Origin of the sequence: Zoogloea sp. (assembly GCF_041914405.1) — a bacterium.
Taxonomy (GTDB): Bacteria; Pseudomonadota; Gammaproteobacteria; order Burkholderiales; family Rhodocyclaceae; genus Zoogloea.
Genome location: NZ_JAYSDK010000007.1, coordinates 1 through 55359 on the forward strand (window position 1 = coordinate 1; position 55359 = coordinate 55359).

The 55359-nt window shown below is 64.8% G+C and carries 52 protein-coding genes, 2 tRNA genes, 1 other RNA gene and 1 pseudogene (1 of these 56 only partly in view); 33 read left to right on the plus strand and 23 right to left on the minus strand.

The genetic code is table 11. The features are described 5' to 3' along the window. Positions 1-33 precede the first annotated feature (33 nt). Complete coding sequence (locus ACE3RX_RS05820; RefSeq protein WP_374481569.1) at positions 34-477, plus strand: endonuclease I family protein; 444 nt, start codon at positions 34-36, stop codon at positions 475-477. A 148-nt stretch (positions 478-625) separates the two neighbouring features. On the opposite strand, the gene ACE3RX_RS05825 is transcribed toward ACE3RX_RS05820, so the two are convergent. Beyond that, positions 626-1564 carry an FRG domain-containing protein gene (locus ACE3RX_RS05825; protein ID WP_374481280.1) on the minus strand — a complete coding sequence of 313 codons (939 nt, stop codon included), beginning with the start codon at positions 1562-1564 and terminating at the stop codon, positions 626-628. Positions 1565-1616: 52 nt separating this feature from the next. On the opposite strand from ACE3RX_RS05825, the pseudogene ACE3RX_RS05830 reads away from it, so the two are divergent. Further along, positions 1617-1754, plus strand: a pseudogene (locus ACE3RX_RS05830) (integrase); the annotation flags it as partial. Positions 1755-2299: 545 nt separating this feature from the next. On the opposite strand, the gene ACE3RX_RS05835 reads toward ACE3RX_RS05830, so the two are convergent. Together ACE3RX_RS05835 and ACE3RX_RS05840 are read right to left on the minus strand one after the other, a co-directional pair. Beyond that, positions 2300-2740, minus strand: coding sequence for a hypothetical protein (locus ACE3RX_RS05835; RefSeq protein WP_374481282.1), 441 nt, complete (start codon positions 2738-2740; stop codon positions 2300-2302). A 315-nt stretch (positions 2741-3055) separates the two neighbouring features. Then, positions 3056-3132: transfer RNA gene (locus ACE3RX_RS05840), tRNA-Arg, on the minus strand. Positions 3133-3279: 147 nt separating this feature from the next. Here ACE3RX_RS05840 and ACE3RX_RS05845 point away from each other — a divergent pair. Then, entirely contained in the window at positions 3280-3735 is a 456-nt protein-coding gene (locus tag ACE3RX_RS05845) for a cytochrome c5 family protein (protein WP_374481284.1), read from the plus strand. A gap of 88 nt (positions 3736-3823) precedes the next feature. On the opposite strand, the gene ssrS is transcribed toward ACE3RX_RS05845, so the two are convergent. The 4 genes from ssrS to ACE3RX_RS05865 form a co-directional block, all read right to left on the minus strand. Further along, positions 3824-4005: non-coding RNA, 6S RNA (ssrS, locus tag ACE3RX_RS05850), on the minus strand. A 36-nt stretch (positions 4006-4041) separates the two neighbouring features. Continuing rightward, complete coding sequence (locus ACE3RX_RS05855; protein WP_374481286.1) at positions 4042-4338, minus strand: cell division protein ZapA; 297 nt, start codon at positions 4336-4338, stop codon at positions 4042-4044. A 1-nt stretch (position 4339) separates the two neighbouring features. Further along, on the minus strand, positions 4340-4534 hold the full coding sequence (locus ACE3RX_RS05860; RefSeq protein ID WP_374481288.1) for a hypothetical protein: 195 nt from the start codon (positions 4532-4534) through the stop codon (positions 4340-4342). A gap of 32 nt (positions 4535-4566) precedes the next feature. After that, the gene (locus ACE3RX_RS05865) at positions 4567-6078 is read right to left on the minus strand and encodes a cobyric acid synthase (RefSeq protein WP_374481290.1); all 1512 of its coding nucleotides are present in this window, start codon (positions 6076-6078) and stop codon (positions 4567-4569) included. A 39-nt stretch (positions 6079-6117) separates the two neighbouring features. Between ACE3RX_RS05865 and cbiB the strand changes: the two genes are divergently transcribed. The 5 genes from cbiB to ACE3RX_RS05890 are packed head-to-tail and all read left to right on the plus strand — an operon-like array spanning position 6118 to position 10746. After that, a complete protein-coding gene (cbiB, locus tag ACE3RX_RS05870) occupies positions 6118-7059 on the plus strand; it encodes an adenosylcobinamide-phosphate synthase CbiB (protein WP_374481292.1) in 942 nt (313 codons plus the stop codon). After that, positions 7052-8023 carry a threonine-phosphate decarboxylase CobD gene (gene cobD / locus ACE3RX_RS05875; protein WP_374481294.1) on the plus strand — a complete coding sequence of 324 codons (972 nt, stop codon included), beginning with the start codon at positions 7052-7054 and terminating at the stop codon, positions 8021-8023. Before cbiB ends, cobD begins: the two co-directional genes overlap by 8 nt. Positions 8024-8047: 24 nt before the next feature. After that, entirely contained in the window at positions 8048-8917 is an 870-nt protein-coding gene (locus ACE3RX_RS05880; RefSeq protein ID WP_374481296.1) for a cobalamin-binding protein, read from the plus strand. Beyond that, complete coding sequence (locus ACE3RX_RS05885; RefSeq protein WP_374481298.1) at positions 8914-9930, plus strand: hypothetical protein; 1017 nt, start codon at positions 8914-8916, stop codon at positions 9928-9930. The genes ACE3RX_RS05880 and ACE3RX_RS05885 overlap by 4 nt, the downstream gene beginning before the upstream one ends. A 9-nt stretch (positions 9931-9939) precedes the next feature. Further along, positions 9940-10746, plus strand: coding sequence for a cobalamin-binding protein (locus ACE3RX_RS05890; RefSeq protein WP_374481300.1), 807 nt, complete (start codon positions 9940-9942; stop codon positions 10744-10746). A gap of 75 nt (positions 10747-10821) precedes the next feature. Here ACE3RX_RS05890 and rquA read toward each other — a convergent pair whose 3' ends face one another. Then, on the minus strand, positions 10822-11505 hold the full coding sequence (gene rquA, locus ACE3RX_RS05895; protein ID WP_374481302.1) for a rhodoquinone biosynthesis methyltransferase RquA: 684 nt from the start codon (positions 11503-11505) through the stop codon (positions 10822-10824). 181 nt (positions 11506-11686) lie between these two features. Between rquA and sfsA the strand changes: the two genes are divergently transcribed. After that, complete coding sequence (gene sfsA, locus ACE3RX_RS05900; RefSeq protein ID WP_374481304.1) at positions 11687-12394, plus strand: DNA/RNA nuclease SfsA; 708 nt, start codon at positions 11687-11689, stop codon at positions 12392-12394. Positions 12395-12532: 138 nt separating this feature from the next. Beyond that, complete coding sequence (locus tag ACE3RX_RS05905) at positions 12533-13834, plus strand: dicarboxylate/amino acid:cation symporter (protein ID WP_374481306.1); 1302 nt, start codon at positions 12533-12535, stop codon at positions 13832-13834. A gap of 75 nt (positions 13835-13909) precedes the next feature. Here the strand turns inward: ACE3RX_RS05905 and ACE3RX_RS05910 are convergent, their stop codons facing one another. Then, positions 13910-14773 carry a hypothetical protein gene (locus tag ACE3RX_RS05910; RefSeq protein WP_374481308.1) on the minus strand — a complete coding sequence of 288 codons (864 nt, stop codon included), beginning with the start codon at positions 14771-14773 and terminating at the stop codon, positions 13910-13912. A gap of 410 nt (positions 14774-15183) precedes the next feature. Between ACE3RX_RS05910 and ACE3RX_RS05915 the strand changes: the two genes are divergently transcribed. The 3 genes from ACE3RX_RS05915 (at position 15184) to ACE3RX_RS05925 (ending at position 17891) form a co-directional block, all read left to right on the plus strand. Next, complete coding sequence (locus tag ACE3RX_RS05915; RefSeq protein ID WP_374481310.1) at positions 15184-16221, plus strand: ABC transporter substrate-binding protein; 1038 nt, start codon at positions 15184-15186, stop codon at positions 16219-16221. A 112-nt stretch (positions 16222-16333) separates the two neighbouring features. Then, the gene (locus ACE3RX_RS05920) at positions 16334-17113 is read left to right on the plus strand and encodes an ABC transporter ATP-binding protein (protein ID WP_374481312.1); all 780 of its coding nucleotides are present in this window, start codon (positions 16334-16336) and stop codon (positions 17111-17113) included. Between the two features lie 10 nt (positions 17114-17123). Beyond that, a complete protein-coding gene (locus ACE3RX_RS05925; RefSeq protein ID WP_216820017.1) occupies positions 17124-17891 on the plus strand; it encodes an ABC transporter permease in 768 nt (255 codons plus the stop codon). A 12-nt stretch (positions 17892-17903) separates the two neighbouring features. On the opposite strand, the gene ACE3RX_RS05930 is transcribed toward ACE3RX_RS05925, so the two are convergent. Together ACE3RX_RS05930 and ACE3RX_RS05935 are read right to left on the minus strand one after the other, a co-directional pair. Then, positions 17904-18863 carry a methyl-accepting chemotaxis protein gene (locus tag ACE3RX_RS05930; protein WP_374481315.1) on the minus strand — a complete coding sequence of 320 codons (960 nt, stop codon included), beginning with the start codon at positions 18861-18863 and terminating at the stop codon, positions 17904-17906. A 510-nt stretch (positions 18864-19373) separates the two neighbouring features. Then, on the minus strand, positions 19374-19928 hold the full coding sequence (locus ACE3RX_RS05935; RefSeq protein ID WP_374481317.1) for a flavodoxin: 555 nt from the start codon (positions 19926-19928) through the stop codon (positions 19374-19376). A 180-nt stretch (positions 19929-20108) separates the two neighbouring features. On the opposite strand from ACE3RX_RS05935, the gene ACE3RX_RS05940 reads away from it, so the two are divergent. The 18 genes from ACE3RX_RS05940 (at position 20109) to ACE3RX_RS06025 (ending at position 38192) form a co-directional block, all read left to right on the plus strand. Beyond that, positions 20109-20193, plus strand: a tRNA-Leu gene (locus tag ACE3RX_RS05940). Between the two features lie 163 nt (positions 20194-20356). Continuing rightward, positions 20357-21577 carry a tyrosine-type recombinase/integrase gene (locus ACE3RX_RS05945; protein ID WP_374481319.1) on the plus strand — a complete coding sequence of 407 codons (1221 nt, stop codon included), beginning with the start codon at positions 20357-20359 and terminating at the stop codon, positions 21575-21577. A gap of 166 nt (positions 21578-21743) precedes the next feature. Beyond that, positions 21744-22529, plus strand: a complete 786-nt coding sequence (locus ACE3RX_RS05950; protein WP_374481321.1) for a hypothetical protein — start codon at positions 21744-21746, stop codon at positions 22527-22529. A 146-nt stretch (positions 22530-22675) separates the two neighbouring features. Beyond that, positions 22676-22936, plus strand: a complete 261-nt coding sequence (locus ACE3RX_RS05955; protein WP_374481323.1) for a helix-turn-helix transcriptional regulator — start codon at positions 22676-22678, stop codon at positions 22934-22936. A 23-nt stretch (positions 22937-22959) separates the two neighbouring features. Continuing rightward, entirely contained in the window at positions 22960-23658 is a 699-nt protein-coding gene (locus ACE3RX_RS05960; RefSeq protein WP_374481325.1) for a hypothetical protein, read from the plus strand. Continuing rightward, positions 23648-26836, plus strand: a complete 3189-nt coding sequence (locus ACE3RX_RS05965) for a tape measure protein (RefSeq protein WP_374481327.1) — start codon at positions 23648-23650, stop codon at positions 26834-26836. Before ACE3RX_RS05960 ends, ACE3RX_RS05965 begins: the two co-directional genes overlap by 11 nt. A 2-nt stretch (positions 26837-26838) precedes the next feature. Then, entirely contained in the window at positions 26839-29904 is a 3066-nt protein-coding gene (locus ACE3RX_RS05970) for a DUF927 domain-containing protein (RefSeq protein WP_374481329.1), read from the plus strand. Positions 29905-30488: 584 nt separating this feature from the next. Next, entirely contained in the window at positions 30489-31016 is a 528-nt protein-coding gene (locus ACE3RX_RS05975) for a terminase small subunit (protein WP_374481331.1), read from the plus strand. Positions 31017-31929: 913 nt separating this feature from the next. Beyond that, positions 31930-32073 carry a hypothetical protein gene (locus ACE3RX_RS05980; RefSeq protein WP_374481333.1) on the plus strand — a complete coding sequence of 48 codons (144 nt, stop codon included), beginning with the start codon at positions 31930-31932 and terminating at the stop codon, positions 32071-32073. Further along, positions 32070-32261, plus strand: coding sequence for a hypothetical protein (locus tag ACE3RX_RS05985; protein WP_374481335.1), 192 nt, complete (start codon positions 32070-32072; stop codon positions 32259-32261). The genes ACE3RX_RS05980 and ACE3RX_RS05985 overlap by 4 nt, the downstream gene beginning before the upstream one ends. A 499-nt stretch (positions 32262-32760) precedes the next feature. Further along, positions 32761-32955: a hypothetical protein gene (locus ACE3RX_RS05990; RefSeq protein WP_374481337.1), complete on the plus strand. Its 195-nt coding sequence runs from the start codon at positions 32761-32763 to the stop codon at positions 32953-32955. Beyond that, positions 32942-33343, plus strand: a complete 402-nt coding sequence (locus ACE3RX_RS05995) for a hypothetical protein (protein WP_374481339.1) — start codon at positions 32942-32944, stop codon at positions 33341-33343. Before ACE3RX_RS05990 ends, ACE3RX_RS05995 begins: the two co-directional genes overlap by 14 nt. Then, the gene (locus tag ACE3RX_RS06000) at positions 33340-33603 is read left to right on the plus strand and encodes a hypothetical protein (RefSeq protein ID WP_374481341.1); all 264 of its coding nucleotides are present in this window, start codon (positions 33340-33342) and stop codon (positions 33601-33603) included. Before ACE3RX_RS05995 ends, ACE3RX_RS06000 begins: the two co-directional genes overlap by 4 nt. After that, positions 33603-35192, plus strand: coding sequence for a YfjI family protein (locus ACE3RX_RS06005; protein ID WP_374481343.1), 1590 nt, complete (start codon positions 33603-33605; stop codon positions 35190-35192). The genes ACE3RX_RS06000 and ACE3RX_RS06005 overlap by 1 nt, the downstream gene beginning before the upstream one ends. Positions 35193-35356: 164 nt before the next feature. After that, complete coding sequence (locus ACE3RX_RS06010) at positions 35357-35539, plus strand: type II toxin-antitoxin system HicA family toxin (RefSeq protein ID WP_374481345.1); 183 nt, start codon at positions 35357-35359, stop codon at positions 35537-35539. Positions 35540-35553: 14 nt separating this feature from the next. Beyond that, the gene (locus ACE3RX_RS06015) at positions 35554-35949 is read left to right on the plus strand and encodes a type II toxin-antitoxin system HicB family antitoxin (protein WP_374481347.1); all 396 of its coding nucleotides are present in this window, start codon (positions 35554-35556) and stop codon (positions 35947-35949) included. Between the two features lie 442 nt (positions 35950-36391). Further along, positions 36392-37348, plus strand: coding sequence for a hypothetical protein (locus ACE3RX_RS06020; protein ID WP_374481349.1), 957 nt, complete (start codon positions 36392-36394; stop codon positions 37346-37348). 283 nt (positions 37349-37631) lie between these two features. After that, complete coding sequence (locus ACE3RX_RS06025) at positions 37632-38192, plus strand: recombinase family protein (RefSeq protein WP_374481351.1); 561 nt, start codon at positions 37632-37634, stop codon at positions 38190-38192. Between the two features lie 201 nt (positions 38193-38393). On the opposite strand, the gene ACE3RX_RS06030 is transcribed toward ACE3RX_RS06025, so the two are convergent. Then, entirely contained in the window at positions 38394-38702 is a 309-nt protein-coding gene (locus ACE3RX_RS06030) for a hypothetical protein (protein ID WP_374481353.1), read from the minus strand. 194 nt (positions 38703-38896) lie between these two features. Here ACE3RX_RS06030 and ACE3RX_RS06035 point away from each other — a divergent pair, with 194 nt between their 5' ends. After that, complete coding sequence (locus tag ACE3RX_RS06035; RefSeq protein WP_374481571.1) at positions 38897-39544, plus strand: PEP-CTERM sorting domain-containing protein; 648 nt, start codon at positions 38897-38899, stop codon at positions 39542-39544. 23 nt (positions 39545-39567) lie between these two features. Here ACE3RX_RS06035 and ACE3RX_RS06040 read toward each other — a convergent pair whose 3' ends face one another. The 10 genes from ACE3RX_RS06040 to xdhA all read right to left on the minus strand — a co-directional run bounded on the left by ACE3RX_RS06040 (position 39568) and on the right by xdhA (position 54336). Then, complete coding sequence (locus ACE3RX_RS06040) at positions 39568-41472, minus strand: radical SAM protein (protein ID WP_374481355.1); 1905 nt, start codon at positions 41470-41472, stop codon at positions 39568-39570. 54 nt (positions 41473-41526) lie between these two features. Continuing rightward, positions 41527-42738 (minus strand): MFS transporter, encoded by a 1212-nt coding sequence (locus tag ACE3RX_RS06045; RefSeq protein ID WP_374481357.1) that lies wholly within the window; start codon positions 42736-42738, stop codon positions 41527-41529. Positions 42739-42820: 82 nt separating this feature from the next. Next, positions 42821-44164, minus strand: coding sequence for a guanine deaminase (gene guaD, locus ACE3RX_RS06050; protein WP_374481359.1), 1344 nt, complete (start codon positions 44162-44164; stop codon positions 42821-42823). Continuing rightward, positions 44161-45522 (minus strand): 8-oxoguanine deaminase, encoded by a 1362-nt coding sequence (locus ACE3RX_RS06055; protein WP_374481361.1) that lies wholly within the window; start codon positions 45520-45522, stop codon positions 44161-44163. Before ACE3RX_RS06055 ends, guaD begins: the two co-directional genes overlap by 4 nt. 188 nt (positions 45523-45710) lie before the next feature. Beyond that, entirely contained in the window at positions 45711-46631 is a 921-nt protein-coding gene (locus tag ACE3RX_RS06060) for an ABC transporter permease (protein WP_374481363.1), read from the minus strand. Positions 46632-46767: 136 nt separating this feature from the next. Then, positions 46768-47838, minus strand: coding sequence for an ABC transporter permease (locus tag ACE3RX_RS06065; protein WP_374481365.1), 1071 nt, complete (start codon positions 47836-47838; stop codon positions 46768-46770). Next, the gene (locus tag ACE3RX_RS06070) at positions 47825-49393 is read right to left on the minus strand and encodes an ABC transporter ATP-binding protein (protein ID WP_374481368.1); all 1569 of its coding nucleotides are present in this window, start codon (positions 49391-49393) and stop codon (positions 47825-47827) included. The genes ACE3RX_RS06065 and ACE3RX_RS06070 overlap by 14 nt, the downstream gene beginning before the upstream one ends. Next, positions 49390-50406: a xanthine dehydrogenase accessory protein XdhC gene (gene xdhC / locus ACE3RX_RS06075; RefSeq protein WP_374481370.1), complete on the minus strand. Its 1017-nt coding sequence runs from the start codon at positions 50404-50406 to the stop codon at positions 49390-49392. The genes ACE3RX_RS06070 and xdhC overlap by 4 nt, the downstream gene beginning before the upstream one ends. 133 nt (positions 50407-50539) lie before the next feature. Further along, on the minus strand, positions 50540-52867 hold the full coding sequence (gene xdhB / locus ACE3RX_RS06080; protein WP_374481372.1) for a xanthine dehydrogenase molybdopterin binding subunit: 2328 nt from the start codon (positions 52865-52867) through the stop codon (positions 50540-50542). Next, positions 52864-54336 carry a xanthine dehydrogenase small subunit gene (gene xdhA, locus ACE3RX_RS06085; protein ID WP_374481374.1) on the minus strand — a complete coding sequence of 491 codons (1473 nt, stop codon included), beginning with the start codon at positions 54334-54336 and terminating at the stop codon, positions 52864-52866. The genes xdhB and xdhA overlap by 4 nt, the downstream gene beginning before the upstream one ends. Positions 54337-54514: 178 nt before the next feature. On the opposite strand from xdhA, the gene ACE3RX_RS06090 reads away from it, so the two are divergent. Beyond that, positions 54515-55333 (plus strand): class I SAM-dependent methyltransferase, encoded by an 819-nt coding sequence (locus tag ACE3RX_RS06090; RefSeq protein WP_374481377.1) that lies wholly within the window; start codon positions 54515-54517, stop codon positions 55331-55333. Between the two features lie 10 nt (positions 55334-55343). Here the strand turns inward: ACE3RX_RS06090 and ACE3RX_RS06095 are convergent, their stop codons facing one another. Next, positions 55344-55359, minus strand: partial view of a CZB domain-containing protein gene (locus ACE3RX_RS06095; protein ID WP_374481573.1) — the final stretch only. It continues 401 nt past the right edge of the window; only the last 16 of its 417 coding nucleotides appear in the window; its start codon lies beyond the right edge, outside the window — the gene reads right to left on this strand; its stop codon occupies positions 55344-55346.

The following is a 55359-nucleotide window of genomic DNA, read 5'->3' on the forward strand; positions in this document are numbered from 1 at the left end:
CCTGGCTCAAACTAAAGTCGGCAGCCTGGCTCAATATTCAATCGGCGCGGACAGGACGGCGGCCGCAAGAACTGCAGCGACAACGATCCCGTCTTCCAGAAAGCAGAGGGCGACCTGAACAACCTTGTGCCAGCCGTCGGCGAGGTCAACGGCGATCGGAACAACTTCGCCTACAGCGCCTGGACGCGCGAGCGCTCAAGCATGTACGGCGAGTGCCAGACCATCGTGGATTTCAAGGGGAAGCGCGTGCAGCCGCGCGAGGAAGTCCGGGGGCGGGCCGCCCGGATCACGCTCTACATGTATGAGACCTACGGCCTACGGATGAGCTCGCTGGACAAGAAGCTGATGTGCGCCTGGGCCAAGGCCTACCCGGTGGATGCCTGGGAGCGGGAGCGAGACGCCCGGATCGTCCGATGGCAAGGGGAAGGGAATCCGCTTGTGACGGACGCGGCGACGCTTAGGAACGCCTGCAGGTAGATCGGAGTACAGCCGCCGATGCCCTTCAATGACAGCTCTCAGCCTCAGGCTAGGACCGAGTACGACCTATTGCTGTCGCTGAGCTTTGAGGAATGCCGTCGTTCAACCCCTAGTTGAATGAAAACGATATTGCGCTTCACAAGTGAAACTATGCTTCAGTACGGCTGACTACGGAGTACTTGGACGACCAGTACCGATAGCTCTTCTCACGCTCTGATTCTTCGTTGTATGGAATGTCTGTGACGGCGAGGGGCACAAGTTCGACCTCGGCTGGCTTGCCTGACGCATGCCACTTTGTCGCCTTGGTCACGAACGGGGCTGCGGCTATACGTTTTGAGAACCAGGCTGCAAGCTCGTCGGGCAGCTTCCCATGCTTTTGAATCATAGTATCAACGACCAACTGCAGCGCCCCTGCCACTGCATCGGTGTGGCAGTCGAGAAGTGACAGCTGTGGGTAGTAATAACGATCTTTGTCGGACTTGCGGAGAGAGAAAGAGAACCATGTGGAGCCCAGTTCAGCTATGCACGGACTCGACTTGAGATCGGTGTGTCTTCTATTGAAGATCGCAAACGCATGCTGCCGTCGCGGTCTTTCAGCCGACGAGTGCTCTCGCAGATCGATGAGGATGGAGGACGACGCCATAGATGCGACGGGAAAAGCAGCCAAGTACCCCTTAGTACCAGGCTCGCCGTCAGCGGCGAAGAATGCAGCAACGCTAGGCGACGACGTGAGGTCAATGAGTTCCGTAGGAAGCCCATAGTGCTGAGCGAAACCTGCCGACTCCATCTCTGACATGTTCAGGAAGTCACGTAGTTGCTCCTCTATGTAGCTGGCAAGCCCTGGTACCAGTTTACGAGCGCGTTGCGACAATGCTTGTTCAGCAGAAATACGCTGCATCGTCGCGGTCGTCGTGAGGTACTGCGAGGACTCCCCTCGAAAGAGGAAAGATGGCGAGCGAACGCGTCCTCGCTGGGTATGTTCTTTGTGGTCTATCGCTTCCAGCAAAACCTCGCCAGAGTACGTCTCGCTGAGGTAATTAATGCCGTCGTGGAGGCTTGCAAAGTGGCGGGAAGGTGATATTGACATGGCGACCCTCCATGAGAAACTTCACGCATGACTTTGTTTTAGAGCGACTAGCCTGCTGCGTTCGATTAAGGATCGGGCAAAACTGCGTGAGCGCACACGCTACTTGCACTAAAGTTTAGAAACCGAACAGGCCTGCGTCCACTGGGTTCGGGCCTTCATCCGCTTCAACGGCATGCGACACTCGGCAACCTAGGCTGCAGCGGGAACACAAGGAGCGCGTCCTGCGAGGATGGGCGGTAGTTGGCGCACATACGCCAAGCGTACCGCTGGAACTGGTCATGTGGCGCCTGTCCGCTCGAAAAACTCCGCCGACGACAGCACCTGGCAGACCCACTCCTGCAGAACGCCGCCCCCGTTGTCTTCCTCATAGCCCCTGATGTAAATCTCGCGGGCCTGGATCGACAAAACCTTTGCGTCGTAGAGCGTAGCTATAGGTGGCCACGGCTTAGTGTCCCCACTCCAAACCTCAAAGGTGGAGCCGTTCGTGTATAGACACCCGAGAATCTGATTCTCAGGCCGATACGCTTCATGGTCTGGGATCTTCCGGCCGCGACGGCGCGTGATTCGGATGTGGACGAACATTCTGGTGTTTTGGCTGTAAATATTTACAGTTTATAGCCAGATGTGGAGCTTTCTACCTCATCATGGGTGTGGGTTCATTGAGCTTGTGACTAGGAGCGGCAGGGGATGCGTTGAGCGTGGCAAGAGCAATGAACCACACAGTGTTGCCCTGGGTCAGCGAGAAGTGCCGGGACAAACAGCATCCGGTACCGGAGCCCGCATGTAACAGTCGAATGAAGCCGGTAAGTCTAGGGACACTGCGCCGAGTTGCACTGAATACAGTAGTTTCAAAGCTCGCTGTGCCGCTGCAAACTCTGCGGCATTCTTCTCCGTAACATTCCCTTCGTACTCAAGGGGAAACGCTTTAAAGAAAAATTCGACCGGCGGTCTGCGCTGCGCCTCCAAAGCCTTTTGCATAGTTGCAAAATAAAGGGCTTTCCAAGCCCCTTTCCCTCTGGCTGCGGGTGTGATTTCAATCCGCTGTGCGACTAGCAGGCACGTTTCGTTGAAGTAAGACTCTAGGCCGAAGCAGTCCGCCTCCGCTAGCGCGTCGAAAATGTCGAAAGTCTGCGCGTCTATTGAATCCATCCAGTATCCAATGGTGCCGACATCCATCCATGCTCGGTTTCGCTTTCTTCTGAAGGAAGCGAACGTGCATTGGCCTAAAACACCCCGACCATCTGTGCTCTCAAGCTCGCCCGTGGTCTCAGATGCAATGAAATCGTCATCTGACCATGTGCTGTACGCAGAGTGAAGACGTACGGCACCATACGGCGTGTGCGTCACAGAGCGCGAATTTCTTGACCAAAATCCCATGTGCGCCTCACTTCGTGAGAGTGCCAAGAGCGACTGTACGGAATGCTCTTTTCCGTACGGATTCCGTACCAAAGAAAAAGGCCACCGGAAAAGTGGCCTAAGTCTTTGATTTTATGGCGCGCCCGAGACGATTCGAACGTCCGACCCCTGCCTTCGGAGGGCAGTACTCTATCCAGCTGAGCTACGGGCGCCTTGCGGAAACAATGCTACGCATTCTCATGCGCGGCGCGCAGCATAGCGTGAAACGACAGCAAAGTCCATGCTTTGCCTGACAGAAGGTGAATAGCCTCGCTATAATCAATTCTTTATTAAATTTGCCAGTACTCGAGGAATTCAGCATGTCGGATCTTGGTCGTTCTGCCCCTGTTCGTTCCTATGCGCGGATTGCGCTTTCCATCGGTGTCGCGGCGCTCGCTACCCAGCTCGTGGGTTGTGGCAAGAAGGCTGCCGTCGATGAAGAACTGGCTGCCAAGCTGGTCCAACCGGTTGCCAAAGTCGAGCTGGCTGCCGCGCCGGCTGCTGCACCGGGTAGCCGCAAGGGTGAGGACATCTTCAAGGCCGTCTGCGCTGCGTGTCACGAGAGCGGCGCTGCCGGTGCGCCGAAGGCTGGTGACAAGGCGGCATGGGGCCCGCGTATCGCCCAGGGCTTCGAAGGTCTGGTGAAGTCCGCGGCTGCGGGCAAGAACGCAATGCCCCCGCGTGGTGGTGCGGCGGATCTGACCGACGACGAGCTGAAGCGTGCGGTGGCGTTCCTGGCCAACAAGGCCGGCGCCGGCTTCAAGGCTCCGGAATAAGTCTTTCTGGCCGGCTTTTGCTCCACGGGGCAAAAGCCGGGGCGGAAATGTAAAAGGCACAGACCGGTGGTCTGCGCCTTTTCTTTATGGGTCCCCCGCGCGTGCCGTCAGGCCTTCATCCTGAACCGGAGTTCAGGGGGGCCGCATTCCTTCCGTATCAGGCACGTTCGACGAGGAGCGCGCACACCAACGGTTTCTATGGGCAGCGACCCATGTCACGAAGACATTGGTTCAAGGAGTTTTAAGCCTTGACCAACACCGCAGGGGATTTATCAAACCTTTCCTGGTGGCCCGGATTTACCTTACTTAGAACAGGTTTTCTTGTTCGGCGAGGGCGGTATCTAGGCGACCTTTTATGTGCTCGATTCTACGCTTGAGCGTCGGGATGTCAAACCCGCCGGCACGCTGCAGCTGCAGAAATTCATGGCTGATATTCAGGGCCGTCATGACAGCGAGGCGTTCGCCGGATGAGTTGGTCTTGGTGGCCAGATCCCGCATCTTGCCGTCCAGATAGGCCACGGCGGCCAGCAGGCCTTCCTTTTCTTCCGGTTTGCAGGCTACGCGGTACTCGCGTCCCAGCAGCTTGATGTCGAGCTGTTCCATGTCAGGCCTCAGGGATGCGGGCGAGAAGATCCTCGAGACGGCGACCGACCTGGCCCAGCTTGGCGTTGAGCTCCTGGTTGGTATTTTCGAGGCTGGCGACCCGTTCCCGCAGGCGTTGGTTTTCTGTCCGAGCAGCCGTGCAATGGCTGATCAGTTGTTCGAGTTTCTGTTCGAGAGAAGCGAGTTCGGCGTCCATGCGGCGAATGTTAGAGAGGGGCGGGGACGGGGTCAAGCAAGCGCCGCCGGTGATGACGTACGCAAGGCATTGGCAGCGGCGCCATCGCCGAAGCAGGCGGCGAGACGGTCCAGATGCAGGTGTTTCTCCATGCTGTCGGCGAGGCGGTCGAGGTCGGCTTCGCGGCGGGCAGCGAGGTCGATGCGCGCTGCGTCGCTGACGCCGGCCCAGGCCAGCAGCGCGGCGAGGGCGTCCGGGTGGTCGAACAGGCCGTGCAGATAGGTGCCGAGGATCTGTCCGTCTTCCGATAGCACACCGTCGGGGCGGCCGTCGGTCAAGTGAGCAGCGGGGCGCTCGAGGGCCGGGCCGCGGGTAACGCCCATGTGGATCTCGTAGCCCTGGACCTTCGGCGCGCCGGGCAGAGCCAGCGTGCCGCTGGCATTGACTAGCTGCTTCTCGGCCTCCAGCGTGGTTTCCACGTCGAGCAGGCCGAGGCCGGGCAGGCTGGCCGGCGCGCCTTCGAGGCCGTGCGGATCATGGAGCTGGCGGCCGAGCATCTGGTAGCCGCCGCAGATCGCCACCAGCTTGCCGCCGTACCGCAGGTGACGGCGGATTGCGGCTTCCCAACCCTGGGCGCGCAGCCAGGCCAGGTCGGCCTGCACCGCCTTGGAGCCGGGCAGTACGATCAGGTCGGCGGGCGGAATGGGCTGGCCGGGGCCGACCCAGCTGAAATCCACCTGCGGATGCAGGCGCAGGGCGTCCAGGTCGGTGTGGTTAGAAATGCGCGGATAGACCGGCGCGACAACGCGCAGGCGGGCTTCGCCCTTCTCGGCACGGGCGTCGGCCAGCGCATCCTCGGCGTCGAGGAAGAGGCCGTGCAGGTAGGGCAGCACGCCCAGCACGGGGCGGCCAGTGCGCGCCTCCAGCCAGTCGAGGCCGGACTGCAGCAGGCCGATGTCGCCGCGGAAGCGGTTGATCACAAAGCCCTTCACGCGGGCCTGCTCGCTGGGTGACAGCAGGTCGAGGGTGCCGACCAGATGCGCGAAGACGCCGCCGCGGTCGATGTCGGCGACGAGGATGACAGGGCAGTCCACCTCTTCGGCGAAGCCCATGTTGGCGATGTCCCGGTCACGCAGGTTGATTTCCGCCGGGCTGCCGGCGCCTTCTACGAGCACCGCCTCGTACTTGTCCGTCAGGCGGCCGTAGCTTTCCAGCACGGCGGCCATCGCCCGTGGCTTGTACTCGTGATAATCGCGGGCTGACAGGTTGGCCACGGCACGGCCATGGATGATGACCTGGGCGCCGATGTCGGTGGAGGGCTTGAGCAGCACCGGGTTCATGTCGGTGTGGGGTTCGAGCCCTGCGGCCACCGCCTGCAAGGCCTGGGCGCGGCCGATTTCGCCGCCATCGACCGTCACCGCCGAGTTGAGGGCCATGTTCTGCGGCTTGAAGGGTGCCACCCGTACGCCGCGCCGCCACAACAGGCGGGCGAGGCCGGCGACCAGGGTGCTTTTGCCCGCGTCGGACGTGGTGCCCTGAACCATCAGGGTGTTGGCGTGGCGCATGACTTACAATCTCGGGTGCAGAAAGCCTTCGATTATCCCATGTCCGCTGTATACCTCCTCGCCCTGCTGCCGATTGTCATTCCAATGGCCCTCGGTCTGCTCCTCGATCACCTGCTCGGGGAGCCGCGCCGCTATCACCCGCTGGTCGGTTTCGGCCGCTATGCGGCGGCCGTCGAGCGCCTGTTCCGCCGCATCGGCATCATCAATCGGGCGGTCGGCCTGCTCGCCTGGAGCGTGGCCGTGCTGCCTTGGGTCGCGCTGGCGGGTTCGCTGCGGGAGGGGCATGTTTGGTTCGGCATGCTGCTCGACGTGGTGCTGCTGTACGCGGCGATCGGCGGGCGCAGCCTGGCTGAGCACGCGCGGGCCGTCGCGGGGCCCCTCGCGGCCGGTGATTTGGCCGGTGCACGTGGCCGCCTGTCGTGGATCGTGTCCCGCGACACGGCCGAACTGGACGAGTCCGGCGTGGCCAAGGCCACCGTCGAATCGGTGCTGGAGAATGGCAACGACGCGATCTTCGGTGCCCTGTTCTGGTTTGCCCTGCTGGGCGGGCCGGGTGCGCTGATGTTCCGCCTCGCCAACACGCTGGATGCCATGTGGGGCTACCGCACGGAGCGTTACCTGCGCTTCGGCTGGGCGGCGGCGCGCATCGACGACGTGCTCAATTTCATCCCGGCCCGCCTCACCGCGCTGAGCTACGCGCTGCTCGGCCATACGGCGACGGCGCTGCGCTGCTGGCGCACCCAGGCGCCGACCTGGGACAGCCCTAACGCTGGACCGGTGATGGCCTCTGGCGCTGGCGCGCTGGATCTGTCCCTCGGCGGTCCGGCGATCTACCACGGCCACCTGGAGACACGGCCGCCCCTGGGCGCCGGTCGCCCGGCGGCGGCGGCAGACATCGACAAGGCGCTGGCCCTGGTGCAAAACAGCGTCTGGCTGTGGTTGCTGGGCGTCGCCATCGTCAGCGTGTGCATCCATGCTTGAGCACGGCGGTCGCCTGCGTAGCGCAGCCCAGCGCTACGGCATTCCGCTGGGCGAATGGGTCGATCTATCCACCGGTATCAATCCCCAAGCTTATCCCGTGCCGGCGCTGGCGCCGGAAGTCTGGCATCGCCTTCCGGAAGACGACGATGGTCTGGAGGCCGCAGCGGCAGCCTATTACGGCAGCCCGGAACTGTTGCCTGTGGCTGGCTCGCAGGCGGCGATCCAGACACTGCCGGCTTGTTTTCCACCCGGCCGGGTGATCACCCTGGCGCCAACCTACGCGGAACATCCCCATGCTTGGCGCGGCCATGCCTTGCAGGCGCTGCCGGCCGAGCGCATCGATGCCGCGGTGCGGCACGCCGACACCTTGCTGCTGGTGCAGCCCAACAACCCGGACGGCCAGCACTTTACACGCCAGCAGTTGCTTGCCTGGCAGGAAGATCTGGCGGGGCGCGGCGGCCGTCTGATCGTGGATGAAGCCTTCCTCGACGCCGATCCGGCCGACAGTCTGGTGCCGTTGGCCGGGCGACCCGGCCTGGTGGTATTGCGTTCCGTGGGCAAGTTCTTCGGTCTGGCCGGGGCGCGGGTCGGCTTCGTGTTTGCCGAGGCCGCGCTGCGCGCGCAGTTGGCTTCGCGGCTCGGGCCGTGGGCGGTGTCCGGCCCGGCGCGGGCGGTGACCGCTGCGGCGTTGGCCGACCGGGCCTGGCAGCACGCGGCGCGGGAGCGTCTGGTGGCCGACAGCCGGCGGCTCGCCGCCCTGCTGGACCGCAGCGGTCTCAGCGGTGGGGCCGGCACGGCACTGTTCCAGTGGCGGCCCACGCTCCGTGCCGTCGACATTCACGCCCGCCTCGCGGAGCAGGGCATCCTGACCCGTCTATTCGAAACACCGTCCAGTCTGCGTTTCGGCCTGCCGGGGAACGAGACCGAGTGGTCGCGCCTGGCTGCGGCGCTCGGCCGACTGTAACGACCTTTATTGAAAGATTTCCGAATGCGTGGGCTTCTTCTCGGCTTGTTGCTCGTTTCCGGTTTCGCCCGGGCCTCCATCGATGTGACCGACGACCAGGGGCAGACCATCCGTCTCGCTCAACCGGCCCGGCGGATCGTCAGTCTGGCGCCCCATGTGACCGAACTCCTGTTCGCCGCCGGTGCCGGCGACCGGGTCGTCGGCGTGGTGCAGTACAGCGACTATCCGCAGGCGGCGGGCAGGATCCCGCGGGTTGGTAGCTATACGGCGCCTGACATGGAAAAGGTCGCGGCCCTCAAGCCCGACCTGGTGGTTGCCTGGAAGAGCGGCAACCGGGATGCCCATCTGGACAAACTCAAGGCCCTCGGTGTGCCGGTCTTCATCAACGAGCCGCGGCGTATCGAAGACGTGGCCCGCAGCCTGTCCCAGCTAGGACGCCTGGCCGGTAGTGAAGCCGTGGCGGATGCCGCCGCGCAGGCTTTCCGCAAGCGCCATTCGGCGCTGGCGGCCAGGTATTCCGGGCGGCCGAAGCTGCGGGTCTTCTACGAGATCTGGAACCGGCCGCTGATGACCATCAACGGCGAGCACCTCATTTCCGACGTGATCCGCTTGTGCGGCGGCGACAACGTATTCGCCAAGCTGCCGGTGCTGGCGCCGACCATCGACGTGGAGGCGGTGCTGGCGGCTGCGCCGGATGTCGTGGTTGCCAGCGGGATGGGCGAGAGCCGGCCGGAGTGGCTGGACGACTGGCGTAAATGGACCAAGCTGCCGGCTGTGGCCCGGGGCAATCTGTTCTTCATCCCGCCGGACCAGATCCAGCGCCACACGCCGCGCATCCTCGACGGGGCCGAGCGCCTGTGTGGCCAGCTCGAAGAAGCCCGCGCCAAGCGATGAAAGGCCGGCTCCTGCTGGGCTTGGTGCTGGCGGCGGCGCTGCGGGTCGCCGATGCCGGCCCGCTGCCCGGCGAGATCGTGACCCGCATCGGCCAGGTGGCCGCCGTTCCCGCCGACCAGCGCAAGGTGCCGGGCTATGCCGGCGCATGGCGCCAGGCGGCGGCCCAGGACAAGGTCGTCGAACGCATCGAGGAGCTGGAGGGCCGGCGCACCAAGGCTTGCCGCGACCTGATCGTATTCGATACGGTGCAGGCCGCGCCGGACCTCATCGAAACCCGTCCGTACCGCGTGCACCACGCCCTTGAGCGCTGGTCGGTGCAGGCCTGCGGCGTGGTACGCCACTACGACGTGTGGTACAGCTTCGAGGCCAGCCGTTCCCAGCTGAAGGTCAGCGAGAGCAGCGCCACCGATTTCCAGGCCGAACTCGACCCGCCGCTGCGCCGTCTGCAGGAACTGGCGGCGGTCCGCAGTGCCGAGGAGGCAGCCGGGCAGGTGCGCTGGCTCAACCTGCCGCTGCCGCCGGACAGCGTGCCGGCCGCCAACAGTGCGGGCGCACGGGGCTGGAATGCGGATTTCGTACCCCTCGGCGACAACCCGCGGGAGTGGACCCAGCTGATCGGCGTGCAAGGCCTGCCGCGGGGGAACAGCAGGGGCCAGGCGCGGGCGCTGCTCGAAGGCATGCAACGGGCACGCGAGTTCCGCTGCGGCTTGCCGGCAGGTCCGGTGGAGGCCCTGCCAGGTGACGAGGCCAGCGGCGAGACCGTGCAGACCTATCTGGTCTGCCCCCGGGTGCCGGACACCAACTACGCTGAGATGGCCGTCGTGAAGGCCATCGAGGGGCCGGACTACCTGTATGTGGTCCAGCGCGCCTGGCGCCTGCCAGCGGACGATGCTGAGCGGCTCAAGGCCGACAGTGAAAAGCCCCGGGCCGCGGCGGAAGCCTTTCTGGCCCAGGTCCGGCTGTGCAACCCGGCCGGTGATCGCCAGCCTTGCCCGGCCCCTTATCCCCGATAACGAGAAATCATGCCCCGTCTGCCCCAACGCATCGTCTGCCTGTCCACCGAAACCGTCGAGGTGCTTTACCTGCTTGGCGAGGAGGCGCGTATCGCCGGCATTTCCGGCTTCACAACCCATCCGCCGCGGGCGCGCAAGGAGAAGCCCAAGGTCAGCGGCTTCAGCAGTGCCAAGATCGAGCGCATCCTGGCCGTCGAGCCGGACTTGGTGCTGGCCTTTTCCGACCTGCAGGGCGACATCGCGCGGGATCTGGTGAAGGCCGGTGTGGCGGTGCATGTCTTCAACCACCGCAGCGTGGACGGCATCCTGGCGATGGTGGAGACCGTCGGTCGGCTGGTGGGGGCCGAGCAGAAGGCGCTGTCACTGGTGGCCGAGCTGGAGGCGACGATCGCCGACGTACGGGCCCGCGGTGAGGCCCGCGCGGCGCGCCTGGGGCGAAGGCCAAAGGTTTATTTCGAAGAATGGAACGAGCCGCTGATCACGGGCATCCGCTGGGTGTCCGAGATGATCGGCATCGCCGGCGGGGAAGACTGCTTCGGCGAGCTGTCGGTGCATCCCAACGCCAAGCAGCGCATCCTCGCCGATGCCGCGCTGGTGATTCCGCGGGCGCCGGAGGTGATCATCGGCTCCTGGTGCGGCAAGCATTTCCAGCCGGGCCACGTCACGTCGCGGCCGGGCTGGGATGCGCTCCCGGCGGTGCGCGATGGGCGGGTCTTCGAGATCAAGTCGGCGATCCTGCTGGCGCCGGGGCCGGCGGCGATTCGCGAAGGCCTGCCGGCGATCGCGGCCTGCCTGGATCAGTTGGCGGAGGGCTGACGCCCTGCCACTGGAAGTCCCGGATTTCCCTGTGGGGGCGAATTCATTCGCCCACCGCCGCCAGGGAGGGGCGCCTCAGCGCCGGACGCCCACCACCTTCTGGTACAGCCCGCCGAAACAGGTTTCCTTGCGCCATTCGAAGTCGGCGCATTCCGGCACCAGGCTGTCGATGGAGTCGGCCAGCAGGGAGTTGGCGAAGGGTTCCAGGTAGCGGAATACCAGTGCCATGATTGGCCCCATCGGGTGCCACCAGCGCGGCTGGTGGTAGTCCACGAAGACGATCTTGCCACCGGGTTCGACCGCCGCCAGCAGGTTGGCGACAATGCACCGGCGCGCATGGGGCGGGACTTCGTGGAGCAGGAAGAAGCAACAGGCCGCGTCAAAGGTGGCGCCCACCGGCTTGGTGAGGTCGGCGACCTGGGCGTGGGCATGGGGCCAGGGGGCGAGCTTGCGCCGGGTGTTGGCGATCTGGATCGGTGCGACGTCGAGTACCGTCAGTTGGCCTGCGTCACCGAGCTGGCGGGCCAGGCGCGGCGAAAAATCGCCATACACCGCCGCTGCCTGCAGTACCCGCTGGCCGGGGCTGAATTCCCGCACAGCGCTGTCCATCAGGCGGCTGGCGTTGCCCCACAAGATCGCCGATACCACGACCGGCCGATCCAGCCAGGGCACGGTGCGGTGATCGAGGTAGGCCCAGGTATAGGTTTCGCGGAGATAGTCGGGCAGCTCGCTGGCCGCCGCTGGGGAAGGATCGCGCATGGCTTGGTGTCGTTGGCTATCGTTGTCCGGCGGGTTGTAATGGGTGATCCGGCGCAAAGCCGCACCACGCTTGCTTTCTGAGGGCATGATACGGCGGGTGAGAGATTTCGTGCCCCTTGCGATGTGATTTTTTCCATGCGGCCAGGCTGATGACCGCATCCTCTATCGACATTGATCTGCCATGCGCTTTCCTCATCCGCTTCTCGAAGGCCGCCTGCTGCGGCGTTACCAGCGTTTCCTGGCCGACGTGGAAACGGCAGCCGGACTCGTGACCGCCCATTGCCCCAATACCGGCTCGATGCTCGGCTGCAAGACGCCGGGCAGCCGGGTGTGGCTGTCGCCGGCGGACAATCCGGCGCGCAAGCTCAAATGGACCTGGGAGCTGGTGGAGGTGGCGCCAGCCTGCGTGGTTGGCGTGCATACCGGGCGCAGCAACGGCCTGGTGCGGGAGGCGATCGAGGCTGGCGTGCTGCCTGAGCTGGCCGGCTATGGAACGATCCGCCCGGAGGTGAAGTATGGTGAGGGCAGCCGCATCGATCTGCTGCTGCAGGAGAGCGGCCGGCCCGACTGCTATGTGGAAGTGAAGAACGTCACCGCTGCGGTGGATGGGCGCGTGGGTTTTTTCCCGGATGCAGTGACCACCCGCGGCACCAAGCATCTGCGCGAGATGAGCGCGATGGTGGCCGCCGGCCACCGGGCGGTGCTGGTCTTCTGCGTGCAGCGGGGCGATGTGGACGAGGTGCGGCCCGCCGACCATATCGACCCGGCCTACGGGCAGGCGCTCCGCGAGGCGCTGGCGCAGGGTGTCGAGGTGTTTGCGCTGGGCGCCGAGGTCACGCCAGAAGGCATTGCGCTGAACCGTCGGCTGGCAGTCGTCGTGCCGGACTGACCCCGATCAAAGGGTGTCGGCCTATTACGGATAACCACAATAGGGCCGTCCACAATGGGGGAGGACACAATTTCGGGGCTTCGGTGAGGGATCTATTGTTCGTCTCATAGTCCTATATAACACCGGAGATAAACCGTCATGAAGAAGCCGTTCTACAAGGTTCTGTACGTGCAGGTGCTGTTCGCCATCGCCTGCGGCGTGCTGCTGGGGTACTTCGAGCCCAAGCTGGGGGTCGATCTGAAGCCCCTCGGCGACGGCTTCATCAAGCTCGTCAAGATGATCATCGCGCCGGTGATCTTCTGTACCGTTGTGCACGGCATCGCCGGCATGCAGGACATGAAGAAAGTTGGTCGCGTCGGCGGCAAGGCGCTGCTGTACTTCGAGATCGTGTCCACCTTTGCGCTGCTGATCGGCCTGGTGGTGGCCAACGTGGCGACACCGGGTGCCGGCTTCAACGCCGATGTGAAGACGCTGGACACCAAGGCCATCGCCGATTTCACCGCCAAGGCCCACGCCCAGAGCTCGGTGGAGTTCATTCTCAACATTATCCCGAGCACCTTCGTCGATGCCTTTGCGAAGGGTGACATCCTGCAGGTGCTGCTGCTGGCCATCCTGTTCGGCTTCTCGCTGGCCGCAATGGGCGAAAAGGGCAAGCCGGTCTTCGACTTCGTCGAGCAGATTTCCCACGTGATGTTCGGCATCGTCAATACCGTGATGAAGCTCGCTCCGCTGGGTGCCTTTGGCGCGATGGCCTTCACGATCGGCAAGTACGGCGTGGCCTCCCTGATCCCGATGGCCAAGCTGATGGGCTCCTTCTACCTCACCTGCATCCTCTTCATCGTCATCGTGCTGGGCTCCATTGCCCGCTACACCGGCTTCAGCATCTTCAAGTTCATCCGTTACATCCGTGAAGAACTGCTGATCGTGCTGGGCACCTCGTCCTCCGAGTCCGCCCTGCCCAAGCTGATGCAGAAGCTCGAGAAGATGGGTTGCGCCCGCTCCGTGGTTGGCCTGGTGGTGCCCACCGGCTACTCCTTCAACCTGGATGGCACCAACATCTACATGACGATGGCGGCCCTGTTCATCGCCCAGGCCACCAACACCGAGCTGACCCTGGCTCAGGAGCTGACCATCCTGGTGGTGGCGATGCTGACCTCCAAGGGCGCCAGCGGCATCACCGGTGCCGGTTTCATCACCCTGGCCTCCACGCTGGCCGTGGTGCCGACCATCCCGGTGGCCGGCATGGCGCTGATTCTCGGCATCGACCGTTTCATGAGCGAAGCCCGTGCGCTGACCAACATCATCGGCAACGCCGTCGCCACCGTGGTGGTGTCCCGCTCCGAGAACGAGCTGGACATGGACAAGATGAACAAGGCTCTGAACGGTGGTCTCGATGACGAGCCGAACGGTGGCAAGCCGCTGGCAGCCGCTTCCGCCTGATCCGGTTTTCTCCAGCAAAAAAGCCAACCCCGCGGGGTTGGCTTTTCTGCGTCTGTGGGGGCGACTCGTGGGGGCTCAGAAGTGGTATTCGACGCGCACCATCGGGGTCTTGGCGAAAGCGCCGTCGCCGGCCGCCTTGGTGTGGTCGTTGCCGAACTTGTTGCGCCAGTACTGGTATTCCAGGCCGGCCTTGAAGGTGTTCTTGGCGGCACCGACGTGCGGGCTGACGTCGTACATCACTTGCATGTCGATGTTGGTTTCCGGCTTGGTGCCGCCGCCGAACTCGTTCTGCCCCTTGCTGGCGATGAAGTTGGCGAAGCCTTCGAAAGACAGCGGGATCGGGCCGAGGTTGAAGGGGATGCCCCAGGCTGCGGTCAGCATCGGGTGGACGTCGTAGCTGTAGCGCTCGGTCTGGGTGCCGGAGAACTTGCTGTAGGGGGCGTTGCTTTCCCACAGGTAGAGCAGGCTCACGTTGAGGAAGCCGGGGACGTCCATCATCAACGTCGGACCGGCAACCACCATGCGCTTGCGGGAGTTGTAGCCGGCGTCGTTCTTGGTGTTCACGTCGAAGCCGCCAGTCAGGCCGAGTCCACGCACCGGGCCGAACTTGAAGTCCTGGCCGGTGATCTTGCCGAGATCGAGCGTGTGCCGGTAGACGATGTAGATCTCCTGGGAGCCGGACTTCGAGCCCGGCGCGGCCGGGTCCTTGCTGTCTGCCATCAGCAGGTCGGCATTGAAGAAGTTGGTGCCGTACTTGTAGCCACTGGCATGGGTCAGATTGACGATGCTCTTGTTGATGCTGTTGCTTTCGAACGGCTCGGCGAACTTGGTGCCGTAGCGATAGCCGATGGAGGTGTCGCTCCACTCGGCGGCGGCGGCCGTGCCGGCACAGGCAGCAAGGACGGAGGCGGCGAGGATCGTCTTCTGAGAGAACTTCATGGTGGCTCCTGATTGGGTCGATTCGGGGATCTGCGGGTGGTCCGCGTGGCTAGGCACGGTGACGCCTTGGAGCCGAATCTAGCAGGAGCCCGCTATGGGCATGGCGATATCCATCATCACCAAAAGGATATAGTTGATTGTGTATATCCATTTGAAAATAAAGAATCTTTGTTGTTTTGTATATGTTTTTGGAATGCACGTAGAGGGTGCGTGGGCAGACGATTTGCACCATGCGGGGGCGTATTCTGGCGGCTTTTCCGGTGAGATTCCGGCGTGAATCCGGGGGTATTCCGTTGTGAGGATTTAAAGCCAATAAAATCAATTGTTTAAAAATTGGCATGGAGATTGCGGAAAGAGGTCGAGACGCACCATTCGACGTCCTCGTCCAATCATTTCCGGAGTTTTCGCCCATGCCGCACCGTTTCCGCGCATCCCGTCGCCTGCTTCTGTCCGCCGGGTTGGCCGCCCTCGCCACGCCCCTGTCCGCCCCCGCTTTCGCCGAGGAGCCGGTGAAGATCAAGTTCACCCTCGACTGGCGCTTCGAGGGGCCGGCCGCGCCCTTCCTGCTCGCCAAGAGCAAGGGCTACTTCGCCGCCGAAGGGCTGGACGTGACCATCGACGCCGGCAACGGTTCGGCTGGCGCGGTGACCCGCGTGGCGACCGGTGCCTATGAAATGGGCTTTGCCGACTTCAACGCGCTGGTGGAATACGACGCCAAGACGCCGGGCTCCAAGATCCAGGCGGTGTACATGGTGTACAACGCCACGCCGGCGGCGGTGTTCGCGCTGAAGAAGAGCGGCATCGCCAAGCCCGCCGACCTGACCGGCAAGACCCTCGCCGCGCCGATCTTCGACGCCGGCCGCAAGGCCTGGCCGGCCTTCGCCAAGTCCAACAAGCTGGGCGTGGACGCCGTGAAGTGGCAGTCGGTGGATCCGGCGATCCGCGAGACCCTGCTGGCCCGTGGCGACGTGGACGGCATCACCGGCTTCTACTTCACCAGCCTGCTCAACCTTGAAGCCCGCGGCGTGAAGCCGGCCGACATCGTCGCGCTGCGCTACCCCGATCACGGCGTCGAGCTGTATGGCAATGCGATCATCGCCAGCCCCAAGCTGATTGCCGAGAAGCCGAAGGCCATCGAGGGCTTTCTGCGCGCCTTCAACAAGGCCTTGAAGGAAACCATTGCCCGGCCGGAGGCGGCGGTGCCGGCGGTGAAGGAGCGCGACCCGCTAATCGATGCGGGCCTGGAAACGCGCCGCCTCAAGCTGGCCATCGAGTCGAGCATCGTGACGCCGGAAGTGAAGCAGATCGGCCTCGGCGCGGTGACGCCGGACCGCCTCAAGCGCTCGATGGCGGAGACCGCCGAGGCCTATGCGCTGCCCAAGGTGCCGTCGGCCACCGAGCTGTTCAACGCCGCCTTCCTGCCCGCCAAGGCCGAGCGCAGCCTGTAAGGCTGCTGTTTCTGGTTTCCTCAGTGGGGGCGAATTCATTCGCCCTCAACTGCTCGTTCAAAGACCGTGGGCGAATGAATTCGCCCCCACAATTTCTCTCCGAAAACAGCCCATGTCCTTCGTCAAATTCGAGAACGTCGATCTCGCCTACGCGCCGGGAGGCGCGCTGGCCATCGAGGACGTCAGCCTGGACGTCCGCGAGGGCGAGTTCGTCGCCGTGGTCGGCCCGTCCGGCTGCGGCAAATCCACCCTCATGAAGCTCATCTCCGGCCTGCGCATGCCGTCCGGCGGCTATGTCTATGTGGACGGCCGCCAGGTCGGTGGGCCGCTGAAGATCGTCGGCATGGCCTTCCAGAACGCCAATCTGCTGCCCTGGCGCACGACCCTCGACAATGTGATGTTGCCGCTGGAGATCGTCGAGCCCTACCGGTCCACGCTGAAGAAGGAGCGCACGCGCTACGAGGCTGAGGCGCGCCAGCTGCTCGCCAAGGTCGGCCTGGCCGGCTTCGAGGACAAGTTCCCGTGGGAGCTGTCCGGCGGCATGCAGCAGCGGGCGTCAATCTGCCGGGCACTGATCCACCAGCCGCGCCTGCTGATGCTCGACGAGCCCTTCGGCGCGCTGGACGCCTTCACCCGCGAGGAGCTGTGGTGCATGTTGCGCGACCTGTGGCAGCTGCAGCCCTTCACGGTGATCCTCGTCACCCACGACCTGCGCGAGGCGGTCTTCCTCGCCGACACCGTTTACGTGATGAGCAAGCGGCCGGGCCGCGTGCTGGTGCGCCGGGAGATCGACCTGCCGCGTCCGCGCGACCTGGACGTGACCTATACCGACGCCTTCGCCGGCTACGTCCATGAACTGCGCGAGCACATCGGTCGCGTGCGCGCATCCTGAAAGGCCTGCCATGAAACCCAATCTCGTCAAGGCTGCCCCGTGGCTGGTGGTGGCCGGCATGTTCCTGCTGTGGGAGCTGATCTGCGTCGGCTTCGACGTGCCCGAATTCCTGCTGCCGGCGCCCAGCGCGGTGTGGCATGTGGGCGTCGAGCAGTTCGCGCCGATCATGATGCACGCCACCCAGACCTTCCTTACCACCTTGGCCGGCTTTGCCATCGCGGTGCTGGTGGGCCTGCTGATCGGCATGGCGGTGGGCTCGTCGCCGCTGCTCTACCGGGCCATGTATCCGCTGCTGGTCGGCTTCAACTCGATCCCCAAGGTCGCTTTCGTGCCGGTGCTGGTGGTGTGGTTCGGCATCGGGACGGTGCCGGCCATCCTTACCGCCTTCCTGATCTCCTTCTTCCCGGTGGTGGTCAACGTGGCCACCGGCCTCGCCACGCTGGAGCCCGAACTGGAGGACGTGCTGCGTTCGCTGGGTGCCTCGCGCCTCGACATCCTTGGCAAGGTAGGCCTGCCGCGGGCGATGCCGTACTTTTTCGCGTCCCTGAAAGTGGCGATCACACTGGCCTTCGTCGGCTCGGTGATCGCCGAGACGGTGGCCTCGAACCTGGGCATCGGCTACCTGATGATGTCGGCCAGCTCGTCGATGAACATGCCGCTGGTGTTTGCCGGGCTGATCGTCATCGGCGTGATGGGCGTCGTGATGTACGAGCTGTTCGCCTTCGTCGAGAAGCGCATGACCAGCTGGGCCCACCGCAACCCGAACGGCGCGGCGTGACGCTGGCGCCGCTCAGGCCTCGGCCCGGGCGAGCGCCACCATCAGTGACTGCCCGATGTCCCGGTGGTTGCGGATCTCCTCGGTGATCTGGGTAACCACGGCGACGCGCTCGCGGGCGCTGTCCTGGATCGCCCGCATCGCCGCTTCGGCTTCGGCGGTGGCGCTGCATCCTGCGCTGACCGCCGAGCTGGCGCTGAGCACCGACGCCGAGGCCTGTGACGAGGTGTGCTGCAACTCCGTGGCGATGGCGCCGATGCGGTCGCTCGCGGCCTTGGCCTGCTCGGCCAGCTTGCGCACCTCGTCGGCCACCACGGCGAAGCCGCGGCCCGCATCGCCGGCCCGTGCAGCTTCGATGGCCGCGTTGAGGGCGAGCAGGTTGGTCTGGTCCGAGATCTGGGTGATCAGCGCGACGATGGCCGGAATCTGACCGGACTGGACGGCGAGGGTGTCCAGGTCGGCCTGAACCTTGGTCAGGCATTCGCCGGCGCGCTCGATCTCCGTCTTGGCGCTGCCCATGTGGTTCCGCCCTGCTGCCACCCGGGCGCCGCTGGCTTCGGCGAGGCGGTTGGCGTTGGCCATGTCAGCCAGCGCCTGTTCCACCGACACGCCGAGCTCGGTGGCCAGGCGGGTGGCATCGGTGATGGAGGCCGCGAGGGCGGTACAGTGGGGGTCGTTTCCCGTCGCGGTCGCCTCGGCTGCCAGGGCCTGGCGTGCGTTCTCAAGGTCGATGCGCAAGGCCTGGTTGGCCGTTTGCATGCTTGCCAGCTCGTCGTGCAGACGCGGTAGCAGTTGCCTGTGGATGTGCCGTTGCTCCGAGCGGTGGCCCAGGCCAGCGACCAGCGCACACAAGGCGGCGGTGGCGGTGCAGACGGTCTGCGCAAGACTGTTCGGCAACACGGCCGCCGTGCCAGCGAGGAAGGTGGCGGACAGGCAGATGAGGGCGTTCTTGTCGAAGGTCTGGGTGTTCGGCATGGCGTGCATCTCGTTGGGCGGGGGCGTTGGTGTCCGGGCAAAAAAAGACCCGCTTCCGCGGGTCGAATCCCGATTCAGCTTTTCTGGACGATCAACGCGTAAGCGGATGTCAGAAACGGGAGGGAGAGGTCGCTGAACCGGGGACAGAGGCAAACATCAGGCAACGTGCGGCAACGATGCTCGCCTGCCGCCAGCGGGTCGTCTGGACTTCCCGCCCACAAGGGGCTTGTACTGGCGACGTTTGAGCATCTGGTTACTTCCACGCTATCCGCTGCTTCATGAGCAGGAAGGGTGCCAGAACAGGTTGGCGATACCGGCAAAACGTGTGCAGACCAGGCGGGACGCGGCCTGCGCGGAATGGGGGCGGAGACGGGCCAAGCTGGCCGGGGTTTGGGTTTTGATCAAATGATCTAATCGATAAATAAATTATTGGTATCGATGGATCAGTTGATGCATCGGCAAGCGCGTCCCCGGTGACGCGTCTGCCGATGGTGTGATGAACACGGATGTTCAGGCCGGCGTGGCGAGTTTTTCCAGGAGCTGTGGCTTGACCTGGGCCAGCCAGGTATCGAGGCGTTCGTTGGTGAACATGCCCTGGGTGCGCTCGTCGATGACCAGGCCGACGAAGCGCCCGTCCTGCACCGCCGCGGAATGCGCGAAGGTGTAGCCTTCGGTGCTCCAGTCGCCGATGATCTCCGCGCCGAAGCCCTTGAAGACTTCGTAAAGGCGCAGCAGCGAGCTGGCGAAGCGGTCGGAGTAGCGCTCCTGGGCGCCCAGGCCGAAGAAAGCGATGCGCTTGCCGCTGAAGTCCGGCATGCCGCTCTTGGCCAGGAACTCTTCCCAGTTCGGCTCCAGGCAGCCGGCGCTCTTGCCGGGAATCTCGCCGACGCCATAGCTCGGCGTGCCGAGGATCAGGGCGTCGTACTGGAGCATTTCCGCCATCTCGATGCGGTTTACGTTGACGGGCTTGCTGGCGATCTCATCGCCGAGCTTCTTGTGGATTTTCTTGGCGATCAGCCGGGTGGTGCCGGTTTCGGTGCCGAAAAAGATGCCGATGGTTTTCATGATGGATTGTCGTGAACGCGACTCGTATTTGAGGGATCACGGCTTTCAAGCAGAATTCATACCCTCACGCCCCAGCGGCTTGCCGATTCCTGTTGACCTTCGCGTCGGCTCCGCTATAATCCGCCTCCTTCTGCGCCCCCGTTCCAGTGCTGCATTCACGGAGCTGGGTCAGGCAAAGATGCCTTGGTGGTGAAATTGGTAGACACGCTATCTTGAGGGGGTAGTGTCGAAAGACGTGCGAGTTCGAGTCTCGCCCAAGGCACCAATAGCTGTTCCGCAGTGTTCCGAATCAGGCCGGCAAGCCCAGAGAAATCAAGGGTTCCGGCCTTTTTTGCGTCCGTAGTGTTCCGGATTATTCCATTGTAAGCCGGCCTCTGATGGGGGTATGGTTGGGGGTATTCGCCTGTCCTCAAGGATGGATACCCCCGATGCCGCTGACCGATACCCAGATCAAGGCACTCAAGCCCGATCTCAAGCCCCGCAAGATCTCCGACGAGAAGGGCCTGTACCTCCTGTTGCAGCCAACCGGCGCAAAGCTCTGGAGGCTCAAGTACCGAGTGGGCGGAAAGGAAAAGCTCCTGGCCCTGGGGAGCTATCCGGATGTTGGTTTGAAGGATGCGCGTAACCGGCGCGACGAGGCCCGCAAGCTGCTCGCCGATGGGATCGACCCAGGAGAGCAGCGGAAGGCCCAGAAGGCCGCCACCGAAGCCCGTGCCCTGAATTCGTTCGAGGTGATTTGCCGTGAGTGGCTGGAGAAATGGCGGACAACGGTCGAGCCAGCCCAATACACGAAATCCCTGGCACGCCTGGAGAAGAACGTCTTCCCCTGGCTAGGAGGCCGGCCGATGGCCGAAATCACTCCGCCGGAGGTGTTGGCGGTGTTGCGTAGGGTGGATGAACGGGGCGCCCGCTATACCGCCCACAAGATCAAGAGCGAGATCAGCCAGGCCTTCCGTTACGCCGTGGCCACCGGGCGAGCTGAACGCGATCCCTGCCCGGATCTGCGCGGCGCGATTCCGCCGGCCAGGGGCGAGAACTTCGCGGCCATCACAACCCCGAAAGAAGCTGGCGAACTGCTCCGCGCCATTGATGGCTTCCAGGGCACGTTCGTCGTCAAGTCGGCTTTGCTCCTGGCGCCGCTGCTGTTTGTGCGGCCTGGGGAGCTGCGTAAAGCCGAATGGGCCGAATTCGATCTCGACAAAGGGGAGTGGAGTATTCCGGCAGGGCGGATGAAGGGGCGCCAGCCTCACCTTGTTCCCTTGCCGTCGCAGGCCGTGCTGATCCTCCGTGATCTGCAGCCGCTCACTGGACGCGGCGTCCATGTCTTTGCAGGCCGCGACCCGAAGAAGCCGATGAGCGACGCCGCGGTAAATGCCGCACTGCGCCGCATGGGTTACGACACCAAGACCGAGATCACCGGGCACGGATTCAGGGCAATGGCCCGGACGATCCTGCACGAGGAACTGCATTTCAAGCCGGAGGTGATTGAGCACCAGTTGGCGCACCGTGTGCCTGATGCGCTGGGCTCTGCTTACAACAGGACAAAGTTCATCAAGGAACGCCGGGAGATGATGCAACGGTGGGCCGATTACCTGGACAAGCTGAAGGCGGGCGCCGACGTGGTATCGATACCGACACGGGCAGCCTGACCTACCGAGTTTGCCGCGCCTACTCCGACGGGGGGAAAACCGGGAGCCCTTGCCCGGCTGGCGCGGCATCAAAACAAGGGATAGCGCACAAGGGGCGTGTATGGACATAGATTCTTTGCCGAGGTATCCCGGCGGGCCGCTCAAGGAATATCCCGAGGGTTACCTCATGAGCGAATACCAATCTCTTTTAGACTGGGCAAGTGAGACATTTTCCCCTCTTGCAGTGGACGAAGCCCTCATTGCCGCCCGTCCAGACGAGTCAATTTTTTCACTTGAAATGCCGAGCGAATTTGGCCAAAAGTGGGCTGAAGAACTCTCGCGCTGCCGCTCTGGGCTGCTGGAACAGGACGAAGCTACGTTGCTTGACCTTTTGTTAGTGGCTGCCCGCCTTGTTGAGTACCATCGTCGGCATAACCCAGGTAGTGGGTATCTAATAAGCCGTGAATGGTCGGATGACCCCGTCGAATATCGAATTTGTGAACCCGAAGCCTACCATCTAGAGACCTGGACAGCGCCTTTCGAGTTGCTGGTCAGTACTTCATTCGAAGACTTTCCGGACCATGGAAACATCTTGAAAGTTCAAGCCTTGGTGTGGTTCTTCGAAGCTGCGGCGTTGCACCGGAACGGCGATCCAAAAGCCTTTGATTTGCTTTTCGAGGTGGCGGAATCCTTACGGATGGAGAGCAACGCAAGTGCATGTCGGGATGCGGAAATAGAAGAAAGGGGGCTAGCCGCCCGTGCTCTCGCCAAAAAGGGTGCCGCAGCCCGACATGCCCCAAGCAATCAGAAAGCCGAAGAGATTCGGAGTTGGTGGCTGACCAATAGGGACCGCTTTAAGAGCCTTGACCAGGCGGCAGAACATGCCTCAAAAAAATTCAGCTGTGCATTTAGGACGGCAAGAGAGCACATAGGTAGGGAAAATAAGGAACTACGCTCTGCCGGCAAAGCGTAATGTCTGTTGGCAGGCTGTAAGGCCTGCCGGCCTACCTTTCACCATGCTGGCTGGTGGGGTTCTCGCTGTGTTGGCTCCGCTTCAAAGTTGTGACCATGTGTTCCGGGCAGCTCTGCTCGGCACGATCCAGAAAAGGATTGGAAAGCATGGTTACTCAACAACCCGTATCTCCCGCCCCAATTGTCATTCTTCGCCGCCGCGAAGTGGAAGACCGTACCGGCCTTCGCTGCTCCACCATCTACGAAGGCATCAAAGCACGTACCTTTCCTGCACCAGTTCGGCTTGGGCCAAGGTCAGTTGGTTGGCTTGAGTCAGAAATAAACAATTGGTTGGCTGCGCGCATTGCCGCGCGTGACAGCTCGGTCGAAGCCAAGAGCGGTCGAGTTCAAGAGGGGGGGCGGCGATGACTCGGCGATCTCCCATTAACTCTATGCAGACGTCTGCACGGAGTAGCGATGCCGGTCTCATTCAGCGCTGGAACGAAGCGCTCCGTTTCCGCATTGGTGTCGATGGCGTTACCGGTCTGGATCAACTTCCGGACGTGGCCTCTTTTCCCGATAAATTTCCGATTGATGAGTTCGGAATCGGCCGTCTCCTGGGCGAAGTCCTCGGCGTAGCAGCCCTGAAGTTGTTCCGTACGTGTGGTACCGCATCCCCTGAAAAGTGGAGCTTTGACCATATTGGACAATGGCTACAAGCGCATTCGTTTGCGGATCGGATGACGGATGTCGGACGAATTTATACCACCCATAAAATAATCGATTTTTCTTTTTCTGCGCCAGAACGCCTATCTGTTTTGAATTCATTTCTCGATGCACTCAGTAATGATGATCTGCACCGGATGGCAATGGATGCGGTGCAAGGCTTACCTGTTAATCCGGACATCTTTGAAGCGGTTGAGGAGGTTGAAGAGGCAGGTGAAGACACCCAGTTGAATCAATTGCTCTTGGGCTTCATTGAAGTGCTGTCCATCGAGATGAAAGCATCTAATTTTTCGCCTAGATATGCGCTGGGTATGGCTCTGTGTCGCCAGCCTGATGTATTTGCAAAAATGATCATTTGCCAATTCAAAAAGGTCTTCAACGATGAATGGAAGACCACGCTGATGGGGGTTCTCCATGTCGACTAATGAAAACAAGACGTCCGTTGCAATCGAAGCCGAAGTGACGGGTATTGATAAGGTGGACTCCCTGGGCAAGTCCATCGAGGGGCTTGGACAGATCACCGATGAGGCAGCTCAGGAAGAACTGCGCCACGCTGAAATCATTGAGGCCTCCAAGAACCGCCAGAAGATGGCGGCGCAGGAGGTGCTCGAGGCCGAGCGGAAGGCTGCGCTGGAGTCTCAGCAGATCGTCGCTATGGCTGCTGCAAAGAAGCAGGAAGCCATGAAGGCCCAAATGGCGGAAGAAGACCGCCAGGCGGCCATTGTCGAGGCCTCGGTGAACCGCCAGAAGATGGCTGCGCAAGAGCTGCTCGCTGCTGAGAAGCTGGCCTACGCTGAAGCAGAAGCCGCCTCTGCTCGAGCAGCTGCTGCAAGGGAACTGGAAGCCAAAGCTGTCGAAGCCTTTGCGAGCCGCACGAAGAACGCCTTGGACAATGCGTTCTCGACGGTTGGTGTGCGTAGTACCACCGCTATCGAGGCCGACATCCTTGAAGTCAATCAGGCCCTGATGAAGCTGGCCGCCAATGCCAAGGTGTCGGGTGCCGACTTCGACCGCGCCTTTGCTGCTGGCCAGGCCCGCATCGCTGTGCTGCGGGCTGAAATGGACAGCACGGGTGCGGCATCGTCCAAGCTGGCTGCAACTACCAAGACCCTTGCCGGCGAGTTCAATGGGCTGGTGGCCCAGCTCGGTGGCGCCTTCCTCGCCTTCCAGGCAGGCAGCATGTTTGTCTCGGCCAATGCGCAGGCGGAGAGTCTGACCAGGACCATGACCCTGCTTACCGGCAGCAGTGAGAGGGCTGCCGCGGAGATGGCTTACGTGCGGGATGCGGCCAGCCGGCTGGGCATTGAGGTTGGGGATGCATCGAAATCCTATGCCCAGCTGACGGCTGCAACTAAGGGCACCGCAATGGAAGGTGCTGGCGCCCGCGAGGTTTTCGAAGCAGTGTCCGGCGCGATGGCGAGCCTGGGCAAGAGCAGCGCGGAGACCAACGATGCCTTGCGTGCGGTGAACCAGATGGCCAGCAAGGGCACCGTGCAGATGGAGGAACTGAAGGGGCAACTCGGTGAAGCCTTGCCGGGGGCCATGAAGGCTGCAGCCAATGGAGCGGGCCTGACGGTGGCGGAGCTCACCAAGATGATCGAGAACGGCAGCGTCCTCGCAGAAGATCTGCTGCCAGCACTGAGCAAGGGTTTGCGGGAAATGTACGGAGTTGGCACCGCCGCCAACGAGACCTTCAGTGCCAACATGGCCCGCCTCAAGAACAGCTTCAATGACATGCTGATCACCGTCGGCAGCACAGGCACCTTCAAGGCCTTGTCCGAAGGCCTAGCGGTGGCGGCCAAGGGTGTGGCCGAACTGACGGTTGGTTTCGTGGCGGCCGGTCAGAAGATCGGCATCATGGCTGCAGCCATCGCCAATGGCGACTTGAGCATCAGGGGTTGGAGCGATCGAGCCAAGCAGGCGCTGGGCGAAGTGGATGCCCAGACGCAGCAAACCTTGCAGAAGATCGACGAGACCGGGCAGGCGACGGCCAAAGCACTGGCGAAAAGCGGTGAAGCTGCCGCAGCTGCGGGTAAGCAAGCGACAGAGTCGTCCGGCAGTTGGCTGAAGGTAGCAAATGCCTACACGCAGGTTGAGGAAGCGAGCAAGAAGCAGATCGACAACCTGAAGACCCTGCAGGCAGCCCGCGACTCGGAAGGGACTTCGCTCAAAGCCTACGCCGACACCTACGGGACTCAGGTTGAAAAGCTGGATGCGGCCACCGCTGCAGCCAAGAGCCATGAGGCAGCCCTGCGCGCCCTGGATGTACAGGTTCAGGCAGACCTGGAGATCTCCAAATCAAAGCTGGACTCGCTCGAGGCGGAGCGTCGGCTCGATGGCACCCTGACCGAATCCAAGGAAAAGCTGCGGGAGACGCTGCAAAAGACCATCGAATCGAAGCAGGCCGAAGCAGACAAGACCACCCAGGCCACCGCAGCTGCGCACTCGGCAACTCTTCAGGCAGAGGCCGCGACCACCGTCTATGGCGATCACGCCAAGCAGGTGTATGCCCTGCGCGACGCGTGGCATGCTGCCGAAACCGAGTATCAACGCCTGTCGGCCCTCAATGCCCAGGGCGTGAGTGTCTCGACCGAGCTGAAGGCCGCTGATGAGGCTCGCGCCAAGGCCTTGCTGTTGTACCGGGATGCACTTGCCGATGCGACGGCTGCCGCCGAGCGCCATGTCACGGCAGAGCGAACGGCCTCCAACCTGACCGAGGCCTCGCTGCAGAACGACAAGCTGCGTGCCGAGACGATCCTCGAAGTAGCCCGGCAGCGCGGCAACGAGAAGGACATTGCCGAGGCCCAGATTGCCGTGTGGCGCATTGAGCTGCAGATCAATGAAGCCCAAGCGGAAGCAGCCCGGAAGGAGGCGGAGGCGATCCTGCTTGTTGCGAAGGCGAGACGGGCCGAACTCGAAGCATCCGATGCACTGACGCCAGCGAAGCGGGCCGAACTCGATGTGATGGAAGCCAGCGCCAAGGCCAAGCAGTTTGAAGCGGAAAAGTATGACCTCCTCGCCGACCGCATGCGCAAGCTGGCATACGAGACCCGGGGGCTGGAATCCAGCTTCGGAGACCTGTCGTCCTCTGCCGATCAGGCTGCAGCGTCGGCCGATCGGGCGGCCTCCAGCTATGACGGCCTCGCTTCGTCCATCCGCTCTGCTGGTCAAGCCAAGGATGGGTTCGTGCGGAATACCAATGGTGAGATCGTCACGACTGGGCCCGATGTACGTGACCTCGCAGTCCGGAATACCCAAACCCCCGAACAGGCCCGGTTTTTCGAGGAGGACTACAACTACTTCTACCGGAAAGCCTCACAGGACCCTGCTAACTACTCGTCTATGCAGGGCCTGCAGTATGGGGCCATCGAGCGCCAAGCGACGGAAGCGGCTGCTGCAGAAGCGCAGCGGCGGGCGGCGGCCTCAAATCAAAGCAACGGGGGGAGTCAGGCCAATGGATTCCAGTACGGGAATGCCGGCAGGGCTGTGACCGTGAACATCAACACCGGGTCAGGCAGAAGCACGCAACTGCACCTTGCTGACCAGGCCAGTGCCGACGCTCTTGTGCGGCTCCTTCAGACTCAGCTTGCGGCCAGATCTTGAACATGTTCGAAGTCATTGCGCAGTTCCGTACTGCCGTGGCTGCTCGCGGCCTCCTTTTGCCGGACCGCATCGATGCAGACGGCAAGCTGCATCGGTGTGAGCTGTCCGGAGGCCCGAAGGGCAAGAAGGACGGGGCCTATCTGCTGCACCTGGATGGTATCCCGGCCGGTGGCTTCCAGAACTTCAAGGATGGCCTTGAGTGGGAAAACTGGCGGGCCGACATCGGCCGCCAGCTCACGCCCGAAGAAGAGGCCGCCCACCGCACCCGCATGGAAGCCCAGCGGCCCGAACGGGAAGCCGAAGCCAAGGCCAAGCGCGACAAGGCCCGCCGGAAGGCAAACGGGATCTGGAACAGTGCCAAGCCGGCCCCGGACGATCACCCTTACCTGCTCCGCAAGCGGGTTTCGGCCTTTGGCCTTCGGGTGTCCTCCTGGCCCAAGTGGGACGATCACCTTAAGGATTGGCGCCGCATCCCGGGCGTATTGCTGGTCCCCATGCGTAGCCCTTCCGGCACCCTGCACAGCCTTCAAGCGATCTACACCGACAAGGTGGACGGACGCGATAAGGACTTTCTGCCCCACGGCGAGAAGGCCGGCAAGTTCCACCTGATCGGCGAGCTTGCCGAAGGCGTGCCGCTGTGCCTGGCGGAAGGCTACGCGACGGCCGCCAGCATCCACCAGGCGAGCGGCTGGCCGGTAGTGGTGGCCTTCGACGCGGGGAGCCTCGAAGCTGCGGCCCGCGCCATCCATGAGGCCCACCCGGGCACCCACTTCATTGTGTGCGCCGATGACGATGCTTTCGGCGAGTGCTTCGCCTGCAAGGCCCCTGTACGCGTGGCCGATGGCGAGCTTTGCCCGGCCTGCGGGCAGCCCCACAAGCGCCGCAACGCGGGCCTGATCCGGGCGCGGGAAGCAGCCCGGGCGGTGGGGGGTGTGATCGCCTCGCCCGAGTGGGCCGACCCCGCCGGGCGATGGCAGGGCTACCAGGACACCCGCAAGGCCCCCACCGACTTCAACGACCTGGCCAACAGCGCCCACGACGGTGAAGGCCTGGCCGCGGTGCGCCGCATCCTCGAAGCCGGCCGCGCATTGCTGGACGGCACGCATGGCGATGAAACGCCCCCGGATGCACCAGCCCCCACCCCCGAAGCCGAAGCCCCCGCCAGCGGCCCGGAATCAGCCCCCGCTGCGCCTCCTGCTCCGCCTTCGGATGAACCAGAGAAGCCCGCCAAGCGCACCCGCTCGAAGGCGAAGCCCAAAGGGCCGGGCATGCCGGCGCCGGCACAGGGCGGCGAGGTGTTCGAGCTGCGCGACGGCAACGAAGGCCGGGGCGTCTATCGCCTCAAGGTTGAGCGCCGCGGCGAAGGCTGGGAAACCGTTGAACAGTTCGTGTGCGCCCCGCTCGAGATCACACACCAGGTGCGCGACGCCCGCGGCGACAACTGGCAACGCCTGGCCACCTTCCACGACCACGACGGCCGGCGCCGCCGAGTTCTGGTGCCCGATGACATGCTCGAAGGCGATGGCGCCGCCCTGGCCAAGCTACTACGGGCACAGGGCCTGTTCATCGGCAACAACAAAGGCGGACTGCTGAAGATGTACGTGAACGGCTCCCGCCCGCCGGCCCGCGCCCGCGTGACGCCCCGCATTGGCTGGCACGATGACGTGACCGCGCCGGGCCGCTGGTCCTTCGTGCTGGGGGGAGATGCCGACCCGCTCGCCCCCGCTGGAGCGGAGCTGTGGCTGCACCAGGCACACGGCAGCGGACACGCGCAGTTCAAGCCGGCCGGCACGCTCGACGACTGGCGGGCCAACGTGGCCGCCCTGGCGGTGGGCAATAGCCGGCTGGCGTTCGCCCTTTCGGCGGCCTTCGCCGGGGGGCTGTGTTGGCTTCACCCGAACGTGCCTGGCGGCTTCCATTGGGCCGGAGGTTCAAGCTCTGGAAAATCCACCTTGCTTGAGTCGGCGGCGAGCTTGTGCGGCCCTGCTGCGTATGTAAAGACATGGCTGCTCACTGCGACGGCAATTGAAGGCGTTGCCGCCGGGCACTGTGACGCGCCCCTCCTGCTGGATGAACTCAAGCAGGCCGGCAACCCGCGAGCTGTTGGCGAAGCTGCATACATGCTCAGTAGCGGGCAGGGCAAGGGCCGCGGGCAGGCCGCCGGGGGGCTGCGGGACACTGCGTCCTTCTCGCTCATGTTTCAGTCAACCGGAGAAATCGGCCTGACGCAGTTCCTCGAAGAAAACCAGGAACGTGCCTACGCGGGGCAGGAGGTGCGCTTCTGCGAGCTGCCCGCCGATGCCGGCGCCGGCTTTGGCTGCTGGGACGTGCTGCACGGCCTGCCCGATGGGGCCAGCGTTTCCGAGGCCCTGAAACGCAATGCGGCCAAGCACTACGGCACGGCTTACCCCGAGTTCATCCGCCGCGTGATCCAAGAGCGGGAAGCGATGCCGGCTCAGTTCGAACAGCTCCGCCGAGCCTTCGAGGAACGCGCCCTAACCGACAAGGCCGGCGGGCAGGCGATCCGGGCGGCGACGCGCTTTGCTGCGGTGGCCTATGCGGGCGAGAAGGCTACCGAATGGGGCCTGACCGGCTGGCCGCAGGGCGAGGCGATTAAGGCCGCTTTCCGCATGTTCCGGGACTGGCTGCACGCCTTCGGCGGTGAGGCGAACCGGGAGCCGCGGAAGATGGTGGAGCAGGTACAGGCATGGATTCAAGCCCATGCCGGCGCTCGCCTGGAGGATTGGCGACGGCCTTCCGTGGTCGATAGTCACGCCCCGCGGACGATGAACCGGGCGGGCTGGAAGCGCCCTACGGCCGAGAGTGCGGCGCTGCACGAGAAGGATCACGTGTTCGAATACCTGATCTATCCGACGGTTTTCAAGCAAGAGCTATGCACCGGCTTTGACCCGGCCCAGGTGGTCAAGGAACTGCTCAAGGTCGATCTGCTGGAACGGGGTGACGGCAAGAACATTCCCATCAAGGTGCGAGAGCCTGGGGCTGGAGGAACCAGCCGCCTGTATTGCATAAAGCCGGCCATTTTGGGGTGGGGTGCCGAGCATGATTGACTGGTCTGCACTGGTAGCCGATTCAGCCCGAAAGCGGCCCGACGATGAGGCAAAAGCATCCTGTTCCGATCCGATGTGTCGGAACAATCCTCCAAACTCAAAAGACGTCGGAACACCCGAAACCCGCGCCGTTGCTGGGTTCTGCGGATCTGTTCCGACTGTGGCGGCCGTTCCGATCAATTTTGAAGGGGCTAGGGTTCAAGAGTACGAAAATAGAAATCCATCGGCATATATGGAACCGGTTGGGGATGGGGTTGAAGGGCAATCTGCGCCGTATGCAAGAGTCCGCGAACCGGCGTGTCAAACCTGTGCGCACTTCTACCGCCCAGGACTATCCGACGGCTTCTGTGGTGAGCGCCAGGATCTGCCCTTCGCCTTCACGTCTGGACATCCGCTTCGACGGTTGCCATCTGATGGAGGATGCGGTTGCCGGGTTTGGCAACTGCATCCGTCCTTCTAGCCATGGGGCTATCGGGTCATTGCAGAGGTCGCGGGTCCTTCCTGAAGGGTTACCGCAAGGGGAATGCGAACCTCGCCAGTTTCCTATTCACGAGCTTTTCAAAGGGGGGTATATGCTAGTCAAGATGAATAAGCAGGTCACGCAGGATGCGTTTGCTGGTCTCGTGGGTGTGTCACAGAAGACGGTGAGCTTGCTCCTGTCTCGCGGTGTCCTCACCCCACGTGCGACCTGCAGCGTGTGGTTACGCGAATACTGTGAGCATTTGCGGGCTGCTGCTGAAGAACGCGCCGCAGAGGGTGGCGCCAACCTTGTTGCTGAGCGGGCGCGACTCGCCAAGGAACAGGCGGACCGTCTTGCCATGCAGAACGCGATCAGCAGGCGCGAGCTGGCGCCTAGACCTCTGCTCGAAAGCATCCTCGTCAAATCGGGGCGTCGAGCTGCCTCGATCTTGAACACGATCCCTGGCCAGGTGCAGAAGCGGCTTCCGATGCTCACCTCTGTCGATGTCGAAGCCATCGCCCGTGAAGTGGCCAAGGCCAGCCATATTGTGTCGTCAATGACCCTTGCCGACGTGGATGGCGATGCAAACGAAGACGAAGCCGATGATGCGTTTTGCGATGAAAACGCAGACGTTGAAGGGCCGAAGGACTGAAAACCGGACGGAACAGTCGGAACCGTCGGAACAGCGTCAGCAAACCCAGTAACAGCGCGGGTTCCGACGGATAGTAGTTGTTCCTACTCTCAGTTCACTAAGTAGGAACAATCGGAACATTTCTACCGTTCAGACCGTCGCCCTGCGCAGGCTGGCGCGGAACTCTCCCCACCCGGCTTTCGCGGGAAATGCAGGCGTCTGCACCCAACCCGAACGCAGTCGCTGTTGCTGCGCTCCCACACGTGGGGGTCGGGGGCTCCGCGTTGTCGAGGGGCACGGTACAACATCCAGCAAGGGCAGGGCTTGTTTCTGAGCTTGGCTGTGGCAATCCGTTGGAACAAAGCCGAAGCTGCAGATGCCGGCAGCCGCACTGAGGGTTTGTATCGGACAGCTTTGGCTGAGCACTTGGAGAGCCGCGCTTCCTCCGGTGAGTCCTTGGTCTACACACCCGAATTGTGGGCACTCTGGGCACAGGTGTTTGAAGACGATGCCAGGATGCTGGTGAAGACTAGCCGGACGGATGTTCCTGAAGAGACGCGGGAGATTATCCGCAACGCTCTCAAGTAAGGGGGAGCCTTCGGCTCTAGGCGAGTAGCGTGATGTGCGAACGGGTGATTCATTCGTTCCGTTCAAGCTACCGCTTGACGCGTCCACGATGCCGGGTTGATACTCTCCACCGTCACCTAAACAGTGGTGACCGGGTTTAGCAGCCTGAATAAAGTAGGCGGACTCAAGCCGCCATGCGGCTTTTTTTGCGTCCGTAACACCCTTGGTGCGCCCTGATCAATGGCGGGCCGGGTGGGGAGCCCTCACGGGCTGCCGGTGCCTACTTTCCGGTCTGCTAACCCCGCTTCGGCCCGCCCCCCGTTTAGCAGCGGGGTGCGGATTTAGTCCGCAAAGTAGGAGTAGCACCATGGCAACCCTCGTCTTGGCGTGCAGACGTCTGCACGCGCCTGCATCACCCATCCACACCCTGCACCTGTACCGTGCCCTGCGTTGTTTCGCCGGCCCGGCCCTGGCTTTCCGCCTGACCTTTGCCAGGCGGGCCGGAGCATGAGCCCCCGCACCTTCAAGGCATTGCCCTCGACGCTGCCGCGCCGCACGGGCCTTGCCCCGCTGTTCAGCTACCTGACGGCCGCCGCCCCGGCCATGCCGGCACCGGTATCCCGCCGCGTGGCCGACATCGCCGCCCTCGATAACCTACCGCGGCGTCTCTGCCCGTTCGTGAAGGGGGATCGGTCATGAGCACCCCCGTGAACACACCCAACCAAGAGCTGATCGTTCGTCTCGATCCCGAGTATGGCTATTGCGTGTACGAGGGCACCCGTGCCCAGTTGGAAGCGGAAGGACTGATTCCCGAGGGCATGCAGTGGCCCAAGGGCTATACGAAGCGCCACTGGAGCTCTGGGGTGTTCAATTTTTCCCTTTCCCGCAAGAGAGCGCCAGGATCAAAAGGCCACCAGCGAGAAGGAGATTGGTGGAGTTTGAGGTGGGGACACCGCAATCCTTTCCATTTCGGCACAGTTCGAATTCAGCTTCGGATGAAGGAGCTGGAGAGAATGACTCGGCTATACAGCCCGGAAGGCGATATCGAGTGGCGGCGTGAATGCTCCCGCTATAGGGACGCCTGCCAGGATCAGGGATTCCAGGCCTTCAAGTCTCTGGTGCCTGGGTTGGTACAGCCGCCGCGGGGTCGTCGGAAGGCAGCTGCCGCGCGAAGCGTAACGCATGAGCGGGGGCAATCATGACCGCCCAACGCTTCGACGCCGCCCACCTCGCCCACGTGATCGCCTTCCTGGAAGCGCAGGCCGCCGACAGCCGGCGGCAGGCCTGCAAGGAAACCGGCCAGGGGCAAACCTTCTACCAGGGGCGCGTCAGCGCCTTCGAGCTGGCCTTGTCCGTACTGCGGAGGGATGGCGATGACCATGCCGCACACTGACCCTCGCACCGCCTGGCGCTGCTCTCCAGGCCGGCGCCTGCCAGCCTACGCCCGCGACTTAGCCGACGCCCGTGCACGGGACCTGGTTCCCACTCAGCGCCAGGTGGTGGTCTTCCTCGACCGCTGGCCGGCCGGGCCGGTCACGGGCCTGGGGCCGGCGATCTGCTGCCCGCCGGACTTTCATCCGTCCCGCCTCGATTGGCGTTACCTAGCGGCCCTGTCGGTGCTGGTGGTGCCCACGCAACCCCCCAATCAACAGCGCCTTCGTCACCTGTTGGCAGAGTTGGTTGCTGTTCAACCAAAACGCCTGATTCTGCTTCGACCGGGCGGCACGCCGGCTGCGGAGTTCATTGTGAGTGTCGCCAATGGTGTGGAGATTCAGTCATGAAAACCAAATCAAAGCTCGTCCTGGCCCATTCGGCAAAGACTTCGTATCAATCTGTTCTCGATGCAGAGAGCGTGGCTTCACTGCTGTCTGAGTTGGCGTTGAACGGGGATATCGTTGGCGTTGCGTTGGCTGTCATTACGGAGAGTGGCGAAATCGAGCTGGCATGCGCAGGCAAGTTTCGGCGCGATCTTCATGCGGCCCATTATGGCGTATCGAAACTTGCTGACGTTCTTCTCTACCCGGAGGATGGGGGGTTGTGATGACGATTGCTCGACCTTACGAGCCGGCCCGCCTTGAAGAACGGGCGGCCCTGGCACCGGCGCTGGGCGATCCCCGCACCTGGCCGGCAGCCTCCTGGCCCGATCCCTTGCCGCTGCCGGAAGGCCTCGCACCAGTCGCCCCGTTCGACTACGCGCTGTTGCCGGATCGGCTGCGGCCGTGGGTGCAGGACGTGGCCGACCGCATGCAGTGCCCGCCGGACTTTGTCGCCGTGCCGATGGTGGCCGCTGCCGGCAATCTGATCGGCCGGCGCTGCGCCATCCGGCCCCAGGCACGCAGCGACTGGCAGGAGTTTCCCAACCTGTGGGGCTGCATCGTCGGGCGCCCAGGCATGATGAAAAGCCCGGCAATGATGGCGGCCCTGGCCCCCATCGTGCGCCTCGAAGCCCGTGCGCTGGAGGCATGGACACAAGCCCAAGGGCAATGGCGGGCCGAAGCCGAGATCGCCAAGGCTCGGGCCGAAGCCCGAAAGTCGGAAGCAACCCGGGCACTCCGCAAGGACCCCAACGCCCTGGTGGACGTGGCCAACTTCCTCACACCCGATGCGGACGAAGCCCCGATCCTGCGCCGCTACACGGTGGCCAGTGCGACCGTGGAAGCCCTGGCCGAGAAGCTCATCGAGAACCCGCGTGGCCTGCTGGTGGTCCGCGATGAGCTGCCCGGCTGGCTTGCTGGCCTGGACCGGGAAGACGCCGCTGAGCTGCGCGCCTTCCTCATGACGGGCTGGAACGGCAAAGACGGTTGGACCTTCGACCGCATCGGCCGCGGCCATCGGCGCGTGCCGGCGGTGTGCCTGGGCGTGATCGGCGGTGCCCAGCCCGGCCCCCTCGGGGAGTACCTGCGCGCCACACTACGCGGCGGGGCATCGGACGACGGTATGCTGGCCCGCTTCGGCCTGCTGGTGTGGCCAGAGACCGGCGGTACCTGGAAGAACGTAGACCGCTACCCGGACGGCCCTGCCAAGGACATGGCCTTCGCCGTGTTTGACGAGCTGGACGCCCTCGATGCCTTGGCCCGCGGGGCTGAGCAGGAAGGCGAGGACGGCCCGCCCTTCCTGCGCTTCGATCCCGAAGCCCTGGAAGCCTTCACCGATTGGCGTACCGGCTTCGAAGCCGGCTTGCGCTCGGGCGAGTTGTACCCAGCCCTGGAGTCCCACCTGGCCAAGTACCGCAAGCTGGTCCCGGCCCTGGCCCTGACCTTCCACCTCGGGGACGGGCACAGCGGCCCGATCGGCCTTGCCTCGACGCTACGGGCACTGCACTGGGCCGTGTATCTGGAGACGCACGCCCGGCGGTGCTATGGGGTCGCCCAGGGTAGCGAGGCGGACACGGCCCGGCGGATTTTGGAGCGGATCAGGAAGGGGGATCTGGCGCGGGAGGGGTTCGGTAGCCGCGACGTGTGGCGGCCGGGTTGGTCGGGGCTGGCCGATCAGAAGCGCGTGGCCGAGGGCCTTGGGTTGCTGGTGGAACTGGGGCACCTGGAGGAGTGGCAGGAGCCTTCACGTACCAAGCCGCGGCAACTGTACGTGGTCAATCCCAAGTCGGTGCCGCTCGTGCCTGCACGGCACTGAGGCTGAATTTTGTCCATGTGCGCTAGAAACCGAACTGCCAAAACTGTCTTTTCTCAATTTGGCAGTTTTGACAGTGACCATCCGGGGAGCTTTCGCCATTTTTCTTCATGGTGGGGCTGTTGTCTTACTGTCGGCATGTCCGGTGCGTGTGTATGCTACACACCATGAACAGTGCCGATGTGATTCGAATGCTCAAGGCCGATGGCTGGGAAGAGGTCGCCGTTCGTGGCAGCCATCACCAGTTCAAGCACCCATCCAAGCCCGGCCGCGTCACCGTGCCGCACCCGAAGAAAGACCTGCCGCCCGGCACGCTGCATTCCATCCTGAAGCAAGCCGGCCTGAAGTAATGGAGATCCTGACCATGCGCTACCCGATTGCAATCGAACCCGGTGACGATACCCACGCCTGGGGGGTAGTCGTGCCCGATCTGCCCGGCTGCTTCTCTGCTGGCGATACCCTCGATGAGGCCATCGAGCACGCCCGCGAAGCCATCGAGCTGCACATCGATGGGCTGCTGGACGATGGCGAAGCTGTCCCGCCGGCCCGGCCCATCGGTGCGCACCAAAGGAGGCCGGAGTTCGCCGGCTGGATCTGGGCGCTGATTGAAATCGATCCGGCCATGCTCGATGACCAGATCGAACGGGTGAACATCACCCTGCCACGACGGGTGCTCTCCCGTCTTGACCGGGCCGCCAAGGCGGCGGGGGAAACCCGCTCCGGCTACATCGCCCGCTTGGCAATCGGCGGGCACCTGTAAGCGTTCAGTTCATAACCAGCGCCGGGCTTGTCCCGGCGTTGTGCTGTCTGCAGTGCCCCGTGCACACCATGCACGGGTCGATACCCTGCCAGCCTGCCGAGAGGTGGTCGCGCACTTGCATGGGGTGCAAGGTCATGTAGGCCCATGTCCCGCATCTTGGCGATGGGCGGTACTGGGATCGAACCAGTGCTGCGTTATGAAGAAACGCTCCCGTCGCTCGGACGGCGATGTTTGGGTACATCGATAACCCGGATGGGGGGCGATTCCCCCGGTGCCTGGCTTACGGGTTCGATTCCCGTTCCGGGCACCCGTGACACCTGGAATCACAATCCAGTGCTCTCTCACTAAGTTCAAAAATGACAGGAGGAACCAGCCAGCACAGTAATTATTTTCTGCAGAAAGCTCATTTGAATACTGATTTCGCATTTCTCAAAATGGGTGTATGTTACCGGCCATCGTCTTTGATATGGAGTCAATGGTGTCTGCTGTGGAAGAGCCTCTGTCCGAATTGATGCGTCAGTTCCCCTTGCACGACGTTATTGTCATGAGCAGGTCGATTGAGAGAGCCCTACACGCCGATCTTTCGAGAGCCCTGGAAGAAAAAAGAAAGCACGATAGGTGCATCGTTTTTCTTACAACGTACGGCGGAGACCCCGATGCAGGCTACCGGATCGCCAGGTGCTTGCGGCATCACTACAAACACGTCCGTTTGATGATCCCAAGCTTTTGTAAGAGCGCGGGGACACTGATCACCATTTGCGCAAACGAGGTCGTGATTGGGGACCGTGGTGAGTTGGGTCCACTAGATGTCCAAGTAATGAAATCGTCGGAACTGGCGGAGCGTAGTTCAGGGCTGGACATCATTCAAGCGCTACAAGCTGGGCTTGATCATGTCCAGCAGGCGTTTCGACAGAGCTTGATGGACATAAGGAGCGGCGGACGGCTATCCACAAAGCTAGCCGGGGAGTTCGCATCAAAGATAGCGGTGGGTGTGGCTGCGCCACTGTATGCACAGATCGACCCTAACCGCCTTGGGGAAATGCAGCGTGCCATGAGGATTGCTCATGAGTATGGGCAGCGTCTCGATAAATACTCACATAACTTGAAGCCTGGCGCTCTTGATCGATTGGTTGCTGAGTATCCGTCTCACAGCTTCGTCATTGACCGTAAGGAGGCAACAGAACTTTTTGTACGGGTGCTGCATCCTACTCAAGCTGAGGTAGATTTTTGCCGTACAATTTGGACAGTGGTCGAAACCGAGTCAGGTTTAGGGCCGTTGATCTTTACTGATGATCCATCAAGCAAGGGAGAACTCGATGGAACTGAATCTGAGGAAGGCCTTGGAGAAGGCGGCGAAACCGCCACAAGTGCCGATGGACACACAGATGCTCCAGCGTAAACAAATGGAGAAAGCTGCTGAATTCTCCAAGATGTTCTGGTCGCACCAGCAAACGGCGAAGGTTGCAGTGAAGTAACATTTCTGTGCCTCGAATCTCAAGAGCCCCTGTCACAAGCAGGGGCTCTTGCTTTGTGCAACAGAACTCCGTCACTTGTAGCTCAAAAGGCTTACCTTTTGAGCCATAGCGAAACAGCCCCGAGACAGATAGCTCAAATACGTTGTTTTCTATTTTGAGCCAGTCTATTATGTGAGCTATAGATTTTGAGCCACATAGAGGCCTGCCATGTCCGCCATCGTTGCCTATACCCGCGTCTCCACCGACGACCAGACCTGCGAGAACCAGCGGCGCACCATCGCTGAACGCTACAAGGTGGATAAGTGGTTCACCGACGATGGCGTGTCGGGTGCGGTGGCCGCGACTCAGCGGGCGGGTTTGTCGGCGCTCCTCACGTACGTGCGGGATGGTGATGTAGTCGTGGTCGCGGCAATCGATCGCCTCGGCCGTAACACCTTGGATGTGCTGAATACCGTCGAGGCGTTGAAGGAGACGGGCGCGGCCGTCATTTCGATGCGTGAGGGTTTTGAACTGGCCACGCCTACCGGGAAGCTCATGTTGACCATGTTGGCTGCCGTGGCGGAACTGGAGCGAGAGAACTTGAAGGCTCGCCAGCTCGCCGGGTTGGAGCGGGCGAGGGCGGAAGGCAAGCACCTGGGGCGCAAGAAAACGGTGAATGATGCCGAGGTGGTCGCGTGGCGTGCCGAGAACTCGGCCAGTATCAAGACAACCGCGGAGCACTTCGATATTTCGGTGGCCAGCGTCAAGCGAGCATGTGCCAAAAGGTAGTGCGGAATGCTGGGGGTATTTATGGGGGTATTGATTCGGTGTTGTGCCTTGGAAGCAGCTAAATTACTGGATGTTCGAGTCTCGCCCAAGCACCAATAGCTGTTCCGCAGTATTCCGAATCAGGCCGGCAAGCCCAGAGAAATCAAGGGTTCCGGCCTTTTTTGCGTCCACGCGCGCCGGCTGGCCGGCGCGCTTCTTCGATTATTTTTCCAGGCTTTCCAGAAAGCGTTGCCGCGCGGCTTCCAGTTCGGCGCGGCCGAAGTCGTCCGTCAGGCGCAGGCAGGTGCCGTAGAAGGCGTCAAAAGCCTGGCGCACGGTGTCGGCGTCCACGCTGCGGCTGACGGCGGGCGCAGCGGGAGGCGGCACACCATCGACCGGCTTCAGCACCGCGTAGCGCGGGATCATGCGCTGGCCACCGCTCTCGGCGCTGGCGGTCATCGGGCCGGTCTTGGTGTAGATCTTCCCTTCGAATTCGAAGCGGGCGCCGATCGGGAGATTGGACAGTTTCATGGGCGGGACGGCGGCAAAAGCCGTGATTGTAGACCGTTGGCACGGTGGGGCGCCGATGGCGGCCGAGTGGATGATTTCTCTGTCATTAAGGTTATTTCGCACCTTCTCCGGGAAATTCGAATGGAATAATCCGGGCTGTCTCCGATGTCGCCCGATGTTCCCCGTAACCCTTCGAAAAGGAAAAGCCCTTGAACATGTCCAGAATGTCCCTGCGCCGCCGTGCCGCGGCCCGGCTTGCCGCCGCGGCCCTCGCGCTCGGCGCGGCGAGTGCGTCGTCGCAGGCCGAAGTGGTCAAGATCGATGCCGGTCAGAGTTCGGTGACCTACACGTCCAACTTGCCGCCGATTTGCGACCCGTCCGGTAACTGCGCGCTGCCGCCGGCTCCGCAGACCTTTGCGCTGTCGGGGAGTTTCGATGTGAAGAGGGAGACGATTTCGGTCCCTGTCTGGTTCGATCCGACATCATTCTTCGATCTCAGCTTGATCCGTTTTGAATCCCTGGCTATCGATACCGGCGGTGCCTCTGCATTCGGGTTCGTATTCCCTGCACTGACCGGTATCGTGACGGGGGACAGCTTCACGGCGAATGATCACCCGTGCTTCCTGCCGATCGGTGGCTGCATGGGTATGGGGATGGTGACTCAAAGCTACGCTGGCGTCTTCGATGGCCATACGCTGACGATGACCGGGGCGTATTCCCCACCAAACTTCTTCACTACCTTCACCTACAAGGTCGTGGCGAGCACGACGGTCCCGGAGCCGGGGACGCTGGCTTGCACGGCGATCGCGTTGGCGGGGCTGGGGCTGGTTCGGCGCCGCCGCAGTGGGGCAGGAATGAATTAGGGCGTGTCGCCCGCCCCGATGGGTCAGTAACCCAGCGCCCGGTCGATGAAGTGCTTGGGCACCCGCGGCCGGGGTACCTTGCTGTCGAACCAGCTGCGTACGTCCTGGTCCAGCCCGATGCCGTGCATGTAGTTGTAGAGGGCCTTGTTCAGCGCGACGCCGAGGGCGTCGTGGTCCACGCCGGTGGGGTCGATGAAGCCGACGTCGTTCTTGGCGAAACTGATCGGCGGCAAGGGCTTGAGCTTGACGCCGTACTCGGCGGGGTTCTGGCCCACCGGCGAGTGCACGGTGCACACGAAGCGGTGGAAGAAGCCGGACTGGATGCAGCCGGCGTCGAACAGCTGGCGTACGTATTCCAGCGCATCCACGGTGTCCTGCACGGTCTGCGTGGGGAAGCCGTACATCAGGTAGGCGTGCACCAGGATGCCGGCGTCGCTGAAGCCCTTGGTGACGCGGGCCACCTGGTCCACCGAGACGCCCTTCTTCATCAGTTTGAGGAGGCGGTCGGAGGCCACTTCCAGGCCACCGGAGATGGCGATGCAGCCACTGTCGGCGAGCTGCTGGCATAGCTCCGGGGTGAAGGACTTCTCGAAGCGGATGTTGCCCCACCAGGAAATCGAGCGCTGGCGGCGCGCCAGTTCCTCGGCGAGGGCCTTCAGCATCTTCGGTGGGGCGGCCTCGTCCACGAAATGGAAGCCGGTCTGGCCGGTCTCGGCAACTACCGCTTCGATGCGGTCTACCAGGATCTCGGCGCTGGCGGCGTCGTAGCGGCCGATGTAGTCGAGGCTCACGTCGCAGAAGCTGCACTTCTTCCAGTAGCAGCCGTGGGCCACGGTGAGCTTGTTCCAGCGTCCGTCCGACCACAGGCGGTGCATCGGGTTGAGCATGTCGAGGATGGACAGGTAGCCGTCCAGCGGCAGGCCGTCCCAGGTCGGCGTGCCGACTTCGGCGAAGGGGATGTCCGCCTCGGCCAGGTTGATGTAGCGCACCTGGCCGTCCTCGCGCAGGTAGGTGCGCACCAGGCGCGATGCGCCGCGCTTGCCGTCCAGGTGTTCGAGCAGGGCCAGCAGCGGGCGCTCGCCGTCATCCAGCGTGAGGTAGTCGAAGTAGTCGAAGACGCGCGGCTCGGTCAGCTCGCGCAGCTCGGTGTTCACGAAGCCGCCGCCGAGTACGGTGACGATCTGCGGGTGGGCGGCCTTGATGGTCTGGGCGATGCGGAAGGCCGCATAGACCGAGCCTGGAAAGGGCACCGACAGCAGCACGACGCGCGGCTGGTGGCGGGCCACGGTGTCCAGCGTAAGCTGCTTGAGGGTCTCGTCCACCAGTGTCGGCGGGGCGGCGAGGGCCTTGGCCAGCGGTTCGAAGCTCGGCTGGGCCATGGCCAGGGATTCGGCGTAGCGCACGAACTCGAAGCGCGGGTCGCCGGCTTCGCGCAGCACGTCAGCCAGGTCGTTGAGGTACAGCGTCGCCAGGTGGCGGGCCTTGTCCTGCACGCCCAGCGCGCCGAAGGCCCAGGCCAGGGGATCGCCGCCGTCCGGGTCGTAATACACGTCGAGGGACGCGAAGCGCGGCCCTTCGGGCAGGAAGGCGCGGCTGGCGATGCGGTGGGCGAGGGTCGGGTCACGGCCCTGCAGGAAGCCGAGCGCCGGGCCGACGGTGGCGCGGTAGCGTTCGAAGGCGCCGTCGAAGGTGTGCAGCGTCGCCGAGCGCTTCTTGTCCGGCAGCGCGCGGACCTTGTCGCGCAGCGCGTCGAGGCCGGCGGCGGAGAACAGCTCCAGCACCAGCTTGAGGGCCAGGTCGTCCTGTACCGCGTCCACGCCGCGGCTGCGCAGGAAGCCGGTCAGGTAGGCGGTGGACGGGTAGGGCGTATTGAGCTGCGTCATCGGCGGGATGAGCGACAGCACGCGGGGGCCGGGGCTTGCGGTCATGGCGGCGGCCGGGCGGGGGCCCGGAAGGTGGTGCGATCGAGGCCCGGAATGATATCAGTCCGTCGCCCCGGGGCAGGTGCTGCGGCGTCGGTAGATGAGGCCGGCGGCCACCGTCAGCAGGCCGCAGGCGACCAGCGTCGGGCGCACGCCGAAGGCGTGGGCCAGGCTGCCGACGCTGAAGCTGCCGAGCGGGGCGATGCCGAGGAAGGCCATCGTGAACAAGGCCATCACGCGGCCGCGGAAATCGTTGTCCACCTGGGTCTGGATCAGCGTGTTGCTGCCGGCGACGGTGAGGATGATCACCAGCCCGAGGACGACCAGCACCGGCATCGCCATCCAGATGCCGGGAGACAGCGCGAACAGGGCTACCGCAGCGCCGGTCGCCGGAGCTGCAACGCCGACCAAGCGGGCCAGCCCGTCGGTGCCTTGGCGACCGGCCAGGTAAAGGCTGCCGAGCAGGGAGCCGCCGCCAGCGCAGCCGACCAGCAGGCCGAACAGGCGCGCGTCGCCGCCGAAGATCTCCTTGGCGAACAGCGGCATCAGCACCACATAGGGTGCGGCCAGGAAGCTGGTGGTGGCGACGATCAGCAGGGATGAGCGGATGCCGGGATGCCCGGCCGCGTAGCTGAGGCCCTCGCGCAGGGCCTGCAGCGGTGGCGCCGAGGGTCGCCGCTTGCCGTCGGCGGGCAGGCGAATCGCCAGCAGGGCCAGCAGCACCGCCAGGTAGGACGCGGCATTGAGCAGGAAGCACACCGCCTCGCCGACCAGCGCGACGACGAAGCCGGCCAGCGTCGGGCCGACGAAACGGGCCACGTTCATCAGGAAGGAGTTCAGCGCGATCGCGTTGGGCAAGTCGTCCCGGTTGTCCACCAGATGCACCGCGATGGCCTGGCGGGTCGGCACGTCCAGCGCGTTGATGCAGCCGAGGCCGAAGGCCAGTGCAATCAGGTGGCTGGTGGTCGCCTCACCGCGCCAGGCCAGCGCCGCCAGCAGCAGCGCCTGCACCATCGACAGGGCTTGGGTGGTGATGAGCAGGCGGCGCTTGTCGAAGCGATCGGTGATCACGCCGCCGATGGCGCCGAAGATCAGGATCGGGATCTGGCTGGCGAAGCCCACCGTGCCGAGCACGAGGGCCGAACCGGACAGACGGTAGGCCAGCCACACCATGGCAATCTGCTGCATCCAGGTGCCCGCCAGGGAAATCAGCTGGCCGGCGAAATAGATGCGGTAATTGCGGGACTCGAGGGCGCGGAGGAAGGCGGGCATGGGCGGGCTGGGAAGTCGGAGGGCCGCGGGGGGCCTGCCATTCTACCTGCTGCCCGATGCGGGGCGAGGCTCCGGGGCGGACTCAGGCGCGGCGGGTGAAGGCCGCTTCGCCGAGCACGTGGGTGGCCACCACGCAGCGTTCGTCGCCGAGGATCATCAGCGCGAACAGGCGCTCGTCCAGCGTGCGGGTGTTGTCCATGCGCCACGCGAGTTCCGGTGTGGCAGTCCAGTCGAGGACGACGAAATCCGCCTCGCGGCCGGGCTGGAAGCTGCCGATGTGTTCGTCCAGGTAGAGGGCGCGGGCGCCGCCGAGGGTGGCGAGGTACCAGCCGCGCATGCCGGACAGTGGCGTGGCGTGGATTTGGCTGGCCTCGTAAGCCTGGCCCAGCGTGCGGATCAGGCTGAAGCCGGTGCCGCCGCCCACGTCGGTGGCAAGGCCGACGCGCAGGCCCGCCGCGGCGCTGGCAGCGTAGTCGAAGGCACCGCTGCCGAGGAAGAAGTTGGACGTCGGGCAGAAGGCCGCGGCAGCGCCGGCGGCGGCCATCTCGCGGCGTTCGGCCGGCGACAGGTGGATGCAGTGGCCGTAGATGCTGCGCGGGCCGATCAGGCCGTAATGGGCGTAGACGTCCAGGTAGCTGCTGCGCTCGGGGAAGAGTTCGCGCACCCAGGCGATCTCGGCCGGATTCTCGGCCAGGTGGGTCTGCAGGTGCAGGTCGGGTTGCGAGCCGAAGAGTTCGCCGACGGACTGCAACTGTTCTGGCGTGGAGGTCGGTGCGAAGCGTGGCGTGAGGGTATAGCGCAGGCGTTCGCGGCCATGCCAGCGTTCGATCAGGGCCTGGCTGTCGGCGCGGCCGGAGACCGCGTTGTCGCGCAGGTCGTTCGGGCAGTTGCGGTCCATCAGCACCTTGCCGCACAGCATGCGCAGCTTGCGCGCCGCGGCGGCCTCGAAGAAGGCGTCCACCGAATGGGCATGCACCGTGGCGAACACCGACGCGGTGGTGGTGCCGTGGGCGAGCAGGCGCTCCACGACGAACTCGGCCGTGCGTTCTGCCACGCTGTAGGTCGCGAAGCGGGCTTCGGCGGGGAAGGTGTAGTCGTTGAGCCAGTCCAGCAGCTGGCGGCCGAAGGAGCCGATCACCCCCGCCTGCGGGTAGTGGATGTGGGTGTCCACCAGGCCCGGCAGCACCAGGCGGTCCCGGTGGTCGTGGAAGACCGCGGCGCGGCGCACGTCGGGCGGCATGTTGGCGTTGATCGCCGACCACGGCCCGGCGGCATGGATGCGGCCGTCCACGATCCACAGCGCGCCGTCGTCGAAGAACTCCCAGGCGCTCGGGTCGTCGCCGGGGCCGGGGTCGGCCAGGTAGTGCAGGATCTGGCCGCGCACGAGCACGTGCGCCTGGGCGGGGGTGGGCTGGTGCTGCGTCACAAGGCCTCCGCGAGTTGTCGGGCTAGGCGGTTATGGTGGGCGAGTATGCTGGACAGGTCTACCGTCTGCAGCTTGCCGTCCTCGACGACCCATTTCCCGTTGATGAGGCTCAGGTCCACCGCGTCCGGTGCGCAGAACACCAGCGCCGCCACCGGGTCGTGCACGGCGCCGCCGGCGAGGTTAAGGCTGTCGCTGCGGAAGGCGATCAGGTCGGCGCTCATGCCGGGTGCCAGCGCGCCGATGTCGTCGCGGCCGAGCACCTTCGCACCGCCGAGGGTAGCCAGCTCCAGCGCCTGGCGGGCGTTCATCGCGGCCGGGCCGTGGCCGACCCGCGCCAGTAGCATGGCCTGGCGGGCCTCGCCGAGCAGATCGGCGCCGTCATTGGAGGCCGAGCCGTCCACCCCCAGCCCGACCGCCACGCCGGCCGTCCGCATGGCAGGGATCGGTGCGATGCCCGAGGCCAGGCGCATGTTGGAGCACGGGCAGTGGGCCACGCCGGTGCCAGTGCGGGCGAACAGTGCGATGCCGGCCGCGTCGAGCTTCACGCAGTGGGCGTGCCACACGTCGTGGCCGACCCAGCCCAGGCTCTCAGCGTACTCGGCCGGCGTCATGCCGAAGCGCTCGCGGCTGTAGGCCACATCGTTGTCGTTCTCGGCCAGGTGGGTGTGCATCGACACCCCGTAGCTGCGCGCCAGTGCGGCAGATTCGCGCATCAGGTCGGTGCTCACCGAGAACGGCGAGCACGGCGCCACCGCGATCCGCAGCATCGCGTGGCGGGCCGGGTCGTGCCAGGTCTCGATGAGGCGGCGGCTGTCGGCGAGGATTGCCGCCTCGTCCTCCACCAGCGCGTCCGGCGGCAACCCGCCCTTGGAACGGCCGACGCTCATGCTGCCGCGGCAGGCATGGAAGCGCATGCCGATCTGGCTCGCCGCCTCGATGCTGTCGTCCAGCCGGCTGCCGTTGGGATAGAGGTAGAGGTGGTCCGACGAGGTGGTGCAGCCGGACAGGATCAGTTCGGCCATCGCGGTGAGGGTGGACACCCGGATCATCTCCGGCGTCAGCCCGGCCCACATCGGATAGAGCGTCTGCAGCCAGCCGAACAGCTCCGCGTCCTGCGCGCCAGGCACCGCACGGGTGAGGCTCTGGTACATGTGATGGTGGGTATTCACCAGCCCGGGCAGCACGATACGGCCCGAGAGGTCGCGCACCTCATCGGCGTGGGCGGGCAGTTCGGTGGTGGGGCCGACGGCTTCGATCACGCCGTCGCGGATGAACACCGCGCCGTCGGGGATCTCGCGGCGGGTGGCATCCATCGTGATGAGGGTGTCGGCGTGGCGGAGGAGGAGGGTTTTGCTCATTGTCTTGTCGTGCTGTCGGGATTTTGGGAGCCCTTATCAATGGCTTTCCATTGATCTGCTTTACGTTGGCCTGGGCGAGACCCGGCTAATCCAAGCCGATAGAAAGGAATGCCGTTTGGTAAAGGGCGAAAGCTCAACCCGCGCAGGGCGAATGAATTCGCCCCCACGGCCCCTAGCAGCCACAGACCTTACGGCATCCACGGCTTCCCCAGCGAAGCCGGCAGGTTCAGCTGCAGCAGCCGCTTGTCCCGCGATATCAGCACCAGCACTACGACCGTCGCCAGGTAGGGCAGCGCGGCCAGGAACTGCACCGGCAGGGCGATGCCGAGGCCCTGGGCGTGGAATTGCAGGATCGTCACGCCGCCGAACAGCCAGGCGCCGAGGAGCAGGCGGGTCGGGTTCCAGGTGGCGAAGACCACCAGCGCGATGGCGATCCAGCCGCGGCCAGCGACCATGTTCTGCACCCACAGCGGCGTGTAGACCGTGGACAGGTAGGCGCCGGCGATGCCGGCCATCGCGCCGCCGAACAGCGTGGCGCCGTAGCGGATGGCGATGACCGGGTAGCCGATCGCGTGGGCGGCGTCAGGGGCTTCGCCGACGGCCTTCAGCACGAGGCCGAGGCGGGTTTTCCGGAGCACCCACCAGACGATGGCGAAGGTGATGAGGCCCAGGTAGGTGACCGGGTCCTGGTGGAACAGGATGCGGCCGATCACCGGGATATCCACCAGGCCGGGGATGTCCAGCGGCTGCAGGCCGGGCAGGCTGAAGCTCACGTAGTGCTGGCCGATGAAGGCCGACAGGCCGACGCCGAAGATGGTCAGCGCGAGGCCGCAGGCAGCCTGATTGGCGGCCATCGACAGGGACAGCACGGCGAACACCAGCGCCGCGAGCATGCCGGCGACGGCCCCGGCGGGCAGCCCGGCCAGCGCGCCGCCGCCGGAATCCGCCGCGGCAGCGAAGCCGGCGATGGCGCCGATCAGCATCATGCCTTCGACACCCAGGTTGATGACGCCGGTGCGCTCCGCCACCAGCTCGCCGAGGCCAGCGAAGATCAGCGGCGTGGCCGCGCCGAGCGTGCCGGCGAGGACGGGGATCAGGTGTTCGAGCATGCGGGACCTCTCTTGCGGGGCGCTTTCGGTTTGGAGGGGGACGAATCCGGTAGGGGCGAATTCATTCGCCTGCAGCCGATGATCGAAGTCCGCGGGCGGATGAATTCGCCCCCACGGTGCTCACCACGCCGGCTCCTCATGCGTAGGCCGGCTTGGGGCGGGGCTTGAGGCGGTAATCGACGAACACGTCGGCGCCGAGCAGGAAGAACAGCAACATGCCCTGGAACAGGCCGGTGATCGCTGCCGGCAGCTGCAGCGCGACCTGGGCCGCCTCGCCGCCGAGGTAGAGCAGGGCCATCAGCAGCCCGGCCAGCACGATGCCCACCGCGTTGAGACGCCCCAGGTAGGCCACAATGATCGCGGCGAAGCCATAGCCCGGCGAGATGTTGAGGTTGAGCTGGCCGACCGGTCCGGCCACTTCGCCGACCCCGGCGATGCCGGCGGTGAGGCCGGACAGCACCAGGCTGACCCACACCGTGCGCTGGGCCGAGAAGCCGGCGTAGCGCGCCGCCGCCGGGGCCAGGCCGCCGACGGTGAGCTGGTAGGCCAGGAAGCTGCGCGACGTGAAGATCCAGAAGGCGATGGATGCGACGGCGGCGATCAGGATCGACGCATTGACGCGCATGCCCTCGAACCACGGGCTGAACAGGGCCGGGTCGCCGAACATGATGGACTGCGGGAAGTTCATCCCCTCCGGATCGCGCCAGGGGCCGTTCACCATGTACGACAGCGTGAAGCTGGCGATGTAGGTGAGCATCAGCGTGGTGAGGGTTTCTTCCGCGTTGAAGCGGGTCTTCAGCAGGGCCGGGACGGCACCCCACAGCGCGCCGCCGATGGCGCCGGCCACCACCATCAGCGGCAGCACCCACCAGGCATCCACGCCATCGAGGGCGATCGCCACGCCGCCGCCGGCCAGCGCGCCGACGATCAGCTGGCCTTCCGCGCCGATGTTGTAGATGCGCGCCCGAAAACCGATCGCCAGGCCCTGGGCGATGAGGATCAGCGGGCCGGCCTTGACCATCAGTTCGCTCCAGCCGTTGCCCGACGACAGGGGCTGGACGAAGAACACCGTGAAGGCCTCGACGGGATTCTTGCCGAGGGCCAGGAACAGCAGCGAGCCGACCGCCAGGGTCAGGCCGATGGCGATCAGCGGCGACAGCAGGCGCATCCGCGCCGATGGCGTGGGGCGGGGTTCAAGCAGCGGCATGGGCGGGTTCCTTGTCGGCGGGGGCGAACAGGCCGGACATCTGCATGCCGATCTTCTCGGCGTTGGTCTCGGCCTTCGGCACGGCGGGGCCGAGGCGGCCCTCGGCCAGCACGGCGATGCGGTCGCAGATCTCGAACAGCTCTTCCAGCTCTTCGGAGATCACCAGGATCGCCACGCCCTGGCGGGACAGGTCGATCAGGGTCTGGCGCAGGAAGGCGGCGGCGCCGACGTCCACGCCCCAGGTGGGTTGGGCGACGACCATCGCGATGGGCTGCTGCATGATCTCGCGGCCGACGATGAACTTCTGCAGGTTGCCGCCGGACAGGCTGCGCGCCGCCGCACCGGGGCCGCCGCAGCGTACGTCGAAGCGTTCGATGCAGCGCTTGGCGAAGTCCCAGGCAGCCTTCGGGCGCAGGAAGCCCTTCTTGACCAGGCCCTGGCGCTGGGCGGTGAGGGTTGCGTTGTCGGCCAGCGACATGGACGGCACCGCGCCGCGGCCGAGGCGTTCTTCCGGTACGAAAGCCAGCCCGTGCTTGCGGCGGCGGCCGGCGTCCAGGTGGCCGACCGGCAGGCCGACCAGCTTGACGGCCTCTGGCGTACCGGTGGTCTCGCCGGACAGGGCGGCCAGCAACTCGGCCTGGCCGTTGCCGGAAATGCCGGCGATGCCGAGGATCTCGCCGCGGTGCACCTCCAGCTCGATGTCCTGCAGGCGGGTGCCGAAGGGATCGTCGGGCACCAGGGACAGCTTGTTCACCGTCAGCGCCGGGGTAGCGATGCCGGTGTAGGCGGGCACCTCGCACACCGGCAGCTCGCGGCCGATCATCATGCGCGCCAGGCTGGCCGGGGTTTCCCGCGACGGGGTGGCGGTGCCGGTGACCTTGCCGCCGCGCATGACCGTGGCGCTGTGGCACAGGCTCTGGATCTCGTGCAGCTTGTGGCTGATGTAGAGGATGCTGACGCCCTCGGCGGCCAGCCGGCGCAGGGTCTCGAAGAGCTTCTGCACGGCCTGCGGGGTGAGTACCGAGGTGGGCTCGTCGAGGATCAGCAGCTGGGGCTGCTGCAGCAGGCAGCGCACGATCTCGACGCGCTGGCGTTCGCCCACCGACAGGCTGTGCACCAGGCGGTCCGGGTCCAATGGCAGGCCGTAGCGGGTCGAGACCTCCTTCACGCGGATGGCCAGCGCCTTGAGGTCGAAGGGTTCGTCGAGGGCCAGCGCGATGTTCTCGACGACGCTCAGCGTCTCGAACAGGGAGAAGTGCTGGAACACCATGCCGATGCCCAGCCGGCGCGCCTCGGCGGGGTTGGCGACGACCACCTCGCGGCCGTTCCACTGGATCTGGCCGGCGTCGGCCTGCACTGCACCGTAAATGATCTTCATCAGCGTGCTCTTGCCGGCGCCGTTCTCGCCGAGCACCGCGTGGATCTCGCCGGGGCCGACCTTGAGGTTGATGCCGTCGTTGGCGACGACGCTCGGGTAGCGCTTGGTGATGCCTGAGAGTTCCAGGCGCGGGATGCCGGCCGGCGGCCCGCTGAAGGGGGGCGGAGGTGTGCTCACGGGCGGGCTCCTGACAGCAGGAAGGGCGTAATGCGCAAGGGGCGGGATGCCTCGGCGACGGCCTGGCGGGCTTCGCGTACCTGCAGCAGCTGGGCCGCCACCGAGGCAGCGATGACGGCGGGCGCCTTGCCGCGGATGCCGGGGACGCCGATCGGGCAGGTCATGTCGAGCAGGCGGGCCGGGTCGATGCCGCGGGCGATCAGGCGGTGCTCGAAGCGGGCGCGCTTGGAGGCCGAGCCGATCAGGCCGAAGAAGGCGAAATCGTGGCGGGCCAGGATCGCCTCGCACAGCTCGAAGTCGAGGCCGTGGTCGTGGGTCAGCACCAGGAAGTAGGCGCCGGGCGGGGCGGCGCGTACTTCGGCGGTGGGTGTGTCGGTGCCGATGGCGTCGGTGCCGGCCGGCAGCTCGGCGGGGAAGATGGAATCCCGGTTGTCCACCCAGCTGATGCGGGCACCCAGCGGTGCCAGCGCGCGGGCGATGGCCTCGCCGACGTGGCCGGCGCCGAACAGCACCACCGGGAAGTTGATTGCGCGGACCTGCTGCTCGAACTGCCAGTGGCCGCCGTCGGACCAGAAGTGGGCCGGATCGCGCTTGCCGCGCTCGTCTGTGCTCAGCGACCACAGGGAGCCTTCGTCGCCGGACAGCAGGCGGCGCTGCAGGGTCTGGCCGGCGGTGACGGCGGCGGCGCGGGTCTGCCAGCTGGCGGCTTCGCGGGCCTCGATGCGCTCCAGCGCCAGCCACACCACGCCGCCGCAGCACTGGCCGAGGGAGGCGCCGAGGGCGCAGCGCATCACGTGGGGCTGGCCGCCCTTGGCCAGCAGGTCGCGGGCGGCGGCGGTGGCCAGCCATTCCAGGTGGCCGCCGCCGATGGTGTCGGCTGTGGCGTTGCGCCCGATCAGCATCGTGGCGCCGGCTTCCCGCGGCGTCGAGCCATCGGCCCGCACCACGGTGACGAGGACCACCGGCTGGCCGGCCGCCAGCCAGTCGGCAAGGGTGGGGAGCCAGTCGTTCATGGGGACATCTCCGGTCGGGTGGCAGCTTGGGGAGTTCCAAAACCTGTGGGGGCGAATTCATTCGCCCGCAGTCGGTTGAACACAGTCCGCGGGCGAATGAATTCGCCCCCACGGAGGGACGGTGGGCAGGCCATTACAGGCGCCCTCCGTGGAGTGCGCGCAGGATCGCTTCCGGAGTGGCCGGTGCGTCCAGTTGCGGGCGGGCGCCGGGGCCGAGGGCCGCGGCCACCGCGTCGCGCAGCGCGAAGAAGACCGAGAAGGCCAGCATCAGTGGCGGCTCGCCGACCGCCTTGGAGCGGTGGATGCTGTCCTCCACGTTGGCGTTGTCGAACAGGCGCACGTTGAAGACCGGCGGCAGGTCGGACACCGCCGGGATCTTGTAGGTGGATGGGGCGTGGGTGGCGAGGCGGCCGGCTTGCGGGCCGTCGGTCTGGTAGACCAGCTCCTCGGTGGTCAGCCAGCCCATGCCCTGGATGAAGCCGCCCTCGATCTGGCCGATGTCGATGGCCGGATTGATGGAGCGCCCCACGTCGTGGAGGATGTCGACGCGCAGCACGCGGTTCTCGCCGGTGAGGGTGTCGATGGCCACTTCGGCCAGCGCGGCGCCGTAGGAGAAGTAGTAGAACGGCCGGCCCTGCATGGTGACCGGGTCGTAGTGGATCTTCGGCGTCTTGTAGAAGCCCGCGTCCCACAGCTGCACGCGGGCCTGGTAGGCATCGGCAACGACGTCGGCGAAGGCGGCGTCGAAGCCGGGCGCGCTGACCATGCCGGCGGCGAAGATCACCGCCTCGTCGCTGACTCCCAGCCGTTCGGCGACGAAGCCGGCGATGCGCCGGCGGATCGCCTGGCAGGCGGCCTGGGCGGCCTTGCCGTTGAGGTCGGTGCCCGATGAGGCGGCGGTGGCCGAGGTATTGGGCACGCGGCTGGTGTCGGTGGAGGACAGGCGCACGTCGTCGATGGGCAGGCCGAATTCCTGGGCGACGATCTGGCGGATCTTGGTGTACAGGCCCTGGCCCATCTCGGTGCCGCCGTGGCTGACCAGCACGGTGCCGTCGTTATACACATGCACCAGCGCGCCGGCCTGGTTGTAGAAGGTGGCGGTGAAGGAGATGCCGAATTTCACCGGCGTCAGCGCCAGGCCTTTCTTGAGCAGCGGGCTGCTGGCGTTGAAGGCGTCGATGGCGGCGCGGCGCTCGGTGTAATGGGCATCGGCGGCCAGCTGGGCGACCAGCGGGTGGAGGATGTTGTCTTCCACCTTCATGCCGTAGTGGGTGACGTTGCGCTCGCTGCCGGCGCTGTCGCCATAGAAGTTGGCCTGGCGCACGGCCAGCGGGTCGCGGCCCAGGTGGCGGGCGATGTCGTCGATCACCGATTCGATGGCGAACATGCCCTGCGGCCCGCCGAAGCCGCGGAAGGCGGTGTTGGATACCGTGTGGGTACGGCCGCGCAGGCTCAGGATGGACACCGCATCCAGGTAATAGGCGTTGTCGGCGTGGAAGATCGCGCGGTCGTTCACTGGGCCCGACAGGTCGGCGGAGTAGCCGCAGCGGGAGGCCAGCAGCAGCTTGAGCCCGGCGATGCGGCCGGCGTCGTCGAAGCCCACGTCGTACTCGATGTGGAAGTCGTGGCGCTTGCCGGTGATGCGCATGTCGTCGTCCCGGTCGAGGCGCAGCTTGACCGGTCGCCCGCTGACACGGGCCAGCACCGCGGCGATGCAGGCGATCTGGGCCGACTGGCTTTCCTTGCCGCCGAAGCCGCCACCCATGCGCCGGCACTCGGCGGTGACCTGATGCACCCGCCAGCCCAGCGCGTGGGCGACCATGTGCTGCATCTCGGTGGGGTGCTGGGTGGAGGTGAGGACGCGCATCGTGTCGTCCTCCAGCGGAATCGCGCAGGCGATCTGGCCTTCCAGGTAGAAGTGTTCCTGGCCGCCGAGTTCGACTTCGCCGCGCAGGCGATGGGGGGCGGTCTCAAGGGCGGCGACGGCGTCGCCACGGCTCACCTCGACTGGCGGCAGCACCCAGGATTCGGCCTCGGCGGCGGCTTCGGCGCTCAGCAGGGCCGGCAGTGGCGTTACCTCGACGCGCGCCAGGCGGGCCGCCTTGCGGGCCAGTTCGTGGCTGTCGGCGGCGACGGCGAACAGCGGCTGGCCGTGGAACAGGATCTCGCCGTCGCAGAGGATCGGGTCGTCGTGCTTGACCGGGCCGCAGTCGTTGTCGCCAGGGATGTCGTCGGCGGTGATGACGGCACGTACGCCGGGGGCTGCGCGCACCGCGGACAGGTCGAGGCGCTTGATGCGCCCGTGGGCGATGTTGGACAAGCCCAGTGCAGCGTGCAGCGTGCCGGCTGGCACCGGGATGTCGTCCACATAGGTGGCGCGGCCGCTGACATGCAGGTGGGCGCTCTCGTGGGGCAGGCCGGCGCCGACGGCCGGGGGCGGGTTGCGGCTGGGGGCGTTCATGGCTGCACCTCCAGTTCGGCGAGGCGCGTCGGTGCGCCGCCTGCGCCATCCTCCAGCCACAAGCGCTGCAGCAGGCCGGCCGCCGCCTGGCGGCGGTAGGCGGCCGACGCGCGCATGTCGTCGAGGGGTGTGTATTCGTTGGCGAGCACGTCGGCCGCCGCTGCCACCGTGGTCTGGCCCCACAGCTTGCCGGTCAGGAACTTCTCGGTGGCGTGGGCCCGCAGCGGGGTGGCCGCCATGCCGCCAAAGGCGATCCGCGCTTCGCTGACGACGCCGTCCACGATGCTCAGCGCAAAGGCGCCGCACACCGCCGAGATGTCCTGGTCGACGCGCTTGGAGATCTTCCAGGTGCGGAAGCGGCGCTCCGCCGGCTGCGGTGGGATCTGCAGCGCCTGTACGAATTCGCCGGGCTCCAGTGCGGTCTGCTGGTACGCGAGGTAGAAGTCTTCGAGGGGCAGGCGACGTACCCGTTCGCCCTTGCGCAGCACGATCTGCGCGCCCATCGCGATGAGGCCGGGCATCGAATCACCGATTGGCGAGCCGTTGGCCACGTTGCCGCCGAGGGTGCCGGCGTTGCGTACCGGGGTGGAGGCGAAGCGGCGGGCCAGCTCCGTCCATGCCGGTTCGAAGGAGACGAGGGCGTCGAAGGCGTCGGTGAGGCTGGCGCCGGCGCCGATGAAGAGGCCGTCGGCGTCGACGCGGATTACCTTCAGCTCGGGCACCGCACCCACGTAGATCAGGTCGCCGAGCTCGCGCAGCTGCTTGGTGACCCACAGACCGACGTCGGTGCCGCCGGCCAGCAGGCGGGCGTCGGGGGCGGAGAGGCGCGCGTCGGCCAGTTCGGCCAGGCTGCGTGGGGCCAGGAAGCGCTGCCCGCCGGCCCGGTAGTCGAGGGGTGGCAGCGCGGCCAGGGGCGCCAGGGCGGCGAGGATCGCCGGCCGGTCGAGGCCGACACGGGGCTGTTCGTAGGCGGCTGGCACCGCGTCGACGATCGGCCGGTAGCCGGTGCAGCGGCACAGGTTGCCGGACAGCGTGTCACAGACGGCGGTCTTGTCCGGGCATTCCGGGTTGTTCTCGTAGAGGGCGAACAGGGACATGGCGAAGCCCGGCGTGCAGAAGCCGCACTGGGACGCATGGGCGTCCACCAGCGCCTGCTGAACCGGGTGGAGCAGGCCGGTGATGCCGAGACCGTTGATGCCAGCCAGGTCCTCGACGGTGAACAAGGCCTTGCCGTCGAGGGTTGGCAGGAACTGGATGCACGCATTGACGGCGCGCAGCTGCAACTCGCCACCGACGTTCTCGCCGAGCACCACGGTACAGGCGCCGCAGTCGCCTTCCGCGCAGCCTTCTTTGGTACCGGTGGCGTGGGCGTCCTCGCGCAGGAACTGCAGCACCGTACGCGTCGGTGGCGCATCGGCGATCTGCCGGATCTCGCCGCGGAAGTAGAACTGGATGGGACGTTCGCTCATGGTGCTGACTCGTGCATGCCGGCGTACCGGGATGATTTCAAGTTAACACATGGCGCGCTGCCCTGCTGCCGGTGCCGGCGTATACGGAATATGGGCAAAGCTGAATGAGCGCGCAGGTGCTCTGAACCCCCCGGTGCCCCGGCCAGTCAAAAACAGTTGTGTGGCTGGAGGATGGATCATGCTCAATCCTGCATTGGACAAGCAGTTTGCCGGTTCGATTCCGCACTTGTACCAGACGCATCTGGTGCCGGTGATTTTCGCCCCTTACGCGGTCGACATGGCGGGCCGCCTGCGTGGGCGCAGGCTGGAGCGGGTGCTCGAGGTGGCGGCGGGGACCGGGGTGGTGACCCGGGCGCTGGCTGCAAGCTTGCCGCCGGAGGTCGCCATCGTCGCCACCGACCTGAACCAGGCCATGCTCGACGAGGCGGGCAAAGTCGGGACGTCGCGGCCGGTGGCCTGGCAACAGGCGGATGTGGCCCAATTACCTTTTGGCGATGGTGCCTTCGATGCCGTCGTCTGCCAGTTCGGGGTGATGTTCTTTGCTGACAAGGCGCAGTCGCTGGGTGAGATCCGGCGGGTACTCAAGGCTGGCGGCGTGTTGATCTTCAGCGTCTGGGATCAGCTCGCCGACAATGAATTCACCGATTGCGTGACGGACGCGTTGGCCACGCTGTTTCCGGACGATCCACCGCGCTTCATGGCGCGGACACCCCACGGTTATCACGACCGCCAGCGCATCGAGGACGATATTCGCCAAGCTGGCTTCACCGCACCGATCCACTTCGAAACCCGTGCCGAGCGTGGCCGCGCCGAGTCGGCGGAAGCGCTTGCGCTGGCCTTCTGTCAGGGTACGCCGCTACGCAACGAGATCGAGGCGCGCGATCCCGCCAAGCTGGAGGCCGCCATGCGGGTCAGCGCCGAGGCTTTGCAGGCCCGTTTCGGCGCCGGGCCGCTGGACGGCAAGATCCAGGCGCACGTGGTGACCGTCGAGCACTGATCCGCTGGGGTCAGCCCCGTCCGCGC

Bases quoted from the DNA above. Each gene is read 5' to 3' on its own strand.
- ACE3RX_RS05825 (WP_374481280.1), bottom strand. From the start codon at position 1,564: ATGTCAATATCACCTTCCCGCCACTTTGCAAGCCTCCACGACGGCATT.
- ACE3RX_RS05835 (WP_374481282.1), bottom strand. From the start codon at position 2,740: ATGGATGTCGGCACCATTGGATACTGGATGGATTCAATAGACGCGCAG.
- ACE3RX_RS05845 (WP_374481284.1), top strand. From the start codon at position 3,280: ATGTCGGATCTTGGTCGTTCTGCCCCTGTTCGTTCCTATGCGCGGATT.
- ACE3RX_RS05855 (WP_374481286.1), bottom strand. From the start codon at position 4,338: ATGGAACAGCTCGACATCAAGCTGCTGGGACGCGAGTACCGCGTAGCC.
- ACE3RX_RS05860 (WP_374481288.1), bottom strand. From the start codon at position 4,534: ATGGACGCCGAACTCGCTTCTCTCGAACAGAAACTCGAACAACTGATC.
- ACE3RX_RS05865 (WP_374481290.1), bottom strand. From the start codon at position 6,078: ATGCGCCACGCCAACACCCTGATGGTTCAGGGCACCACGTCCGACGCG.
- cbiB (WP_374481292.1), top strand. From the start codon at position 6,118: ATGTCCGCTGTATACCTCCTCGCCCTGCTGCCGATTGTCATTCCAATG.
- cobD (WP_374481294.1), top strand. From the start codon at position 7,052: ATGCTTGAGCACGGCGGTCGCCTGCGTAGCGCAGCCCAGCGCTACGGC.
- ACE3RX_RS05880 (WP_374481296.1), top strand. From the start codon at position 8,048: ATGCGTGGGCTTCTTCTCGGCTTGTTGCTCGTTTCCGGTTTCGCCCGG.
- ACE3RX_RS05885 (WP_374481298.1), top strand. From the start codon at position 8,914: ATGAAAGGCCGGCTCCTGCTGGGCTTGGTGCTGGCGGCGGCGCTGCGG.
- ACE3RX_RS05890 (WP_374481300.1), top strand. From the start codon at position 9,940: ATGCCCCGTCTGCCCCAACGCATCGTCTGCCTGTCCACCGAAACCGTC.
- rquA (WP_374481302.1), bottom strand. From the start codon at position 11,505: ATGCGCGATCCTTCCCCAGCGGCGGCCAGCGAGCTGCCCGACTATCTC.
- sfsA (WP_374481304.1), top strand. From the start codon at position 11,687: ATGCGCTTTCCTCATCCGCTTCTCGAAGGCCGCCTGCTGCGGCGTTAC.
- ACE3RX_RS05905 (WP_374481306.1), top strand. From the start codon at position 12,533: ATGAAGAAGCCGTTCTACAAGGTTCTGTACGTGCAGGTGCTGTTCGCC.
- ACE3RX_RS05910 (WP_374481308.1), bottom strand. From the start codon at position 14,773: ATGAAGTTCTCTCAGAAGACGATCCTCGCCGCCTCCGTCCTTGCTGCC.
- ACE3RX_RS05915 (WP_374481310.1), top strand. From the start codon at position 15,184: ATGCCGCACCGTTTCCGCGCATCCCGTCGCCTGCTTCTGTCCGCCGGG.
- ACE3RX_RS05920 (WP_374481312.1), top strand. From the start codon at position 16,334: ATGTCCTTCGTCAAATTCGAGAACGTCGATCTCGCCTACGCGCCGGGA.
- ACE3RX_RS05925 (WP_216820017.1), top strand. From the start codon at position 17,124: ATGAAACCCAATCTCGTCAAGGCTGCCCCGTGGCTGGTGGTGGCCGGC.
- ACE3RX_RS05930 (WP_374481315.1), bottom strand. From the start codon at position 18,863: ATGCCGAACACCCAGACCTTCGACAAGAACGCCCTCATCTGCCTGTCC.
- ACE3RX_RS05935 (WP_374481317.1), bottom strand. From the start codon at position 19,928: ATGAAAACCATCGGCATCTTTTTCGGCACCGAAACCGGCACCACCCGG.
- ACE3RX_RS05945 (WP_374481319.1), top strand. From the start codon at position 20,357: ATGCCGCTGACCGATACCCAGATCAAGGCACTCAAGCCCGATCTCAAG.
- ACE3RX_RS05950 (WP_374481321.1), top strand. From the start codon at position 21,744: ATGAGCGAATACCAATCTCTTTTAGACTGGGCAAGTGAGACATTTTCC.
- ACE3RX_RS05955 (WP_374481323.1), top strand. From the start codon at position 22,676: ATGGTTACTCAACAACCCGTATCTCCCGCCCCAATTGTCATTCTTCGC.
- ACE3RX_RS05960 (WP_374481325.1), top strand. From the start codon at position 22,960: ATGCAGACGTCTGCACGGAGTAGCGATGCCGGTCTCATTCAGCGCTGG.
- ACE3RX_RS05965 (WP_374481327.1), top strand. From the start codon at position 23,648: ATGTCGACTAATGAAAACAAGACGTCCGTTGCAATCGAAGCCGAAGTG.
- ACE3RX_RS05970 (WP_374481329.1), top strand. From the start codon at position 26,839: ATGTTCGAAGTCATTGCGCAGTTCCGTACTGCCGTGGCTGCTCGCGGC.
- ACE3RX_RS05975 (WP_374481331.1), top strand. From the start codon at position 30,489: ATGAATAAGCAGGTCACGCAGGATGCGTTTGCTGGTCTCGTGGGTGTG.
- ACE3RX_RS05980 (WP_374481333.1), top strand. From the start codon at position 31,930: ATGGCAACCCTCGTCTTGGCGTGCAGACGTCTGCACGCGCCTGCATCA.
- ACE3RX_RS05985 (WP_374481335.1), top strand. From the start codon at position 32,070: ATGAGCCCCCGCACCTTCAAGGCATTGCCCTCGACGCTGCCGCGCCGC.
- ACE3RX_RS05990 (WP_374481337.1), top strand. From the start codon at position 32,761: ATGACCGCCCAACGCTTCGACGCCGCCCACCTCGCCCACGTGATCGCC.
- ACE3RX_RS05995 (WP_374481339.1), top strand. From the start codon at position 32,942: ATGCCGCACACTGACCCTCGCACCGCCTGGCGCTGCTCTCCAGGCCGG.
- ACE3RX_RS06000 (WP_374481341.1), top strand. From the start codon at position 33,340: ATGAAAACCAAATCAAAGCTCGTCCTGGCCCATTCGGCAAAGACTTCG.
- ACE3RX_RS06005 (WP_374481343.1), top strand. From the start codon at position 33,603: ATGACGATTGCTCGACCTTACGAGCCGGCCCGCCTTGAAGAACGGGCG.
- ACE3RX_RS06010 (WP_374481345.1), top strand. From the start codon at position 35,357: ATGAACAGTGCCGATGTGATTCGAATGCTCAAGGCCGATGGCTGGGAA.
- ACE3RX_RS06015 (WP_374481347.1), top strand. From the start codon at position 35,554: ATGCGCTACCCGATTGCAATCGAACCCGGTGACGATACCCACGCCTGG.
- ACE3RX_RS06020 (WP_374481349.1), top strand. From the start codon at position 36,392: ATGTTACCGGCCATCGTCTTTGATATGGAGTCAATGGTGTCTGCTGTG.
- ACE3RX_RS06025 (WP_374481351.1), top strand. From the start codon at position 37,632: ATGTCCGCCATCGTTGCCTATACCCGCGTCTCCACCGACGACCAGACC.
- ACE3RX_RS06030 (WP_374481353.1), bottom strand. From the start codon at position 38,702: ATGAAACTGTCCAATCTCCCGATCGGCGCCCGCTTCGAATTCGAAGGG.
- ACE3RX_RS06035 (WP_374481571.1), top strand. From the start codon at position 38,897: ATGTCCAGAATGTCCCTGCGCCGCCGTGCCGCGGCCCGGCTTGCCGCC.
- ACE3RX_RS06040 (WP_374481355.1), bottom strand. From the start codon at position 41,472: ATGACCGCAAGCCCCGGCCCCCGCGTGCTGTCGCTCATCCCGCCGATG.
- ACE3RX_RS06045 (WP_374481357.1), bottom strand. From the start codon at position 42,738: ATGCCCGCCTTCCTCCGCGCCCTCGAGTCCCGCAATTACCGCATCTAT.
- ACE3RX_RS06055 (WP_374481361.1), bottom strand. From the start codon at position 45,522: ATGAGCAAAACCCTCCTCCTCCGCCACGCCGACACCCTCATCACGATG.
- ACE3RX_RS06060 (WP_374481363.1), bottom strand. From the start codon at position 46,631: ATGCTCGAACACCTGATCCCCGTCCTCGCCGGCACGCTCGGCGCGGCC.
- ACE3RX_RS06065 (WP_374481365.1), bottom strand. From the start codon at position 47,838: ATGCCGCTGCTTGAACCCCGCCCCACGCCATCGGCGCGGATGCGCCTG.
- xdhC (WP_374481370.1), bottom strand. From the start codon at position 50,406: ATGAACGACTGGCTCCCCACCCTTGCCGACTGGCTGGCGGCCGGCCAG.
- xdhB (WP_374481372.1), bottom strand. From the start codon at position 52,867: ATGAACGCCCCCAGCCGCAACCCGCCCCCGGCCGTCGGCGCCGGCCTG.
- xdhA (WP_374481374.1), bottom strand. From the start codon at position 54,336: ATGAGCGAACGTCCCATCCAGTTCTACTTCCGCGGCGAGATCCGGCAG.
- ACE3RX_RS06090 (WP_374481377.1), top strand. From the start codon at position 54,515: ATGCTCAATCCTGCATTGGACAAGCAGTTTGCCGGTTCGATTCCGCAC.